Annotated in this window: 49 protein-coding genes and 1 pseudogene (1 of these 50 running past the window's edge); 30 read left to right on the top strand and 20 right to left on the bottom strand. The window is 72.3% G+C overall.

Annotation, left to right across the window (positions count from 1 at the left end):
* On the top strand, nucleotides 1-600 hold the 3' portion of the coding sequence (locus AC069T_RS02615) for a type III polyketide synthase (protein WP_478780956.1). It extends 585 nt beyond the left edge of the window; the window shows 600 of its 1185 coding nt (coding positions 586-1185); its start codon lies beyond the left edge, outside the window; it ends in the stop codon at nucleotides 598-600.
* 80 nt (nucleotides 601-680) lie between these two features.
* Here AC069T_RS02615 and AC069T_RS02610 read toward each other — a convergent pair whose 3' ends face one another.
* Both AC069T_RS02610 and AC069T_RS02605 read right to left on the bottom strand, forming a co-directional pair.
* Nucleotides 681-2843, bottom strand: a complete 2163-nt coding sequence (locus AC069T_RS02610) for an ATP-binding SpoIIE family protein phosphatase (protein WP_478780955.1) — start codon at nucleotides 2841-2843, stop codon at nucleotides 681-683.
* A 198-nt stretch (nucleotides 2844-3041) separates the two neighbouring features.
* Complete coding sequence (locus AC069T_RS02605) at nucleotides 3042-3443, bottom strand: SHOCT domain-containing protein (protein ID WP_478780954.1); 402 nt, start codon at nucleotides 3441-3443, stop codon at nucleotides 3042-3044.
* A gap of 289 nt (nucleotides 3444-3732) precedes the next feature.
* Here AC069T_RS02605 and AC069T_RS02600 point away from each other — a divergent pair, with 289 nt between their 5' ends.
* The 4 genes from AC069T_RS02600 to AC069T_RS02585 are packed head-to-tail and all read left to right on the top strand — an operon-like array spanning nucleotide 3733 to nucleotide 8968.
* Nucleotides 3733-4572, top strand: a complete 840-nt coding sequence (locus AC069T_RS02600; RefSeq protein WP_478780953.1) for an SDR family oxidoreductase — start codon at nucleotides 3733-3735, stop codon at nucleotides 4570-4572.
* A 36-nt stretch (nucleotides 4573-4608) separates the two neighbouring features.
* The gene (locus AC069T_RS02595; RefSeq protein WP_478780952.1) at nucleotides 4609-6078 is read left to right on the top strand and encodes a cytochrome ubiquinol oxidase subunit I; all 1470 of its coding nucleotides are present in this window, start codon (nucleotides 4609-4611) and stop codon (nucleotides 6076-6078) included.
* Entirely contained in the window at nucleotides 6075-7133 is a 1059-nt protein-coding gene (locus tag AC069T_RS02590) for a cytochrome d ubiquinol oxidase subunit II (RefSeq protein WP_478780951.1), read from the top strand. The genes AC069T_RS02595 and AC069T_RS02590 overlap by 4 nt, the downstream gene beginning before the upstream one ends.
* A gap of 59 nt (nucleotides 7134-7192) precedes the next feature.
* Nucleotides 7193-8968: a cation:proton antiporter gene (locus AC069T_RS02585; RefSeq protein WP_478780950.1), complete on the top strand. Its 1776-nt coding sequence runs from the start codon at nucleotides 7193-7195 to the stop codon at nucleotides 8966-8968.
* Between the two features lie 24 nt (nucleotides 8969-8992).
* On the opposite strand, the gene AC069T_RS02580 is transcribed toward AC069T_RS02585, so the two are convergent.
* On the bottom strand, nucleotides 8993-10840 hold the full coding sequence (locus AC069T_RS02580; protein WP_478780949.1) for a glycoside hydrolase family 15 protein: 1848 nt from the start codon (nucleotides 10838-10840) through the stop codon (nucleotides 8993-8995).
* Between the two features lie 198 nt (nucleotides 10841-11038).
* On the opposite strand from AC069T_RS02580, the gene AC069T_RS02575 reads away from it, so the two are divergent.
* Nucleotides 11039-12331: a DUF2254 domain-containing protein gene (locus AC069T_RS02575; protein WP_478780948.1), complete on the top strand. Its 1293-nt coding sequence runs from the start codon at nucleotides 11039-11041 to the stop codon at nucleotides 12329-12331.
* Between the two features lie 365 nt (nucleotides 12332-12696).
* Complete coding sequence (locus tag AC069T_RS02570; RefSeq protein WP_478780947.1) at nucleotides 12697-13989, top strand: hypothetical protein; 1293 nt, start codon at nucleotides 12697-12699, stop codon at nucleotides 13987-13989.
* A 93-nt stretch (nucleotides 13990-14082) separates the two neighbouring features.
* Here the strand turns inward: AC069T_RS02570 and AC069T_RS02565 are convergent, their stop codons facing one another.
* Together AC069T_RS02565 and AC069T_RS02560 are read right to left on the bottom strand one after the other, a co-directional pair.
* Nucleotides 14083-14388, bottom strand: a complete 306-nt coding sequence (locus AC069T_RS02565) for an SHOCT domain-containing protein (protein ID WP_478780946.1) — start codon at nucleotides 14386-14388, stop codon at nucleotides 14083-14085.
* 32 nt (nucleotides 14389-14420) lie between these two features.
* The gene (locus tag AC069T_RS02560) at nucleotides 14421-14873 is read right to left on the bottom strand and encodes a DUF6325 family protein (protein WP_478780945.1); all 453 of its coding nucleotides are present in this window, start codon (nucleotides 14871-14873) and stop codon (nucleotides 14421-14423) included.
* A gap of 326 nt (nucleotides 14874-15199) precedes the next feature.
* Here AC069T_RS02560 and AC069T_RS02555 point away from each other — a divergent pair, with 326 nt between their 5' ends.
* From AC069T_RS02555 to AC069T_RS02545, 3 genes are all read left to right on the top strand, one after another.
* Nucleotides 15200-19033 carry a S8 family serine peptidase gene (locus AC069T_RS02555; protein ID WP_478780944.1) on the top strand — a complete coding sequence of 1278 codons (3834 nt, stop codon included), beginning with the start codon at nucleotides 15200-15202 and terminating at the stop codon, nucleotides 19031-19033.
* 87 nt (nucleotides 19034-19120) lie between these two features.
* On the top strand, nucleotides 19121-20155 hold the full coding sequence (locus AC069T_RS02550; protein WP_478780943.1) for a helix-turn-helix domain-containing protein: 1035 nt from the start codon (nucleotides 19121-19123) through the stop codon (nucleotides 20153-20155).
* A 129-nt stretch (nucleotides 20156-20284) separates the two neighbouring features.
* A complete protein-coding gene (locus AC069T_RS02545) occupies nucleotides 20285-20503 on the top strand; it encodes a hypothetical protein (protein WP_478780942.1) in 219 nt (72 codons plus the stop codon).
* A 54-nt stretch (nucleotides 20504-20557) separates the two neighbouring features.
* On the opposite strand, the gene AC069T_RS02540 is transcribed toward AC069T_RS02545, so the two are convergent.
* Nucleotides 20558-21325 carry an alpha/beta fold hydrolase gene (locus AC069T_RS02540; RefSeq protein WP_478780941.1) on the bottom strand — a complete coding sequence of 256 codons (768 nt, stop codon included), beginning with the start codon at nucleotides 21323-21325 and terminating at the stop codon, nucleotides 20558-20560.
* A 163-nt stretch (nucleotides 21326-21488) separates the two neighbouring features.
* On the opposite strand from AC069T_RS02540, the gene AC069T_RS02535 reads away from it, so the two are divergent.
* A complete protein-coding gene (locus tag AC069T_RS02535) occupies nucleotides 21489-21644 on the top strand; it encodes a hypothetical protein (protein ID WP_478781129.1) in 156 nt (51 codons plus the stop codon).
* A gap of 51 nt (nucleotides 21645-21695) precedes the next feature.
* On the opposite strand, the gene AC069T_RS02530 is transcribed toward AC069T_RS02535, so the two are convergent.
* Together AC069T_RS02530 and AC069T_RS02525 are read right to left on the bottom strand one after the other, a co-directional pair.
* A complete protein-coding gene (locus AC069T_RS02530; RefSeq protein WP_478780940.1) occupies nucleotides 21696-22490 on the bottom strand; it encodes a VOC family protein in 795 nt (264 codons plus the stop codon).
* A 43-nt stretch (nucleotides 22491-22533) separates the two neighbouring features.
* The gene (locus AC069T_RS02525; RefSeq protein WP_478780939.1) at nucleotides 22534-24804 is read right to left on the bottom strand and encodes a catalase; all 2271 of its coding nucleotides are present in this window, start codon (nucleotides 24802-24804) and stop codon (nucleotides 22534-22536) included.
* A gap of 400 nt (nucleotides 24805-25204) precedes the next feature.
* Here AC069T_RS02525 and AC069T_RS02520 point away from each other — a divergent pair, with 400 nt between their 5' ends.
* The 6 genes from AC069T_RS02520 (at nucleotide 25205) to AC069T_RS02495 (ending at nucleotide 30982) form a co-directional block, all read left to right on the top strand.
* Nucleotides 25205-25378: a hypothetical protein gene (locus tag AC069T_RS02520; RefSeq protein WP_478780938.1), complete on the top strand. Its 174-nt coding sequence runs from the start codon at nucleotides 25205-25207 to the stop codon at nucleotides 25376-25378.
* 248 nt (nucleotides 25379-25626) lie between these two features.
* The gene (locus AC069T_RS02515; protein ID WP_478780937.1) at nucleotides 25627-26652 is read left to right on the top strand and encodes an SDR family oxidoreductase; all 1026 of its coding nucleotides are present in this window, start codon (nucleotides 25627-25629) and stop codon (nucleotides 26650-26652) included.
* Nucleotides 26653-26761: 109 nt separating this feature from the next.
* On the top strand, nucleotides 26762-27646 hold the full coding sequence (locus tag AC069T_RS02510) for an SDR family oxidoreductase (RefSeq protein ID WP_478780936.1): 885 nt from the start codon (nucleotides 26762-26764) through the stop codon (nucleotides 27644-27646).
* A gap of 2 nt (nucleotides 27647-27648) precedes the next feature.
* The gene (locus AC069T_RS02505) at nucleotides 27649-28932 is read left to right on the top strand and encodes an FUSC family protein (RefSeq protein WP_478780935.1); all 1284 of its coding nucleotides are present in this window, start codon (nucleotides 27649-27651) and stop codon (nucleotides 28930-28932) included.
* Nucleotides 28933-28985: 53 nt separating this feature from the next.
* A complete protein-coding gene (locus tag AC069T_RS02500; protein ID WP_478780934.1) occupies nucleotides 28986-30512 on the top strand; it encodes an FAD-dependent oxidoreductase in 1527 nt (508 codons plus the stop codon).
* A gap of 98 nt (nucleotides 30513-30610) precedes the next feature.
* Complete coding sequence (locus AC069T_RS02495; protein ID WP_478780933.1) at nucleotides 30611-30982, top strand: DUF6479 family protein; 372 nt, start codon at nucleotides 30611-30613, stop codon at nucleotides 30980-30982.
* Nucleotides 30983-31205: 223 nt separating this feature from the next.
* Here AC069T_RS02495 and AC069T_RS02490 read toward each other — a convergent pair whose 3' ends face one another.
* Complete coding sequence (locus AC069T_RS02490; RefSeq protein WP_478780932.1) at nucleotides 31206-32861, bottom strand: alpha/beta hydrolase; 1656 nt, start codon at nucleotides 32859-32861, stop codon at nucleotides 31206-31208.
* Nucleotides 32862-32954: 93 nt separating this feature from the next.
* Between AC069T_RS02490 and AC069T_RS02485 the strand changes: the two genes are divergently transcribed.
* The 3 genes from AC069T_RS02485 (at nucleotide 32955) to AC069T_RS02475 (ending at nucleotide 35354) form a co-directional block, all read left to right on the top strand.
* A complete protein-coding gene (locus AC069T_RS02485; protein ID WP_478780931.1) occupies nucleotides 32955-33911 on the top strand; it encodes a MerR family transcriptional regulator in 957 nt (318 codons plus the stop codon).
* 211 nt (nucleotides 33912-34122) lie between these two features.
* Nucleotides 34123-34734 (top strand): hypothetical protein, encoded by a 612-nt coding sequence (locus AC069T_RS02480; RefSeq protein ID WP_478780930.1) that lies wholly within the window; start codon nucleotides 34123-34125, stop codon nucleotides 34732-34734.
* A 176-nt stretch (nucleotides 34735-34910) separates the two neighbouring features.
* Nucleotides 34911-35354: an SseB family protein gene (locus AC069T_RS02475; RefSeq protein ID WP_478780929.1), complete on the top strand. Its 444-nt coding sequence runs from the start codon at nucleotides 34911-34913 to the stop codon at nucleotides 35352-35354.
* A 105-nt stretch (nucleotides 35355-35459) separates the two neighbouring features.
* On the opposite strand, the gene AC069T_RS02470 is transcribed toward AC069T_RS02475, so the two are convergent.
* The 6 genes from AC069T_RS02470 to AC069T_RS02445 form a co-directional block, all read right to left on the bottom strand.
* The gene (locus tag AC069T_RS02470; RefSeq protein WP_478780928.1) at nucleotides 35460-35852 is read right to left on the bottom strand and encodes a MarR family winged helix-turn-helix transcriptional regulator; all 393 of its coding nucleotides are present in this window, start codon (nucleotides 35850-35852) and stop codon (nucleotides 35460-35462) included.
* A gap of 71 nt (nucleotides 35853-35923) precedes the next feature.
* Nucleotides 35924-36277 (bottom strand): VOC family protein, encoded by a 354-nt coding sequence (locus AC069T_RS02465; protein ID WP_476751000.1) that lies wholly within the window; start codon nucleotides 36275-36277, stop codon nucleotides 35924-35926.
* Nucleotides 36278-36390: 113 nt separating this feature from the next.
* Nucleotides 36391-37422, bottom strand: coding sequence for a LacI family DNA-binding transcriptional regulator (locus tag AC069T_RS02460; RefSeq protein WP_478780927.1), 1032 nt, complete (start codon nucleotides 37420-37422; stop codon nucleotides 36391-36393).
* Nucleotides 37419-38324 carry a carbohydrate ABC transporter permease gene (locus tag AC069T_RS02455; RefSeq protein WP_478780926.1) on the bottom strand — a complete coding sequence of 302 codons (906 nt, stop codon included), beginning with the start codon at nucleotides 38322-38324 and terminating at the stop codon, nucleotides 37419-37421. The genes AC069T_RS02460 and AC069T_RS02455 overlap by 4 nt, the downstream gene beginning before the upstream one ends.
* The gene (locus tag AC069T_RS02450; RefSeq protein WP_478780925.1) at nucleotides 38321-39280 is read right to left on the bottom strand and encodes a carbohydrate ABC transporter permease; all 960 of its coding nucleotides are present in this window, start codon (nucleotides 39278-39280) and stop codon (nucleotides 38321-38323) included. Before AC069T_RS02450 ends, AC069T_RS02455 begins: the two co-directional genes overlap by 4 nt.
* Nucleotides 39277-40593, bottom strand: coding sequence for an ABC transporter substrate-binding protein (locus AC069T_RS02445; RefSeq protein ID WP_478780924.1), 1317 nt, complete (start codon nucleotides 40591-40593; stop codon nucleotides 39277-39279). The genes AC069T_RS02450 and AC069T_RS02445 overlap by 4 nt, the downstream gene beginning before the upstream one ends.
* 185 nt (nucleotides 40594-40778) lie before the next feature.
* Between AC069T_RS02445 and AC069T_RS02440 the strand changes: the two genes are divergently transcribed.
* The 8 genes from AC069T_RS02440 to AC069T_RS02405 all read left to right on the top strand — a co-directional run bounded on the left by AC069T_RS02440 (nucleotide 40779) and on the right by AC069T_RS02405 (nucleotide 49169).
* Nucleotides 40779-42800 (top strand): beta-galactosidase, encoded by a 2022-nt coding sequence (locus AC069T_RS02440; protein WP_478780923.1) that lies wholly within the window; start codon nucleotides 40779-40781, stop codon nucleotides 42798-42800.
* A gap of 211 nt (nucleotides 42801-43011) precedes the next feature.
* Nucleotides 43012-44580 (top strand): glycoside hydrolase family 53 protein, encoded by a 1569-nt coding sequence (locus AC069T_RS02435; protein WP_478780922.1) that lies wholly within the window; start codon nucleotides 43012-43014, stop codon nucleotides 44578-44580.
* 175 nt (nucleotides 44581-44755) lie between these two features.
* Nucleotides 44756-45034: an ArsR family transcriptional regulator gene (locus tag AC069T_RS02430; RefSeq protein ID WP_478780921.1), complete on the top strand. Its 279-nt coding sequence runs from the start codon at nucleotides 44756-44758 to the stop codon at nucleotides 45032-45034.
* 47 nt (nucleotides 45035-45081) lie between these two features.
* The gene (locus AC069T_RS02425; RefSeq protein WP_478780920.1) at nucleotides 45082-46062 is read left to right on the top strand and encodes an SMP-30/gluconolactonase/LRE family protein; all 981 of its coding nucleotides are present in this window, start codon (nucleotides 45082-45084) and stop codon (nucleotides 46060-46062) included.
* Between the two features lie 178 nt (nucleotides 46063-46240).
* Nucleotides 46241-46744 (top strand): fluoride efflux transporter CrcB, encoded by a 504-nt coding sequence (crcB, locus tag AC069T_RS02420; RefSeq protein ID WP_478780919.1) that lies wholly within the window; start codon nucleotides 46241-46243, stop codon nucleotides 46742-46744.
* A 73-nt stretch (nucleotides 46745-46817) separates the two neighbouring features.
* Nucleotides 46818-47192 (top strand): fluoride efflux transporter CrcB, encoded by a 375-nt coding sequence (gene crcB, locus AC069T_RS02415; protein WP_478780918.1) that lies wholly within the window; start codon nucleotides 46818-46820, stop codon nucleotides 47190-47192.
* A 124-nt stretch (nucleotides 47193-47316) separates the two neighbouring features.
* Nucleotides 47317-48147 (top strand): undecaprenyl-diphosphate phosphatase, encoded by an 831-nt coding sequence (locus AC069T_RS02410; RefSeq protein ID WP_478780917.1) that lies wholly within the window; start codon nucleotides 47317-47319, stop codon nucleotides 48145-48147.
* An 80-nt stretch (nucleotides 48148-48227) separates the two neighbouring features.
* A complete protein-coding gene (locus tag AC069T_RS02405) occupies nucleotides 48228-49169 on the top strand; it encodes a glutaminase (protein WP_478780916.1) in 942 nt (313 codons plus the stop codon).
* 20 nt (nucleotides 49170-49189) lie between these two features.
* Here the strand turns inward: AC069T_RS02405 and AC069T_RS02400 are convergent, their stop codons facing one another.
* Nucleotides 49190-50377: a D-alanyl-D-alanine carboxypeptidase family protein gene (locus tag AC069T_RS02400; RefSeq protein WP_478780915.1), complete on the bottom strand. Its 1188-nt coding sequence runs from the start codon at nucleotides 50375-50377 to the stop codon at nucleotides 49190-49192.
* Between the two features lie 91 nt (nucleotides 50378-50468).
* Nucleotides 50469-51635, bottom strand: coding sequence for a transcription termination factor Rho (rho, locus tag AC069T_RS02395; protein ID WP_478780914.1), 1167 nt, complete (start codon nucleotides 51633-51635; stop codon nucleotides 50469-50471).
* A gap of 450 nt (nucleotides 51636-52085) precedes the next feature.
* Here rho and AC069T_RS02390 point away from each other — a divergent pair, with 450 nt between their 5' ends.
* Nucleotides 52086-53294: a cytochrome P450 family protein gene (locus AC069T_RS02390; protein ID WP_478781123.1), complete on the top strand. Its 1209-nt coding sequence runs from the start codon at nucleotides 52086-52088 to the stop codon at nucleotides 53292-53294.
* Nucleotides 53295-53347: 53 nt separating this feature from the next.
* On the top strand, nucleotides 53348-54100 hold the full coding sequence (locus AC069T_RS02385) for a class I SAM-dependent methyltransferase (protein WP_478780913.1): 753 nt from the start codon (nucleotides 53348-53350) through the stop codon (nucleotides 54098-54100).
* 51 nt (nucleotides 54101-54151) lie between these two features.
* On the opposite strand, the gene AC069T_RS02380 is transcribed toward AC069T_RS02385, so the two are convergent.
* From AC069T_RS02380 to AC069T_RS02370, 3 genes and pseudogenes are all read right to left on the bottom strand, one after another.
* On the bottom strand, nucleotides 54152-54928 hold the full coding sequence (locus AC069T_RS02380; RefSeq protein WP_478781122.1) for an alpha/beta fold hydrolase: 777 nt from the start codon (nucleotides 54926-54928) through the stop codon (nucleotides 54152-54154).
* A 119-nt stretch (nucleotides 54929-55047) separates the two neighbouring features.
* Nucleotides 55048-55251 (bottom strand): annotated as a pseudogene (locus AC069T_RS02375) (GntR family transcriptional regulator); the annotation flags it as partial.
* Nucleotides 55252-55393: 142 nt separating this feature from the next.
* Entirely contained in the window at nucleotides 55394-56560 is a 1167-nt protein-coding gene (locus AC069T_RS02370; protein WP_478780912.1) for a serine hydrolase domain-containing protein, read from the bottom strand.
* Between the last annotated feature and the right edge of the window lie 132 nt (nucleotides 56561-56692).

The raw sequence follows: 56692 nt of genomic DNA, 5'->3' as shown, positions 1-56692 counted from the left end.
GCGGACCCCGACCGGGTGGTCCTCGTCGTGATCGCGGAGGCGCTGAGCACGACCTACCAGCCCGCGGACGACACCCTCGAGTCCCTGATCGTCCGGTTGCTGTTCGCGGACACCGCGGTGGCCGCGGTGGTGACGGGCCGCCCGAGGCCGGAGTCGGTCGTGCGGCTGGACGCCGCCTGGCACCACACCCTGCCCGGCACCCAGGACCTGCACCGCCTGGACACGCGGGCGGACGGCACCCACTTCGTGATGGACCGCCGCGGGCCGCGCGCCGTGCAGGAGACGGTCACCGCGATGTGGGAGTGGCTGCGCCTCCGTTACCAGGACGACCCCGGCTCCTGGCACCCCGACGTGCTGCTCGCGCACCCCGGCGGCACCCGGGTGCTGGAGTACATGGAGCAGACGATGCCCGACGCGTGGCCGTCGGGTCTGCTGGACCACAGCCGGGACAGCTACACCAGCGGCAACCGCGGAGGCGCGGCCGTGTTCGACATCCTGAGGCGGGCGCACGACGCCGGGCAGAAGCCGGGCAGCCGCGCCGTCCTGTACGCGGCGGCTCCGGGCCTCACCGCCACCGCCCTGGAAGGGGAGTGGCTGTAGTACGAGCCCACGCGAACCCTGCCGGCGGACGGGACACCCGCATCATCGGGCACGCCACCGGCCCCGCATGCGCGGCCGCGTCACCTCGCGACCTGCGCCCAGACCACCTTCCCGGTGTCCGTCCACCGCACCCCCCACCGGGTGGTGAGCTTGTGCACGATGTGCAGGCCACGCCCGCCGTCGTCGAGAAGGCCGCCCCGTCTCAGACGCGGCCTGCCGTTACCGGTGTCGCCCACCTCGCACAGCAGGCCGTCACCGCCTCGGATCAGTCGTACCGTGATGGGACCGCGGGCACAGCGCACCGCGTTCGTGACCAGCTCGCTGACCAGCAGCGTCGCGTCGTCCCTGGTGTCGTCCCTGGTGCGCCACTGCCGCAGCAGCGCGGAGACGTGCGCGCGGGCACGGGCGGGCGCGTCGTCGCGGGCGGGCAGCCGCCAGGTCGCGGTGTCCCCCTTGCGGTGGCCGATCATGCGCGCGAGCAGCAGGGTCACGTCGTCGCGCTGGCGCGCGGGTGCCAGCGTGGAGACGACGTGCCGTGCGGCCTGCTGGAGGCCGTCCCAGGGGTGCACCGTGGACACGGCGTCCGCCAGCCTGCCGATGCCCTCGTCGATCAACAGGGCCGGATCCTCCACCAGGCCGTCGGTGTAGAGCGCGAGCAGGGAGCCCGGGGGCGCGCCGAAGGTGTGCACGTCGAACGGCTCCCGCAGCGCGAACTCGGCGCCCAGGCCGGGGTGAGGGCGGACCGCGAGCGGGCCCGCGTGCCCGTTCGGAAGCACCAGGACCGGCGGCAGGTGACCGGCGCTGGAGAGCGTCACGTCGTGGCTGACCGGGTCGTAGAGGGCGATGCAGCAGGTCGATCCGAGAGCGCTGTAGCCGGCCGCCAGCCCGGACTCCGCGTCGTCCAGCAGCGTCACGGTCTCGTCCAGGTGCTCCAGCACCTCGTCGGGTGCCAGCCCCGCGGACAGCAGCGCGCGGGCCTCCATGCTCAGCTGGCCCATGGTCGCCGCTGCTCCGAGGCCGTGCCCGACGACGTCTCCGACGACCAGCGCGGTACGGCCGTCCGGCAGCGGAAAGCTGTTCACCCAGTCGCCGCCGACGCCCGCGCTGTCGGGGGTGGCGGGTTGGTAGACGCTGGCGATCTCGATGGTGGCGCCGCCGGTCCGGGGCAGCAGGCGGCGCTGCAAAGCCAGCACCTGCGTGTGCTCCCGCTGGTGCTGACGGGCCAGGTCGACGTGATGGGCGGTCCTGGCCACCAGTTCCTGAAGGTCGAACAGCTCGCTGTCGCGGAAGGGGCGGTCCGCCCGCCGCCAGACCTCCGCCACGCCCAGCACGACGGGCGGCGCGCCGACCAGGACCAGCGGTATGCACGCCACACTCGCCGACCGGTCACCGGGCACCAGGGCACGTATCACCCGCGGACTGCCGAGCACCCGCTCGACCGCCTCCCGGTCGGGTATGACGATGGCCTGCGGGGCGTCGTCCCGCCGTACCGCCTGCGCCAGCAGACGACTCGCGTCGCCCGGAAGATCGTCGCCGGGAAGCACGTACCCCTCGGGCCACGCCCGGTCCGGCACCAGGGCTGCCCGCCGTAGCCGGATGCGGCCCTGCGCCTGCTCGGTGACTCCCTCGCCCGTCCATACGGCGAAGTCCAGGTCGACGGCGGCCACGTCTCCCCAGGCCAGCAGGGACTCCGCCAGCGACTGCGCGGTCTCGGCGATGTCCAGCGAGGTGCCGATCGCGGTCTCGGCGGCGTACAGGTGCAGCCGCCTCGCCATGGCGATCAAGGAGACGGTCAGGCCTTCCTGAGGCGCCGCGGCGGGCAGGATGCTCATCGAGACGACCAGCTCCGAACCGTCGCCGCGCCGCAGACGCTGGATCCTGGCGACGTGCGCCTCACCGATCTCCAGGACCTGCCGCAACCGCCGCGTCACCGTCGGTACGTCCCCGGGGGGCAGGAGATCGGCGAACGGAATCCCGGCCGCGGCATCCAGACCCGCGAAGACGGGGGCGTCCAGATTGCAGCGGGTGATTCTCAGATCCCCGTCCAGATTGACCACGCCGAGGATCTGATCGTGACGGTCGGCTGCCGGGTCGTCGGGTACGGGCCGACGGATGCCGCGGTCGCCCCGCGCTTCGGCGGGACCGGCGGCCGCTTCCTCCGCGCCGCGCGGGATGTAGCGTCCCAGGGCGCTGCTGACCTGATCGAACGGCGAAGAGGACGAGGGGGACGGTGTGGAGTCCATGCGGCTCTCTCGGCAATCCCCGGCGCAGCGCCGGGACCGTACTCGGACCCGTGCGACGGGGCCCCGAGATCCCTGACCGCACACCTCATTGAACAACACCGGGGAGTGCTTCGCCCACACCGGCGGATCGCACGGTGAACGCCGACAGTGAGGGAATGCCGCGGCCGGTGGAGCCGTGCTTCGGGTCTCCCGGCCGCCTCAGGCGAGGAGTTTCGCCTTGGCCCGGTCGTACTCCTCCGCGCTGATGTCGCCCCTGCTCTTCATCTCGGCCAGCCGCGTCAGGCTGTCCACGTGGCTGCTGCGGCCGCTGCCGGAGTCCGCGGACGCCTCCTGCACATACTTCCGGAACGCCGCCTCCCGCTCCCTGGCCTCCTCGGCGTCCCGGTTGCCCATGGTGCGGCCGCGGACGATGAGATAGACGAACACGCCGACGTACGGGAGGACGAGGACGACGATCAGCCACAGGGTCTTCGCCCCTCCGCTCAGCGAGTGGTCCCGGAAGATGTCGGTGACCACCTTGAAGAGCAGGAAGAACCACATCGTCCACAGGAAGAACCACATCATCGTCAGGAAGACGTCGAGCAGCGGATAGTCGTCCATGGGCCCGCTCCGTTCGAGTGCTGTCCCCCACGGACAGTCATACCGCCACCCCCTTCCCGCCGCATCCGGTGGCCGCACTCGCCCCGGTGCGGCGATCGCCCTGTCCCGCGGGCCGGCGGCCGTCTCGCGGCCCGGCCCAGCGGGGGCCCGGGCCGCTGGTCCGTTCGGACGAACCCACCCGGGCCGGTGGCCGGACGGTGGTGTGCCGGACAACCCGCGCGCCGCGGCCGTGATTGCGTGACCTCCGCAGCCGGGCGGACCGGAGCCGCGCAGCGAGGAGGCAGGCATCATGGATTCCACCGTGGAAGCATCGCGGGATGTCATCCCGCCGGATCTGCTGAGAGGTCAGAAGGCCCTGGTCACCGGCGCCAACTCGGGCATCGGCAAGGCCACGGCCCTCGGCCTGGGCCGGGCCGGCGCGGATGTCGTCGTGAACTACGTGGCAGATCGTGACGCCGCCGAGGAAGTGGTCCGGGAGATCACCTCGTTCGGGGTGCGCGCCGCGGCCTACGAAGCGGACGTGTCGCAGGAGGACCAGGTCACCGCCATGGTGGACCGGATGGTCCAGGAGTTCGGGACGATCGACATCATGGTGGCCAACGCCGGTCTGCAGCGGGACGCCCGGTTCACCGACATGACGCTGGCGCAGTGGCAGAAGGTCATCGACGTCAACCTCACCGGCCAGTTCCTCTGCGCCAGGGAGGCGACCAAGGAGTTCCGGCGCCGCGGAGTCGTCCCCGAGGTGTCCCGCGCGGCCGGGAAGATCATCTGCATGAGTTCGGTGCACCAGCTCATCCCCTGGTCGGGCCACGTCAACTACGCCTCCTCCAAGGGCGGCGTCCTGATGATGATGCAGACCCTGGCCCAGGAGCTCGCACCGGAGAAGATCCGGGTGAACGCCGTCGCCCCCGGGGCGATCAAGACGCCGATCAACCGCGGGGCCTGGGAGACACCCGAAGCCCGGGACGACCTGCTGAAGCTGATTCCGTACGACCGGATCGGCGACCCCGAGGACATCGCGCACGCCGTGGTCGCACTCGCCTCGGATCTCATGGACTACGTGGTGGGGACCACCCTGTACGTGGACGGCGGGATGACCCTCTTCCCCGGCTTCGCCACCGGCGGCTGACCCTCTCCCGGACCGTCATGAACAGCAAAGGCCTCCATGCCCCCCTCGTTGCACCTGCTGGCGGATGCCCCGGCCCAGCTCCTGCCGGCCCGGCAGCTCATGGCCTTCACCCTGGCGTCCCACATCATCCTGGTGCCCCTGGGCGTGGCCTTCCCCTTCATCACCCTGGTCATGCACTACCGCGGGCTGCGCCGCAACGACGCCGCGGCGCTGCTCCTTGCGCGGCGCTGGTCGGCCGTCATGGCGGTGCAGTTCGCGCTCGGCGTCGTCACCGGCACGGTGCTCTCCTTCGAGTTCGGCCTGCTCTGGCCCGGCCTGATGGGCAGGTGGGGTGATGTCTTCGGCATCGGATTCGGCGTCGAGGCCTGGGCGTTCTTCCTGGAGGCAGTACTCATCGCCGTCTACCTGTACGGATGGCGGCGGCTGAAGCCCCGTACGCACTTCCTGCTCGGGTTGCCGCTCCCGGCCGCCGCACTGCTCGGGGCGTTCGGCATCCTGGCCGCCAACTCCTGGATGAACACGCCCCGGGGCTTCTCCCTCGACTCCGGGGGCAACCCGGTCGACGTGAACGTCTGGAAGGCGATCTGGACACCGATGTTCGGGCCGCAGTACTGGCACTTCGTCGTCGCGATGATCATCACCGCGGGCTTCCTGGTGGCCGGTGTCTACGCCGTGGGCTGGCTGCGCGGCCGCCGGGACCACTATCACCGGCTCGGTTTCGGCGTTCCGTTCACCATCGCCGCGGTGGCCACTCCCGTGCAGTTCGTCCTGGGTGACTCCATCGCCCGGTCGGTGTTCCACAAGCAACCGGTGAAGTTCGCCGCGATGGAGATCGTCTGGAAGACCGACACCCGTGTACCGGAGTACCTCTTCGGACGCCTGCGGAAGGACGGCACCGTCTCGGGCGGCATCAGGGTCCCGCTCCTCGACTCGGTGCTGGCCGGATTCAGCCCGGACACCGAGGTGCGGGGACTGACCTCCGTCCCGGCGGACCAGCGCCCCACCGCCACGCAGGCGACCATCGCCCACTGGGCCTTCGACATCATGGTCCTGCTCGGGTCCGCCCTCGTGCTGCTCGCCCTCTGGTACGGACTGAGCCGGCTGCGGCACCGCCGACTGCCCGCCTCCCGATGGTTCTACCGGTCCGCGGCCTGCGCGGGGGTCGCCTCCGTCGTCGCCGTCGAGTGCGGCTGGATCGCCACCGAGGTGGGACGCCAGCCCTGGATCGTCTACCAGAACATGCGGGTCGCCGACGCGGTGACGTCGACCCGCTCCACCTCTCTGTGGATCATGCTGGGCGTGGTGATGGCGGTGTACGTGCTCCTCTTCGGCTCGTTCCTCGCCGTCCTGCTCAAGATGCGCACGCGCTGGCGGCTCGCCGACGAGCAGCAGGCCGCGGGAGGCGCCCCCCACGAGCCGGAGGCGGACACCCCTTACGGTCCTCGGGCCCCCCTCCCGGCGGGTGGCCCCGCCGTCGGCGCACGCGGTGAGGACGGCCGCCCATGACCGCCGACCTCATCGCCGTGACGCTTCTCCTCGCCGTCGCGGCGTACGCCTGTGCGGGCGGTACGGACTACGGGGCGGGCTTCTGGGACCTGACCGCCGGGGGCGCGGAGCGCGGCAAGCGTCCCCGGTGGCTCATCGACCACGCCATGGCCCCCGTGTGGGAGGTCAACAACGTCTGGCTGATCTTCGTTCTCGTCATCATGTGGACCGGGTTCCCCACCCTGTTCCAGACCGTGTTCTCCGCGATGTGGCTCCCGCTGGCGCTGGCCGCCATGGGCCTGGTCCTGCGCGGCGCCGGCTTCGCGTTCCGCAAGCCCGTCCGCCGGCTCGCCTACCGACGGCTGTACGGGGCCGTCTTCGCCGTGGCCTCGGTCGTCACACCGTTCTTCCTCGGTGCCGCCGTCGGCGGGGTCGCGTCGGGCCGGGTCGCGCGGGGCACCGAGGCCTCAGCGGACGCCTGGACCAACCCCACCTCCCTGCTGTTCGGGCTCGTCGCCGTCGCGGCCACGGCCTTCCTGGGCGCCGTGTTCCTCACGGGGGACGCCCGCCGCTTCGACGCCCCCGATCTGGTCGGCTACTTCAGGGGGCGTGCCCTCGGCACTCTCGCCGCGGTCGCCGTCCTCGCGGTGATCACCGGGTTCGTCACCCATGACGACGCACCCCACGTATGGCACGGACTCACCCATGGTCTCGGGCTGTTCTTCGTCGTCGTGGCCGGGGTCGCCGCGCTCGCGACAGCCGTGCTCCTCCTGCGGACGCCAGGCACGTGGGTGCGCCTCACGGCGGCCGGGGTCGTCGCGTCCGCCGTCATGGCCTGGGGCATGGCCCAGCGCCCCTACCTCGTCCCCACCTCACTGACCGTGGCCGACGCCGCGGGCGCACCCGCCAGTCTGACCTGGCTGGCGATCGTCACCCTGGTGGCCCTCGTGCTCGTCGTGCCGGCCGTCGTACTCCTCTACTGGCTGGACACCCACGGCGAACTCGCGGAGCTCACCGACGCCGAGCTGCGCGGAGGAAGCGGGACGGACGGCGACGGTACGGCCCCCGGCGGCTGATCGCCCGGGCCCGTACCCGGAATTCCCCCCGTGCCCGGACTTCGACGAAGGAAGCCGCTGTGACCGACGACGAGATCCTCCTCGGACTCGCCCTGACGGTGGTGCTCGCCACCGGCTCGCAGATCCTGGCGAGCAAGCTGCGCGTCCCGGCCCTGATCATCCTGCTTCCGGTGGGCTTCGCCGCCGGTGCGATGACGGACGTCATCCACCCGGACGAGCTGCTGGGACCGTACTTCTCGGCGCTGGTGTCGCTGTCCGTCGCGGTGATCCTCTACGACGCCGGCCTGGGGCTCGACCTGCGCAAGTTCGCCGGCCACACCCGCGGCATCGTGGGAAGGCTGCTCCTGTACGGCGTGCTGCTCACGTTCCTGGTCACCTCGGCGGTGGCGCCGGCGATGTTCGGCATGCCGCTGCGGGTGGCGGCGATGCTGGGCGTGATCCTCGTCGTCTCCGGGCCCACCGTCGTGGGGCCGCTGCTGGACTTCGTGCGGCCGAGCGACAAGGTGCGGCGCATCCTGATTTGGGAGGGGACGCTGACCGACCCGATCGGGGGCATCCTCGGCGCGCTCACCTTCCACGCGATCGCCACGACGCACCGGGTCGACATCGGCCGGGGTTACCAACTGGGCCAGTTCGGCCTCAGCATGGCCGTCGGGCTGGTCGGCGGGGCCCTCGGAGCCGCGCTCCTGTGGCTCACCCTGCGCACCCTGCGGCTCGGCGAGACGCTGGGCACGCTGGCCCAACTCGCCACGGTGCTGGCCGTGTCGGCGGGCTGCGACATCGTGCGGGACGACACGGGGCTCATCGCCGCGATCGTCACGGGACTGGCCGTGGCCAACCTCCGCGGCTTCGACATGCCCGCGCGGCGTCCGTTCTTCGAGACTCTGGTCCAGCTCGTCATCGGGCTGCTGTTCATCTCCATCTCCTCCACCGTCGCCCCGGCTTCCCTGGTCCCCGTACTGCTTCCCGGGCTGGGCCTCATCGCGATCCTCGTCCTGGTGGTCCGGCCGATCGTCGCCTTCGCCGCTGCGGCGCGCACCGACCTGTCCCGGGGGGAGCGTGCCTTCGTCGGGTGGATGGACCCCCGTGGCATCGTCGCGGCGGCCACGGCGTCGGCCTTCTCCGCCGGCCTGGTGGACGAGGGGGTGAGCGGGGCGGCGAAGATCCTTCCGGTCACCTTCCTGGTGATCGTCGGAACGGTGCTGCTGTACGCGCTGACGGCGGCACCGGTGGCCCGACGGCTGGGTGTCGTCAAGGAGTCGGGCAAGCGCGTTCTCCTGGTGGGCGGCGAGCCGTGGGTGGTCGACCTGGGAAGGGCCCTGCGGTCCGCCGAGCTCGACGTGCTGATGTGGGCGGGGCGCGAGGAGGAGCGGGAACGGATCAAGGACGCGGGGCTCGAACTCGCCAAGGGCGACCTGCTGGCCACGGCCATCAACCCCGGGGCGCGGGTGGAGGGAGTGACGGCCGTGTTCCTGGCCACCGACGACGACGACTTCAACGCGCTCGCCGCGGTGGTGATGCAGGACAGCGTCGAGGGGTCCGTCTACCGGGTCGGGCCACCGCACGACAGCCACGGAGTGGTCGCTCCCTACACCGGCGGCGACATCCTCTTCGGCCCCCACCTCGTCCGTCACGTCCTGGCGGAGCGCTACGAGCGGGGCGCCCGGTTCGTGGTGCAACCCGCCTCCGCCCCGCTGCCGCCGGAGCACGACACGCTCTTCGTGGTGCGGGCCGACCACCGCCTCGACCCGGTCACCGAGCGGCAGCGGACCGTCCCTCGCGGGGGCGACACCGTCGTCCTCCTCGGTTCCGTTCCTGTGCACGCCGGACAGTGAACCCGGCACCCGGACTCCGTGCGGCTACGGCCCGCCCCTGCGCGCCCCGCTGAGCTTCGAGTCCAGGGTGATCGCCGCGTCGATCAGGGCCAGGTGCGTGAACGCCTGCGGGAAGTTGCCCAGCTGTCGCCCCGTCAGGGCGATCTCCTCGGAGTACAGGCCCAGGTGGTTGGCGTAGGTGAGCATCTTCTCCAGCACCAGCCTGGCCTGATCCGTGCGGCCGGCCCGCGCCAGGGCGTCGACGTACATGAACGTGCAGAGCGAGAAGGTTCCTTCGGAGCCGCTCAGTCCGTCCGGTGACGCCTCGGGGTTGTAGCGGTAGACGAGGCTGTCACTGACCAGTTCACGGTCCATGGCATCCAGGGTGGACTTCCACATCGGGTCATCGGGCATGATGAACCCCACCGTCGGCATACGCAGCAGCGACGAGTCGAGCACGTCGTTTCCGTAGTGCTGCACGAAGGCCTGCTTCCGCGCGTCCCATCCTCGGCCGAGTACCTGCTCGTACAGCTTGTCGCGCTCGGCCATCCAGCGGCCGCGGGCTGCCGGGCGCCCGTCGTCGTACGCGATTCGCATGGCGCGGTCGAAGGCGACCCAGGACATCACCCGGCCGTAGGTGAAGTCCTTGCGGCCGCCGCGGGTCTCCCACAGCCCTTCGCCGGGCTGGTCCCAGTGGTCGACCAGCCAGTCGAGAAGGGTGTGCAGCGCGGTCCATCCCCCGGTGTCGAGATGAATGCCGTGCTGGTGCGCGAAGTAGATGCTGTCGAGCGCCTCACCGTAGATGTCCAGTTGCAGCTGGGTCGCCGCTCCGTTGCCGATGCGGACCGGGGCGGAGCCGCAGTAGCCCTCCCAGTGCTCCAGGGTCTCCTCCACCATGTCGGACGAGCCGTCGACCCGGTACATGATGTTCAGCGGTCCGGTGCCGTCGCCCCCGCCGGCTTCCTCCTTCACCCGGTCGTGCAGCCAGCCGATGAACGACGCCGCCTCCTCCTTGAAGCCCAGGCCCAGCAAGGCGTACACCGAGAACGAGGCGTCACGGATCCAGGTGAAGCGGTAGTCCCAGTTGCGCTCGCCGCCGAGCTGTTCCGGCAGGGCCGTCGTGGGGGCGGCGACCAGGGCACCGGTCGGCGCGTAGGTCATGAGCTTGAGCGTCACGGCCGAGCGTTCGACCGCCTCGCGCCACCTGCCCTCGTACGTGGACTGACTGAGCCACGAGCGCCAGAAGCGCACCGTCTCGTCGAAGAGCTCCTCGAACTCCGCACCCCGGACCTCGTGGGGCGGACCCTCCGGAGAGGATTCCATGACCAGGCCGCGCTGTTGTCCCGCCTGCAGGGTCAGGGTGAAACGGAGATCCTTGTCGCCCGAGAGGATGTTCAGGAGTCGCTCGTCCTGCGGCTCGCGGACGGCGTGGACGGCGAGGTTCAGCACCTCCGAGGTGAACAGGGCACCGTGCTCCGTGATGTGAAGCTCGTGCGGCTTGCGACCGTAGTCGAAGCGCGGGGCGATCTCGCCCTCGAAGGTCATGCTGCCGCGGACACAGCGCAGCATGCGGACCAGCCGGTGCCGCGGCGTCGCCGTCGTCCCGGTCACCGGCATGAAGTCGACGACCTCGCCCGTGCCGGCCTCGGTCATGAAGCGCGTCACGAGAACGGCGGTGTCCGGGTGGTACAGCTGCTTGGTGGTGTAGGTGTCGACGGCCGGCCTGACGGTGAAGTGGCCGCCTTTGCGGCGGTCGAGCAGGGCGCCGAAGACGCTGGGTGAATCGAAGCGCGGGCAGCAGAACCAGTCGATCGTCGCATCGGTCGTCACGAGAGCCGCGGTCTGCAGGTCACCGATCAGACCGTGGTTCTCGATCAGGGTGTAATCGTCCATCGTGAGCCCCTTTCGGCCCCGGTCGACAAGCCTAGGCGCAGAAGGTCGTTCCGTCCTGGCGAGGCGGTGACGCGCGGTGGCTGCCGCTGCGCCGGTCCGCGAACGGCCCTACCGTGAGGTGACAGCGGTCCCGCTGAGGGACCCGCGGTTTCGTGTGCCTCACGAGCACGGGGCTCCTCCGGGTGAAGGGGGCGTGACGTGGGTGTCCTGACGTCGTGGGCGGTCAGGTTCAGGTGGCGGCAGTACGTCAAGGCGAGCCTGTGGATCGTGCCGATGTTCGGTCTCGTCCTCGGCGTCCTGCTCGCCGAGCTCGCCCTCACCGTGGACGGCGCGGACTGGCCGCCGAGCGGCTGGCGTTACTCCGCAGGGACGGCGAGCGACGTGCTCACCGCCATCGTGGGCGCGATGGTGGCGTTGCTCGGATTCGTCGTCACCATCGGCGTGCTCGTCGTGCAGCAGGCGACGGGAACCCTCTCCCCTCGTTACATGCGCCTGTGGTACCGGGACCGGCTGCAGAAGGCGGTGCTCGCGACCTTCACCGGGACCTGCGCGTTCGCGTTCTCCCTGCTGCGCAGCATCGAGTCCGACTCCGTGCCCGACCTCGGGGTCACCCTGGCCGGCGCGGCGGTGGCCGTCAGCCTCGTGCTCCTGCTCATCTACCTCAACAGGTTCACCCACAGTCTGAGACCGGTGGCCATCGCGGAGTTGGTCGCGCGGATGGGGGAGGACGTCTTCACCACGGGGGCCTCGGCCGTCCGGGGCGCGGCGCCGCGAGGAGACGGAACCGTGCCCAGCGACGGTCCGGTGGTGCGCATACGTACCGGACACGGCGGAGCCGTACAGGCGTTCGACGTCACCGGGCTGGTCGCGGAGGCGGCGCGCCACGACTGCGTCTTCGTCGTGACCCGGCTGATCGGCGACTTCCTACCGCCCGGCGCCGTCCTCGTCGAGGTCCACGGCGGCACGTCGACACCGGACCCGGAGCGGGTGACCGCTCTCGTGGCCCTCGGGCCCGAGCGCACCATCGAGCAGGACCCGGCCTTCGCCGTGCGGGTTCTCGTCGACATCGCGATCAGGGCGCTCTCCCCGGCGGTGAACGACCCGACGACCGCGGTGCAGGTGATCAATTACATCGAGTCGTTCCTGCACACGGTCGGCGGGGTGCCTCTTCCCGGCCGTTACGTTCTGGCCGACCACCGCGGTCACGCCCGGCTCGTGCTGCCGGGCCGCGACTGGGAGAGCTACCTGCAGCTGGCCGTCTGCGAGATCCGCGACTACGGGGCGTCGTCCGTGCAGGTCTGCCGGCGGCTACGCGCCATGCTCGAAGACCTGCTCGACATCCTGCCGTCAACGCAGCACCCCGCTGTGCGAGCCGAGTTGAGTCTGCTCCAGGAGTCGGTCGAGCGGGAGTTCCCCGACGCGGCCCGCAGGGCCATCGCGCAGGGGTCGGACCGGCAGGGCATCGGCGGGCACCGTCCTCCGCGGGCATAGCCACGAGCCGCGAAAGGCGGGTACTGCGGACGCCGGCGCCGTCGTCACCGGGGAACGGGCAGCGTAACCGCCGAGGGCGAACCGACTCACCTGACGGCGTTCATCCGACCGGCCGTATCCGGCCGTGCGGCTCCCGGCGCGTGTCCTTCGGCGGGGCGCCATGAGGGTGGCACCGCGGAAGGGTGACGTGCGGCGCGGCTCCGGTCGCGGGACCCGCGAGGAGCGCCTTTGCTGGACTGGCGGCGGGCGCTCCGCCGCTCGCGGCCACCCGCGACGGGCTCTCGCAGGAGATCCGCATGGAACCCCAGCCCAGTCGGCCGGATCCTTCACACGGCACGCCCTCTCCGGGAGGGCAACGGAACGAGTTGGCGGATCTGCAGCGCCGGATCGCGGAACTGGAGGGCGCCGGGAGCCCGCGTCGGCACCGGTGGCGGTCGGCCCTGTCCGCCGTGCTGGTGATCCTGGCCGCACTGCTGTCCGTGCTGTCGGTCGTCGCGGTGTGGGCCGACAGCATGGTGGAGGACACCGACCGATATGTCGACACCGTCGCGCCGCTGGCCGAGGACCCGGCGGTGCGGACGGCGGTGACCAACCGGGCCACGAAGGCGATCCTCGACCAGATCGACGTGAAAGCCCTGGTGGCCGAACTCTCCTCGGCAGCCCGACAGGACGGGGCGCCACCCGCTCTCGCCAAGCTGATCGGTGAACTCGACGGTCCCATCGAGAACGGTCTCAAGGAGCTGGTGAGCAGCACGGTCCACCGGATCGTGTCGAGTCCCGCCTTCGCGACACTGTGGACGGACGCCAACCGGGCGGCGCACGGCTCCATGGACAAGGCGCTCACGGGCAAGGGCGGCGGCGCCGTGACGCTGAAGGGCGATCAGGTCGCCATCGACGTCGGTCCCATCGTCGAACGGGCGAAGGACGAGCTGGTGAAATCGGGCCTCTCCCGGGCCGCGAGCATTCCGCAGGTGCACACCGACTTCGTCGTCTTCTCCTCGGAGCAGCTCGCCGAGGTCAGGACGTACACCCGGATCCTCCAGATCGTCGGCTCATGGCTGCCCGTACTCACCGTGCTCATCGCGGCCGCGGGGATCCTCCTGGCGGCCCACCGGCGGCGGGTTCTGGTGACGACGGCGCTCGCCGTGGCCTTCGGGATGCTCGTTCTCGGGGTGAGCCTGACCGTCTTCCGTGACATCTACCTCGACCGCCTGCCGGCCGAGGTGTCGCAGGACGCGGCCGCCGCCGTGTTCGACGCACTCGTCAAGTTCCTGCGGGCCACCCTCCGCGCGGTCGCCGCCGTCGCCCTGGTGACAGCCTGCGCCGCCTTCCTGACCGGGCCCTCGCGGCCGGCGGTCACGGTGCGGCGGGCGTGCGCCGGCGGCATCGCGTCCGTGCGCGGCGTCGCCGGCTCGGCCGGCCTGCGGCTCGGCACGGTGGGCCGGTTCGTCCATCACCACAAGCGGTGGATCGGCGGCCTCATCCTGCTCACCGCCCTGATCGTCCTCGTCACCTGGTCGTATCCGACCACAGCGGTCGTGCTGTGGATCGTGGCCGCGGTCCTGGCCGCGTTCGCCGTTCGCGAGTTCCTCGACGACGCCGGGGCGGGGGACGGTACCGGCCGGCATGACGGCGGGAAGCAACCGCGGCCGGTGTGAGGACGCCGCGGGGAGCTGACCGGAACCGGGTGGCCCGCGTACTCCGAGCCGAATCCCCGCTTGTGTCCTCGGCGGCCGTGACGGGTGTCGCGTTCAGAGTTCCAGGATGCGGGCCTTCTGTGCCGCGAACTCCGCCTCGGAGAGCACCCCTTGTTCCTTGAGCTCAGCGAGCTCCTTCAACTGCGCGATCTTGGTGTCCATCGACGCTGCGGCCGCCGGCTCGGGCGCCGCAGCGGGCGCCGGAGCGCTGTAGGCCTGCTGGGGCGGCGCCGCGGGGGTCTGTTCGTAGTCCTGCTGCGCCCACCGGCCGGCCTGGCGGCGCGAGACGCGGTTGGAAACGGCGGTGGCGGTACCGGAGATGACTGCGGTGCGGGCGACCCCGCGGAGTAGACCGGGCATGGCAGTGTCCTTGTCGTCGGGCGGGCGTCGACCTAGGAGGGGGATCCGGCCTCGACGGCTTCCAGAGTCGCCATGAGGTTCTCGGCCGGGATCCTCCCGTTGGCGACCATCCGGGCCCCGCTGCGCCGCAGGGCCGCCGCCAGCGGTGCGGCCCACACGTTCTCGTACACGATGACGCCCGCGGAGTTGCCGGGTTCGAGGACGGCGGCGGCCTCCCGGAGGTCGTCCTCGCCGAGCAGGCCGGAGGAGGCGCCCTCGAACACGGCCAGGTCGAGTTCCCCGTCGCCGTCCATGTCGGTGAGCTTGAGCGCTCTGACCGAGCCGTCTTCGTCCTTGCGGACGAAGGACAGGTCGAGGACACGGATGATGTGCCGGTCGACGAGGTCGAGCAGGAGGGGCACGCCCTCCCCGGTCATGCGATTACCGGGGAATTCCAGGATCAGGTAATCGACAGGTCCCATTTCCGAGAATGCGTCGACGCTCATGCGGACTCCTCGCCTGGCGGCCCTCTGCCTCCGACGGCGCGTCAGCCGTGCCCCGCAGGACGCGCTCGTCGCCGCCTTCAATTCCAACACCGCAGGACCTCGTACGCACCTTCGGGGCGAAGGCGGGCCACCGCTGCCAGGCAGCTCGCGGCCCGCGGGTCGGCCGGCAGCGCGCAGGGCACCGCCCCGCCCGGCACCTCGGCGGGACGAGGGTGTGATGCGCGGCGCGCGGCTCCCGCGCGGTGCGTGTCCCATGTGTGACGTGGCGCTTTTGCGTCAGAGGGAAAGCGTTCCCCGCCCCCCGCGGTGCCCTGTAGGACCGTCGCATGACTCCGAACGAACTGCGCGGCGCCCGCGGCCGGAAGGCTCTGGCCGCCGCAGTCGCCTGCGCCGCGACCGTCTCGCTGCTGACCGGACCGGTCGGCAACGCGGCGGCCGGCACCGCCACTCCGTCGTCCTCGGCCACGGCACCGCACACCGGTGCGGCCGCGACGCACACCGTCACACTCATCACCGGCGACGTCGTCCGCGTCATGGACACGGGCCACGGCAAGCAGGCCGTCGACGTCCGGCGCCCGCAGGGCGCCCCGGGCGGAGTGCGGACGGAGACGGTCGGCAAGAACCTCCACGTCTACCCCGACGAGGCCATGCCCTATCTGGCCGCGGGGAAGCTCGACCGCAGGCTGTTCGATGTGACGTCGCTGATCAAGCAGGGGTACGACGACGAGCACAGCACCGGCATACCGCTGATCGTGACGTACGGCGGCGACGCCGGGTCCGCACGGGCCACGCACGTCGTGCCGAAGGGCACCACCAGGACGCGCTCGCTGCCGAGCATCGACGCCACCGCGGTCAAGGCGGCCAAGAAGCACGCGCGCCGGACCTGGAAGTCGCTCACCCCGGCCGGGGACGCCGCCGGCACAGCGGCCCCCGCCCCGGCGGCGTCCGGTTCCCCCGCCCTCCTCGGCGGCATCTCGAAGATCTGGCTGGACGGCAAGGTCTCCGCACGCCTGGCGAAGAGCACCGCTCAGATCGGTGCCCCGGCCGCCTGGGCCGCCGGCCTGGACGGAAAGGGCGTCAAGGTCGCGGTGCTCGACACCGGCGTCGACCTGAACCATCCGGACCTGGACGACCGGGTCTCCGAGGCCGCCAGCTTCGTACCCGGCGAATCCGTCGCGGACGCCCATGGGCACGGCACCCACACCGCCTCCACGGTGGGCGGCAGCGGCGAGGCCTCCGGCGGAGCGGAGAGGGGCGTCGCTCCGGGCGCCGAACTGCTGGTGGGCAAGGTCCTCTCCGACGGCGGTTCCGGCGACGACTCCTGGGTCATAGCCGGTATGGAGTGGGCCGTCGCGCAGGGCGCCCGGGTCGTCAGCATGAGCCTGGGCAGCTCGATGCCCAGCGACGGCACGGATCCGATGAGCCAGGCGGTGAACCGGCTCAGCGCCCAGGGCGACGCGCTGTTCGTCGTGGCCGCGGGCAACGCCGGCCAGGAGGCGGTCATGGGCGCGCCGGGCACGGCCGACGCGGCGCTGACCGTCGCCGCGGTCGACGCCGACGACGACCTGGCCGGTTTCTCCACCATGGGACCCCGCTACGGCGACTACGCGCTCAAGCCCGACATCGCGGCGCCCGGCGTCGACATCTCGGCCGCGAAGAGCGGCGGCAGCGCCGCCGACGGCTTCTACCAGTCGATGAGCGGCACCTCGATGGCGACGCCTCATGTCGCCGGTGCCGCCGCGATCCTCGCCCAGGCGCATCCCGGCTGGAGCGCCCAGCAGCTCAAGGACGCGCTGACGAGCACTGCCGAGCCCCTGGACCGGTACACCGCGTACCAGGTGGGCGCGGGCCGCGTCGATCTCCCGTCCTCGATCGGTGCGACCGTCACCGCCACCGGCTCCGCCTACTTCGGCTTCGACGCCCACCCGCATGACAGCACCGAACCGGTGGACCGCACCGTGACCTACCGCAACTCCGGCGGCGCCGCTGTCACCTTGGACCTCGCCCTGACCGCGGAGGTCGCGGGCGGCCCCTACGACGTGGACCCCGGCGCCGACAAGGGCGCGCCCGCTCCGGCCGGGATGTTCACCCTCTCCGCCGACTCCGTCACCGTGCCGGCGCACGGCACCGCCACCGTCACCGCGACGGCGAGGCCCGCTCTCGGCGCCGCCGGCCGTCGCTACCTCGGCCGGATCTCCGCGAGCACCACGGACGGCACGGTGCGCGCCCGGACCCGTATCGGGCTGTACAAGGAGGAGGAGCGGCACGACCTGAGGGTCACGCTCAAGGGCCGCTCCGGTGAACCCGTCGCGGGCTACCTCCAGTTGCAGAAGTTCGGCGAGGCCGACCCGGACACCTTCCCCGTGGACGCGTCAGGCCGGGCGGACCTGAGGCTCCGGTCCGGCACGTACAGCGCCCTGACCTTCGTCGACGTCGCCGGAAGCCACGGCCCCGACTCGAGCGGCCTGGCCCTGCTGGGCGATCCCGAGATCACACTCGACCGCGACCAGGACCTCGTCCTCGACGCCCGCAAGGCACGCGAGGCGACCGCGGCGGTGCCGCGCCGGAGCGAGGACCGGATGATGTACCTGAACTGGTACCGGTCCGACGGGGCCGGGAGCACGGTCGCGATCCAGTACCTGCTGTCCAGCACGCACGACAGCATGTTCGTGCTGCCCACCGAGAAGGTGTCCACCGGATCCTTCGAGTACGAGTCGCGGTGGCGCAAGGCCCGCCCGATGCTGACCCTGACCGACGCGGGCCGGGCGGTCTCCTTCGTCCACCAGGCCGGAAGCGGCTTCTACGACGGCCGACGCACCCTCCAGGCCGTACACGCAGGCAACGGTGCTCCCGCCGACTACCGGGGCCTGGACGCCAGGGGCAGAGCCGTCGTCGTGACCCGGTCGGACACGGTCACCGCGAGCCTGCGGGCCGAGGCCGCCAAGGACGCGGGCGCGGCGCTGCTCATCGTGGTCAACGACGCCGAGGGCAAGCTCTTCGAGTACGTGGGGACCGACGAGGGAGCGAGGGCGGCCCTTCCCGTAGTCTCCGTCACCGCCCGGGCCGGCGCTCCGCTGATCGCGAGGGCGAAGGGCGGGCGGCTGCGGCTGGCCGCCGAGGGCGTACCGAACTCGCCGTACGTCTATGATCTGACCGACCCGCACCCCGGCCGGATCCCGTCCGACCTGGCCTACCGCCCCAAGTCCGGAGATCTCGCGGAGGTGGGGATGCGCTTCCACGGTGACCGGACCTGGGCGAGCGGAGAGTTCCGCTGGGACTACCGCCCCTACCGCTCCTACTCCCTCGGCATCCTGCAGGCCGTCGACATGCCGGGCACCCGCACCGACTACGTCTCGGCCCAGCCGGGCACGACATGGGCCGAGGACGCGCTCACCGGATCCGCCATGGAACTGGAGTCGCGATCCGGCGTCGAGACGTACCGGGCGGGTGCGAAGGCCATCCGCAGCTGGTTCGCCCCGGTGGCCCACCCACGCAACGGCAGCGGCTTCTGGTGGTCGGAACGGCAGCAGAACTTCCTCGCCGTCAACGTGCAGCCCTGGACCGACAACGGCCGCGACCACGGCGGCTACATGCGGGACGACACCAACACCTTGAAGCTCAAGATCTACCAGGACGGTGAACTGCTCAAGACGTCGGACTGGACCACCGTGTGGCTGGACACCCTGCCGTCCGTCCCGTCGACGTACACGCTCGACCTGAAGGCAGCCCGTGATCCGCAGGCGTACCGGCTGTCTCCCCGGACGCACTCCGTCTGGAAGGTCAGGTCGCGGCCGGTCACGGATCCCCTGCGCGTCGAGCGGATGGCGCTGATGCAGCTCGACTACGACGTCAGGACGGACCTCGCGGGCGACGCGCCCGGTGGCCGTCAGAGGATCGGCCTGACGGCCGCCCACCTGCCGGACGCCGCCGGCGCCGGAAGGATCGCCGGAGGCAGCCTCTCCGTGTCCTACGACGACGGCGCCACCTGGCACCGCGTGTCCCTGGACAAGGCGTCCTCCGGCGGCTGGACCGCGGCCTTCACCGCACCGTCCAGGGGCTACGTCTCGCTGAAGGCCAGGGCATGGGACACGGCGGGCAACAGCGTCTCGCAGGAGGTGATCCGCGCCTACGGCCTGAAGGACGCCCGCCGGGGGCGGTAGCGCCCCTCCGCAGAGGCGGCCCCGGGCTTCGTGCCCGTGGCCGCCTCTCGTATTGTCACGGCCCTCAGCACCATGCGGGGAGGTTTGATGCTTGCCGTGCTCGGACTCGGCGCCGCGGAGGAAGAGGTCTACCGCCGGCTGATCGTGCGGGCGGGAGGGAACGCCGGCGAACTGGCCGCCGACACCGGCAGATCACCGGCCGAGGTGCACCGGCTGCTCACCGCCCTCGCCGGCCTCGGCCTGGTGACGGCGCACCCGGCAGACCCCGCGGAGCACGCGGGAAGGGCAACCCCGGCCGACGCCGTGGAGCCGCCGGGTCCCGCCGCCACCTTCACCGCCGCGCCGCCGACGGTCGCGCTCGGGCCCGTCCTTCGAGAGCACCGGGACGCGCTGCGCGCCGCGGAACTCGATCTGCTGCACCTCACCGAGCAGCACAGGCTGGCCGCTCATGACCGCGCCTCCGACGTCGTCGAGGTCATCACGGACACCGATACCGTGCGTCACCGCTTCGCCCAGTTGCAGCACGCGGCACGCCGCGAAGTGCGGTCCATGATGGTGCCGCACCTCTCCGTCGTACCGCACCGGCAGAACGAAGCCGGAGCCGCGGGCCTGCGCCGGGGTGTCCGCTACCGGGCGATCGCCCCGCGGGAACTGCTGGCACAGCCCGGCATGCTCGGCGAGGTGCTCGCCTCCCTCACCGAGGGCGAGGCGATACGGGTGGTGGATTCGGTCCCCGTCAAGCTGGTGATCGCCGACGACGACCTCGCCATGGTGCCGCTGTCCTCCAGCCGGAACACCGCCGCCGCGTCGATCGTGGTGCATCGCAGCGGCCTTCTGGACGTTCTGATCGAGTACTTCGAAGCCGCGTGGGAACGCGCCTACCCGCTGTCGCCGCACGCGGCGGGCGACGGTGCGGGCATGTCCCCGGCCGGTGACCTCGACGAGCTGGACCTTCAGGTCCTGACCCTGATGCTCAGCGGGCTGACCGACCAGACGGCGGCCGGCCAACTGGGCATCTCCCGGCGTACGTACCAGCGCCGCATCGCCGACCTGATGGCCAAGGCGGGGGTGGACACCCGGGTCCAGCTCGGCTGGCAGGCCGCCCGCCGGGGCTGGGCCTGACCTGACGACCGGTGAGGGGCAGTGCTTCGGCCCCTGCGCCGTGCGCGGGGCGCCGTGTCCGACCGGTGGCCGGGTGCCAAGCGGGTGATGCCCGCGTTTCCCGCGGGAGGGGGTGTCGTTAGGACGGACATGATCAAGAAGCTTGCCTGTGTCTCCGTCCTCGCCACGGCCCTGCTGGCCTCCGCTCCCGCCGCCCAGGCCGCCCCCGTCGCCTCGGCTCCCGTCCCCGGCCCGGCCTCCGGCGCTCCGCTCGTGCCCTTCCTGAGCGGTGTCCTCGGCTCGCTCGAAGTGGGCCATCCGGCGACCTCCGCCCAGTCGATCCTCCCCACGGGCATCCTCGGCGGCTGAGGAGTACCCCACACGAGAACGCCCCCGCCGGCCTGCGGGGGCGCGCACGTGACGTCAGCCGGTGCCGAGGAAGCGCACCAGTTCGTCACGGAAGGCGGGATCGCGCACCGCCTGCATGTGGTCGCCGGGCACCAGGCGCAGCCTCCCGTCCGGGAGCGCGTCCGCGAGAGTCTGCGGACGGACGGCGAGAGGGTCGTCCCGGCCGGCGAGGACGAGCGTCGGGGCCTTGATGGTGTCCAGCGGTATCGGCCGGTCGTGCGCGGCGGTGACCTGCGCGGCCAGCGCCTTCCGGTCACCGCCGACGGCGTCGACGAAGGCGCGGAAACCGGCGGCCGCCGGATCGGTGACGGTGGCGGGATCGTCGGTGCCGAGCGCGTGCAGCAGCGCCGGACGCCCGACGGCCCTCGTGTCGACACCGCCGAGTTCGACCACGGCGGCGCCCACTCCGCCGACCACCAGGCGACGGACGCGCGGATCGCGTACCGCCGTGAGCAGGGAGACGACCGCTCCCATCGAGTAGCCCACCAGGTCGTAGGACGCTTCCCCGAGCAGATCGACGAGCGCGCGGACGTCCTCGGCCATCCGGGCCTCGCCGTAGCGGGCCGGGTCGTGCGGCTTGTCCGACCTGCCGTGCCCGCGGGCGTCGATGGTGGCGACCCGGTGGCCGGCGGCCGTCAGCGCGGCGACGATGCCGGGAGCGACCCAGTTGGACTCCCCGTCCGCGATGAAGCCGTGATGCAGCAGCACCAGTGGCAGCGCGGAGGTCCCCGGCCACACCTCGTAGGAGAGGCGGACGCCATCGGGGGCGGTGAAGACCGGCATGCGTGGTCCTTTCTGGAACGGCGGACGACGTGAGGCTGCGCTCGCGAGCGTACTGACCGCGCTGCCACCGTCGACAGGGCCACGGGGAGGCCGGCCCGTTGGGGCCGGCGGGAGGCGGGCGACTTCTGTGCATCGTGCAACGAAAGCGTGGAAGAAGGTCGGCATGTCCACTAGCCTGGAAGACCAGCCCGCCGCCGACTTCTACGACGTCGCCCGCTTCTTCGCGGACGCCGAGGCCATCTACTCCTTCGAGGGCACCCGGGAGATGAACACCCTCATCGTCGGCAAGGCGATCACCGGACAGAGCGCGTTCGTCTGAGCGGGGACGGAGCGGGTCAGGCGCGCCCGCCGCGGTGGGAGCGGGCTCGCCTCAGGCGGTGCGCGTCACGGTGAAGTGCGCCCCGTCGGGGTCCGAGAGGACCGCCTCGGTGGACCCGGTGCCGCCCTGCCGCGCGGATCCGCCGTGGGCGCGGGCGGCTCGGGCGCAGGCCTCCACGTCGTCGACCGCGAAATGGATCTGCCAGTGGGGCCGCAGGGTGGGCTCGGGGGCGGCCCCGAGGGCGCCGGAGTGGATCCGGGCGACCACGTCGCCGCGGCTGCGCAGCACGACCTCGTTCTCCTCGTAGTCGACGTCGCAGCAGCCGGCGCGGTCGGAGGCCCAGTCGAGGACCTCGCCGTAGAAGATCGCCGCGTCGAAGGCGTCCCGCGTGTGCAGCCGCACGAAGGTGGGAGCCACCCGGCGCCAGTCCTCCCAGCCGGTGACGAGCTTGCCCTCCCAGATCCCGAAGACCGCTCCGTCGCGGTCGGCCAGCAGGGCCGCCCGCCCCGGAGGGAGGGCGATCGGCCCCACTGCCGTGGTACCGCCGCGTTCCTGACTGCGCGACACGGCCTCGTCCGCGCTCGGCACGGCGAAGTACGGCGTCCAGGCGGCGGCGATCTGCCACATGGACGCCACCGCGGCCACTCCCGCCACCGGGACTCCGTTCACATGCGCGACCTTGAACTGGTCGCCCAGCTTGACCGGACGCCACTCCCAGCCCAGCACCGCCGCGTAGAAGTCCTGGGTGGCCCGCAGGTCGCGTGCGGTCAGGCTGACCCAGCACGGGGCCCCGAAGACCGACTGGCTGGAGTAGACCTGGCTGCGAAGCGTTCTGTCGCTGTTCATGGTCGTCGCACTGCCGTTCTGTTCTTGTGGCCGGCCCCTGAGGTCAGAGCCGGGTGCCGAAGCGCTCCCACACACGATGCTGGCCGAGCAGGCCGGTGACCTGTTCCAACACGCCCGTGCCGGTGTCGGCGGTCACCACGCCCGGAGCGTCCACCGGGATGCCCGCGGCCGTCAGGACGGCGTCCGCGCCGGCCCAGCCGCCGATGGCCTTGCCGTGCCGGAAGGCCTCCGCCAGCATCAGCGTCACCCGCGGGTCCGCGGTCGCGCCGACGGCGCCGTCGCCCGCCTTCGCGTCGCGCGCCCCGAAGGCGTCCTTGGCGGGACCCGGAACGCCTGCCAGGAGCAGCGCGTCGCACTCCACGGACCGGGCCGTGGCGAACGAGCGCTGCACCGTGAGCGGCTCGCCCTCCGCGTCCAGCTTCCCGCCGGCCGGGGCGATGACCAGCGGCACCATGCCCGCCTCCAGGACGGCCTTCTGCACGGCGCGCACACCGTCCAGGTCGCCCTGCTCGTCCGTCACGATGCCGATGATCCGCCCGTCCAGCGGCCAGACCTTGCCCAGCTGGGAGAGGGCCGGGCTCGGTTCGGGCGTCAGCAGGGGCTCCGTGGCCTCCGGGGCCGGCAGCCCGAGCCCGGCGGCGACCTGCCCGCACAGCTCGGGGTCGATGTTGGCGAGCACCTGGAGCGCCCGCTCCTTGATCGCCTGCTCGTAGCACTTGCCCAGCTCGAACGTGTACGCGCCGACGATGTGCTCGCGCTCCGTCGGGGTCATGCTGAGCCAGAACAGGCGGGCCTGGCTGAAGTGGTCCGAGAACGACGCGGGCGCCTGCCGGACCTTGCGGGCCGCGGGCACCTCGACGGGGGTCTCGATGTACGCGCCGGTGTCCGCGCCGGCCAGGAACGGGCAGCCGCCGTCGAGGGAGTTGGGCTTGTAGGGGGCCACTCCGGTGTGCACCGCCGTCTGGTGCATGCCGTCGCGCAGCATGTCGTTGACGGGGGCGTGGGTGCGGTTGACCGGGAGCTGGCCGAAGTTCGGGCCGCCCAGTCGGCTGATCTGCGTGTCCAGGTAGGAGAAGAGCCGTCCGGCCAGCAGCGGGTCGTCGGTGACGTCGATGCCCGGGACGAGGTGCCCCGGGTGGAAGGCCACCTGCTCGGTCTCCGCGAAGTAGTTGGACGGGTTGGCGTTCAGCGTCAGCATGCCGATCGGCTGCACCGGCGCGAGCTCTTCGGGCACGATGTTGGTCGGGTCGAGCAGGTCGATGCCCTCGAAGGTCTGGTCCGGGGTGTCCGGGAACGCCTGGATGCCCAGCTCCCACTGCGGGTACGCGCCGGCCTCGATCGCGTCGGCCAGGTCCCGGCGGTGGAAGTCCGGGTCCATGCCGTTGATGAGCTGGGCCTCTTCCCACACCAGCGAGTGGACGCCGAGTTTGGGCTTCCAGTGGAACTTCACCAGGGTGGTCGCGCCCTCGGCGTTCACCAGCCGGAAGGTGTGGACGCCGAAGCCCTCCATCATGCGGTACGACCGCGGCAGGCCCCGGTCGGACATGTTCCACAGGGTGTGGTGGGTGGCCTCGGTGTGCAGGGTGACGAAGTCCCAGAAGGTGTCGTGCGCGCTCTGGGCCTGGGGGATCTCCCGGTCGGGATGCGGCTTCCCGGCGTGGATGACGTCCGGGAACTTGATGGCGTCCTGGATGAAGAAGACCGGGATGTTGTTGCCGACCAGGTCGAAGGTGCCCTCGCTGGTGTAGAACTTCGTCGCGAAGCCCCGGGTGTCACGCACGGTGTCCGACGAGCCGCGGGACCCGAGCACGGTGGAGAACCGTACGAACACCGGCGTCTCGGCGTCCTTCGCGAGGAAGGCCGCCTTGGTGACGTTGGCGGCGGTCCCGTAGCCCTGGAAGACGCCATGGGCGGCCGCGCCGCGGGCGTGCACCACGCGCTCCGGGATGCGCTCGTGGTCGAAGTGGGTGATCTTCTCGCGCAGATGGTGGTCCTGGAGGAGGACGGGCCCGCGGGCACCGGCCTTCAGGGAGTGGTCCGTGTCGTGGAGACGGGCCCCCTGGGCCGTGGTCAGGTAGGCGCTCCCCTGAGCCATGTCGGCCGGGGCGGCGCCGGTCGGCAGACCGGTGGGACTGACGGTCTCGGGGGAACCCTGATCGGCCTTGGGCGGGAGCGGCTCACGCGGCTCGGTGGGCTCGGCGACCGCCGGGGGCTGCACGGCCGGCCTGCCCGGCACGGAGTCCGGCGCGCCGGCCTCACGGATCGCGTCGACGACCTGCTCGGCCTTGGCCTTCAGGGGGTTCTTCTCGCTCATCACACTTCCAAGGGGGTCGGAGATCTCGCCTGGGTACCCGGGCCCCGCTCGTCGAACCGCCCGTCGGCGCAGGTTCACCGATGGTCGAGCCGCTGCCGGCGGGGCGGAGGGCGGACCGCACGGAACAGGGACGGTGCGCACCACCCCGGCGGGAACTCCAGCGGTGGCGGGTGCGCGAGGTGAGCGATGCCGACACCACGACTCCGCCGGTCCTGGCGGCCGAGTACCCGGTGGGCCCGGGCCAAACGGGTCACGGCCCCGGGCCGTCCCGCCCGCGGTCCGCCGCCGCGGGGTTTCGCTGCGGCGAGGAGGGGGACCCGGCCGGACAGACAGGTACGAGCGTGGAGCAGAGGCAGTCCCGCGCGCGCGGGGCCCGGAGGCAGAAGGAAGTTGGAGTGCCGTGACCGCGGACGTCCGTAATGACAGCAGCACGCGCCGGCCCGAGACGGGCTGGGCCGAGGCACGACGCAAGCGCGGGAGCGCCATACGCACCTGTGTGGCCGCCCGGGCCGAGAGAGACGGCCGGCAGACGCAGGCGGCACCCGACTGGAACATCGTCAGGGGCGAGGACTGACCGGCGTCGCGTGCCGGCGAAGGACCCGCGAGGGAAGCAGGGGAAGAACCAGGGGCCGGAGAGGAGTGTCTCTCCGGCCCCTGTGCCGCGCCCGTCGGTCCGAGGGGCGCCGGGGCGGTGTGGGGGAGTGGCACAGGGGAACCCGGACGGCCGCTCCGACGGAGACCGAGGCTCTCGGACACTCCGGTGAACGGAGGCACCGTCGCCAGAGCCGCGGCGGTCCGGGCTCTCACGAGAGGACTCACGACGTGACGGACTCACCCGGTAAGAAGATCGTCGTCACCGGAGCCACCGGTAACGTCGGCACCAGCGTGGTGCGCCTGCTGAGCGAGGATCCGGCGGTCGCATCCGTCGTGGGTCTGGCGCGCCGGACCCCGCACTGGTCGCCGCCCCGCACCACATGGAAGGCGGTGGACCTGGAGAAGGACACCGGCCTGGTCGAGCTGCTCCGCGGCGCGGACGCCGTCGTCCACCTCGCCTGGAAGTTCCAGCCCGCCCGGGACCCCGCGGTCACCTGGCGCACCAACGTCCTGGGCAGCGTGCGCGTCTTCGAGGCCGTCGCGCAGGCGGGCGTCCCCACGCTGATCCACGCCTCGTCCGTCGGTGCCTACTCGCCCGGCCCGGACGACCGCGCCGTAGACGAGTCCTGGCCCACCCACGGCTGGCCCGGGGCCGCGTACACCCGGGAGAAGGCCTATCTGGAGCGCGTCCTCGACACCTTCGAACGCGAACATCCCGGCACTCGCGTCGTACGCATGCGGCCGGCGTTCCTGTTCAAGCGGGAGTCGGCCAGCGAACAGCGGCGCATCTTCGGCGGCCGCCTCCTGCCGGGACCGCTGCTCAGGCCCGAGGCGCTGCCGGTCGTCCCGGACATCCCCGGCCTGCGTTTCCAGGCCCTGCACACGGACGACGCCGCCGACGCCTACCGCCTCGCGGTGCTGCGCGAGGTGCGGGGAGCCTTCAACATCGCCGCCGATCCGCCGCTCGACGCCGGTGTCCTCGGTGAGCTGTTCCACGCCAGGCCTGTGCGCGTGCCGAGCCCGGTGGCCCGCTCCGGACTCGCGGCCGCCTGGGCGCTGCACCTCCTGCCGGCGTCGCCGCAGCTGTTCGACGCCGTCCTGCGGCTGCCCCTGATGGACTGCACGCGCGCCCGCACCGAGCTGGGCTGGCAGCCCCGGCGCACAGCCGTCGAGGCCCTGGAGGAACTGCTGGAAGGAATGCGCCGAGGTTCGGGAGCGGGCACCGCACCGCTGCGGGGCCGTGCCGTGGGCTGAGGTGTGGGGCACGGGCTCATGGGCACTCTCGACCAGGCGCGGGCGCCACGCTTCCCAACGAGCGAGCGCGCCGCGCTTCCCCCCACGAGCGAGAAGAAAGGCACCACCCATGAACGACCACGGGCAGCAGAACCCCGTAGACAAGCACCCGCAGCCCGACTTCCCGCAGCAGGAGCAGCAGCACCCCGGCTGGACCGGGCCCATGGACCCCCCGCCGGACCACGGGGAGGAGTCCTACCGGGGCAGCGGCCTGCTGACGGACCGCAAGGCCCTCCTGACCGGCGGCGACTCCGGCATCGGGCGGGCGGTGGCACTCGCCTACGCCCGGGAGGGCGCGGACGTCCTGTTCACCTACCTGCCCGAGGAGGCCGAGGACGCCCGCGAGACCGCCCGTCTGGTGGAGGACGCCGGGCGCAAGGCGGTCGCGGTGCCCTGCGACATCCGCGAGGAGGAGCAGTGCCGCCGGCTGGTCGAGCGCGCCGTCGCGGAGTTCGGCCGCATCGACATCCTGGTCAACAACGCCGCGTACCAGATGTCCCAGCCGGACGGGATCTCCGCCATCTCGACCGAGCAGTTCGACCGGGTGGTGCGCACCAACCTGTACGGCATGTTCTGGCTGTCCAAGATGGCCCTGCCGCACATGCCCGCGGGCGGCTCGATCATCAACTCGACGTCCGTGCAGGCCTACAAGCCGAGTCCGCACCTCCTCGACTACGCCATGACCAAGGGGGCGATCGTCACGTTCACCCAGGGACTGGCGCAGATGGTCGCCGGTGACGGCATCCGCGTGAACGCGGTGGCACCGGGACCCGTCTGGACGCCGCTGATCCCCGCGACGATGCCCGACACGGCCGAGTTCGGGAAGCAGTCCCCCATGGGCCGGCCCGCGCAGCCCGCCGAGATGGCCCCCGCGTACGTCTTCCTGGCCTCGCAGCACGCGAGTTTCATCACCGCGGAGATCATGAACGCCACCGGCGGGACGCCCCTGCCGTAACCGTGCGACGACTCGACGGCGTACGCGGAACGCCCGCCTACGACATGGACGACGACAGGAGGACGGTGGAACAGCGGGCCACGGATCGGGCGACGGGCAGGGAACGCCACGTCGTACTGCACACCCTGGGCTGGGAGCTGGCGGAGATCCGGCGCTCCGTGTGGCGGGCCTTCACGGTGGCGGGCTCGGAACGCAACACCGCGGTGCAGTCCCTCAAGGCGGCGGGGGCGGCGCTGCTGGCGTGGGCGGTGGCCGGGTGGTGGTGGGAAGCGCCCATGGCGCTGCTGGCGCCCTGGACGGCGCTGTTCCTCATGCACCACACCGTCTACCGCTCCCTGCTGTCCGCACTCCAGCAGTTCGCCGTGGTGCTGGTCGGCACGCTGCTGGCCGCCGGAGCGGGAGCGCTGACGCACAACGAGATGGCCGCGATGGCGCTCGCGCTGCCGATCACCGTCCTCCTCGGCAACTACGCCCGCTTCGGCTCCAACGGCCTCTACGCGCCGACCGCCGCGCTGTTCGTCCTCGTCTACGGCTCCTACACCGGCGCGGACATCCTGCACCGGCTCCTGGAGACGCTGCTCGGCGCGGTCATCGGCATCGGCGTCAACGCGCTGATCCTCCCGCCGGTGCATGTGCGCCGGGTGACCCAGCTGCGCGAGGAACTCCCGCGGTCCTGCGGCGAACTGCTGCACCAAATCGCCGACGGACTGCCGGCGGACCACGGCCAGGAGCAGGCGCGCCGGTGGTACGAGAGCGCCCAGCGGCTCACGGACGTGGTGACGGACCTGCGCGAGGCACGCCGGTGGGCGGACGAGAGCTACCGGGTCAACCCCGCCCGGCGGCTGCGCCGCATACCGCCCGAACCGCCGGCCGCCTGGGACTTCGTGTGGGACCAGGTCACCGAACACATCATGCGGACCACGCGCGCGCTGACCGAGGCCGCCCCGCGCCCCCCGCTCCCGGCGGACGCGCAGGACGCCCTTGCGGAACTGCTGCGGGCGGCGGGCGACGTGTGCCTGCTCGACGGCCACCTCCAGGAGGACGGACGCCGCGACGAGGACCGGACACGTGAGTGCCGGCGGGCGCTGGCCAGGGCCTCCGCCGCCCACCGTCGTCTCACCACCGCCTGCGCGCACGGGCAGCGGGTGCTCGCCCCCGCGACCGGCGGTGTCCTGGCCGACACACGGCGGCTCCTGTCGGCTCTCGTGCGCATCGCAGACCCCGACGCGGCCTTCGAGGCGCAGGGCGACCGGCAGGCACGTACGGAGCAGCCCGCGGGGCGCTGAGCCATCCGGGCACCGACGTGCTTCGGTCGCGACGGCCGGGGAACCCGGGGCCCATGAACACGCACGCGGACCAGCAGAAGTCGTACTGGATCGATTCGGCTCCCGCGGGAGACCTGCCGCCTCTGGACGCGGACATCACGGTCGACGTCGCCGTGATCGGCGCGGGGATCGCCGGGCTCAGCACGGCCTGGGAACTGGCGCGCCGGGGGTGCAGCGTGGCGGTGCTGGAGGCCGACCGGATCGCCGCGGGCGTCACCGGTCACACCACGGCCAAGCTCAGCGCGCTGCACACCATGATCTACGCACGGCTGCGGCACACCCGGGGGCCCGAGGGCGCCAAGCTGTACGCCCGCTCCCAGACGGAGGCCATCCGGCACGCGGCGGCGGTCGTGGACGAACTGGGCATCGACTGCGACTGGGAGGACACGGCCGCCTACACCTTCGCGCAGGACTCCTCGGGCGTCGGCGATCTGAAGGCGGAGGCCGAGGCCGCCCGCGAGGCCGGACTCCCGGCCGAGTACGTGACCGAGACGGGCCTGCCCTTCCCCGTCGCGGGCGCCGTCCGGGTCACGGAGCAGGCCCAGTTCCATCCGCGCAAGTACCTCCTCGCGCTCGCCGACGACCTGCGCAGGCAGGGCGCGGTGATCCACGAGAGGACCAGGGTCGTCGGACTCAAGGAGGGCGAGCCCTGCCGCCTCACCACCGAGAACGGGCCGACGGTGACGGCGACGGACGTCGTGGTCGCCACGCACTACCCGGTCTTCGACCGGGCGCTCCTGTTCACCCGGCTGTCCCCGCGCCGTGAACTCGTCCTGGCCGCGCCCATCCCGGCCGGCCTCGATCCGCACGGCATGTTCATCACCCAGGAGCAGAGCACCCGCTCGCTGCGCACGGCACCCTACGAGGACGGCCGGCGGCTGCTGATCGTCACCGGGGAGCACTTCACGCCCGGTACCGCTGACGTCGAGGAGCGGTTCGGGCGGCTCGCCCACTGGGCCACCGGGCACTTCGGGGAGCTCGCCTTCACGCACCGCTGGGCCACGCAGGACAACGACTCCAGTGACTCCGTGCCGCTGGTCGGACCGCTGCACGCGGGCACCCGTCACGCGTACGTGGCCACCGGCTTCGGCGGCTGGGGTCTCAGCGGCGGCATCATGGCGGGGCAGCTCCTGTCGACGCTGATCAGCGGAGAGAAGTCGCCGTGGAGCGATCTGTACGACCCGCGGCGGGTGCTCTCGGCCGTGCGGGAGGCGCCGGCCTTCCTGAAGAACCAGGCGAAGGTGGCGCGCCACTTCGTCGGCGACCGGCTGTCGCCGCCCGGACCCGAGCACTCCGTGGACGACATCGCTCCGGGGGACGGAGCGGTGGTACGCGTCGGGGGACAGCGGTGCGCGGTCTTCCGCGACGACGCCGGGGAGGTGCACGCCGTCTCCGCGCGCTGTACGCACATGGGGTGCCTGGTCGCCTTCAACCGGGCGGAGCGCGCCTGGGAGTGCCCCTGCCACGGCTCTCGCTTCGGCACGGACGGCGAGATCGTCCAGGGCCCCGCCACCAAGCCGCTGGAGCGGCGCGACATCTGAGGACGGGCCGCCCCGCGGGGCCGAAGAGGCAGAGGTCAGCGGGGGTGGCCGAGGGGCGCAGGATGGATTACTTGCCTTCTGCGGGGTACCCGGCAGCCATGAAAGCGACGGGATACGAACTGGCTGTTTTCAAGGACGCGGCATTCGGCGTGATGGGGGCCTTCGTGGGCGGTCTCCTCGTCGTCGCTGCCCTGATCTGGGCCGTACGGCTCGGCATCAAGGTGCGGCGCCGGGAGCCGGAGCCCCCGAAGCCCCATGAGCAGCCCAGGCTGCCGGAGACCGGCGCCGTCCACGAGACCCGGGAGACGCCGGAGCCGAACGAGGTCCCCCGGGCCACGGACGGGGGCGAGCGGCTCAACCCGCAGCAGGTCCGCCAGTCCGGCAGCACGACCGACGGCGAGAACCAGCCGCGGCCCCGGTGGGACTCCGGCTCCGGTGGTTTCGGCAGCGGCGGTCCGGGCCGCACCTGACGGCTCTCGTCGCCGAACGCGGGCGAGGAGGGGGCCTCGCACGGCACGGGGTTCGGAAGGGCAGCCCCGTTGGGCTCTCCGCCGCCGACGGCGCGGAGAGCCTCAAGCCTTTTCAGGGGCGTTGCGGGTGCTGCCCGCCCGGCGTGTCACGGAACGGCCGCACCCACCCCGTCGGGCGCTGCGGCGGCTGGGCGCGCGGTCCTGACACCGGGGTCCGGGATGCTCAGGACGTGACGTGCGCCAGCACCTCGCGCATCGCGCGGTGCACGGCCTCGCGGGACTCGTCGGTCGGGTCGAGGGTCTCGAAGCCGTGGTGGCCGTGCGGCACGTCGACGACATCGACGGCCAGCCCGCAGTCCTCGGCCGCGGCCAGGAACTCCTCGACGGTGGCGGCGATCTCGGGAACCTCGAGACCCGCCCGGGTCAGCACCACGGGCAGGGCGCCGGCGTGGGCCACCGCGTCCGCCGGACGGAACCGGCCGCCGGACATCCCCCAGTTCGGCAGCGGCGCCATGATCGGGTACGTGGCCGCCAGGCAGCGCAGCCACGCCGGTGGCGCCCCCAGCCAGTCCGCCGTGATCGGGCCGCTGCCCGAGAAGAACCACAGCGCGACCCGGTCCGCGTCCACCCGCGGATCCGACCGGACCCGTTCCACCGCGGCGGCCACGTCCGCCGCGGCCCGCCCGTAGTCCTCCACCCCGTGCAGCCGGTGATCGAGGGTCACACCCACCACCCCCTGCCCGGCGGCATACCTGGCATAGCCCACCAGGGCCGGCCAGTCCCGGGGCGTCGGCCGGGCCTCGGCGGGCACCGGGCCGCCGTGCACGAACACCACCGCGGGCCGCGGACCCTCGGCGTCGGGCAGGTACAGGTCGATGTTCCCGGCCCGCTCGCGGGGGAGTTCGGGCACGTCCAGCAGGAACGGCCGCAGATGCGCGGGCGCTTCGGCGGCGCCGGACGCCTTCAGCCGGTGCCCCTCACCGGCCGCGGCCCGCAGCAGGACCGCGGCCAGCTCGGCGGGACAGGAGAGCATCGGCCAGTGCCCGGTGGGGAGTTCGAAGAAGGTGACCCCGGGGCCGGTGAGGGCTTGCAGCGCGGGATCGCCGAAGTCCACCTGCATCTGGACCAGTTCGATGCTCCCGCCGTTGCCGGTGCACAGCACCCCCGTACTGGGCACGGCGTCCACCGCACCGGTCAGCCGCAGGGGCTGGAGCAGCGTGCCGAGCGGCTGCGGAGCGGCGAGGGCGGTGAGCCGGTCCAGCGCCGCGTCGGGTAGGCCCGCGGTGCTGCCCCAGCGCGGCCACTCGTCGCGGGCAGGCGGCGCCAGCTCGCCGGTGACGCCCGCGGTCCCACCTGCGCCCGCACCGACCCCGCCCGTGCCCGCACCGGCCCCGGCGTCCACCGTGCCCGCGCCCGCGCCCGTGCCCGCCCCGGCACCCACCGTGCCCCCGCCCGTGCCCGCACCGGCCCCCGCCGCGCCCGCGGCGGCGCATTCGGCCAGCCGCTCGCGCAGTGCCTGGTCGGGTACCGCCGCGAGGGCCGGGACGCCGTCCTGCGGCATCCCCGCGTCCAGGTGGACGATCCGGGCGATGCGCTCGGCGCGCCGGTCGGCGGCGCCCCGCACCGGATGGATGCCGTAGTCGTGGCCGACCAGCACGATCTCCCGGCCGTCCGCCGCATCGACCGAGTCGATCACCGCGAGCACATCCGCGACATGCGTGTCCAGGTCGACGACCGGAGTCGCCGCGGCGCGGGGGCGGCCCGGTCCGGTGAGGGCGACGGCATGCACCTCGGCGCCCGCGGCGGTCAGTCGCGCGGCCGTCTCCTCCCACACGTGTGCGCCGGTGAACACGCCCGGCACCAGGATGAACACAGTCATTACCTTCTCCTCGACACGTCGTCCTCCGCGGACGTCCCGATCACCCGTCCGCGCTCGCCGGTACGGTAGGAACTCCCCCTGAGGGAGGTTCAAGTGTTCACGTCCCACGACGGTCTGTGCAGCATCGGAGAGCTCGCCGAAGCGGCGGGCGTCACCGTCAAGACCGTCCGCTTCTACTCGGAACGCGGCCTGCTGCCCGAGGCGTCCCGCAGCGCCGGCGGTCACCGTCGGTACGGCCCGGGCGCGCTGGAGCGGCTGCGCCTGATCCGCTCCCTGCGCGCCTTCGACCTGCCGCTGCCCGAGGTGCGGCGCGTCCTCGACGAGGACGAGGGCTGCGGGCCGGGCGGGGTCCTGGAGGACGCCGTCGCCGGGCAGCTCCGCGAACTCGGCTCCCGTCTCCGGGAGTTGCGCTGGCGGGAGGCCGCTCTGCGGCTGGTGCAGGAGTGCCCGCCCGGCGAGCGGGCCGACCGGCTGCTCCTGGTCGGCACCCTGACCGCCCCGCCGAGTACGGCCCCGCTCGCCCGGTTCTGGCGCGCCTGGCTGCCCGCGCGGATGCCGGCCCGGTCGACCGCCGCGTTCCTGGACGTGGCGGTGCCACAGCCGCCCGACGATCCGCGACCGGCGCAGGTCCTCGCCTTCGCCCGGCTGAACGCGCTCACGCTCGCGCCGTGCCCGGGCGCCGCCGGACAGCCCCAGCCCGAGGCGCACCGCACGGCGGGAGCCCGTGGGGCGGCGGTGCTGTACGCGGGTCTGGCCGAAGCGTACGAGCTGGCGGCCGTACACCTGCGACGGGACAGGGAACCGCACCGGGGCGAGGCACTGGACAGCTTCGTCCACGCGTACGCGAGCGCGTACGGCATCCGCGACACCCCGGACTTCCGCCGCCTGCTGGCACGTCAGCTCGCGGCCGACCCGCGGATCGACCGGTACTGGGAGCTGGTGGCCGAGGTCATCACCCCGCCGGGCGCCCGGGCGGAGCCCACCCCCGGGGCCGCGCACGACTGGCTGCACGCGGCGCTGAGCGCCCGCCCGACCATCCAGGCCGCCTGAGGGAGGCCCCCGGCGGCGCCGCGGTTCCTGTCCGGGCGGGGCGCGTCCGACGCCTGTTGCCGTTCGGTGACAAAGGGGACAGGTCCGTAGCAGTGACAGGGGGCAACGAACGGGGACTGTCGTGGGTCATAGGTGGCGTGACGGTCGGCCGGGGGCGTTCTCCGGCGTGGCCGACGCGCATCGGTACGACGAAGCATCAACAGGGGGAAACATGAACATCCGTACGCGCGGCACGCGGCTCGTCCTGGCGGCCGTGGCGGTCGGTGCGGCGGTGACGGCGACCGCCGTCCCGGCGAGCGCCGCCGGATCCGGCTCGCCCCGGTTCCTGGAACCGGCCGAGCTGCCCGCCCACCCGTCGTCCGCCTGGTACGCGGGCGAAGTGACCGCCGGTCAGCCGGACCCGCTGCCGATGTGTGTCGGGGAGGCCCTGCCGTCGATCTCCAGCCACCGCGCGTACTGGACCGACCTCGACACCAATGCGCTCCAGGTCACGGTCGAGGAGCGGAGCGTGCAGCGGGCCAAGGACTTCGCGGCACTGCTGCGCAAGGACCTCGCCGGCTGCGCGGCGAAGCTGATGGAGCAGGACCCGGAGGTGACCGCGACGCAGAAGTACTACGGCAAACTCGACGTGGAGGAGGGGGCCCACGTCTACGGCATCCACACCGAGACCTCCTGGGGCGCCTCCGACATCAGTCTGTTCTCGGTCGGCCGGGACGGCACCGCCGTGACGGTCGTGCGGTGGGGGCAGATGGGCACCTTCCAGCACGCCGAGGTCGCCGGCTTCAAGGCGACGACCGTCACCGCGGTCAACAAGCTCCACTGAGCCGGGGTACGGAGCCGGGCACGGTCGCCTCGGACGGCTTGCCGCCGAGGACACCCACCGTGCCCGGGTCCGTGACCCGGCAGGAATGCCCCGGCTGCGGCCGGGTAGGCGACGGTGGCTGCGCCCCGGGCCGATCTTGTCCCGGGTGGCCCGTCCGAACTACCTGGGAATCAGTCATGGAGACACCCTCGAACGACCACACCGCCCCCGCGCCCGACAACGCCGCGGTCCCCGCGCCCGCGACTCCGGCGCAGGAGGCGCTGGACACCCTCGCCCGCGACACGCAGGACGTGGTGGCGCTGGACACGCTGGCCGGGAGCGACATCCTCGTCCCCGTGCCCGACGACGCCGCCGAGGAGGACGCGGCCGACCCGTCGGCCGTGGCGTTGCCCGTACTGGAGCAGCCCGGCGGCGTGCAGGTCGTGCCGGTGTTCACCTCCGAGGTGGAGATGGCCGGGCTGCTGCCCTCCGTGTCGCGCTACCGTCTCGTGCCGCTCGGAGCGCTCGCCGCGCAGTGGCCCGCCGGCGATCTCTCGCTCACCATCGACCCCAGTTCACCGCGCGGTCTGACCCTCACGTCCGAGGGCGTCCGCACCCTCCTGGCCCGGCCGCGGGCGTAACAGCCGCGTGCCGTACGGGCCCGGTCGCCGTCGAGGAGGGGAGCGGCCGGGTCCGCAGGGCCGGGCTCCCCGCGATGGCCGGCCGGCGGCGCCGAACGGTGGCCGTCAGCCGTCCAGCATGCGGGCGAGGGCGTCCCGTTGCAGCGGAAGCACCTCGGCGTGCAGATCGCGGCCCTTGGCGGTGAGGGCGACCCAGACTCCGCGCCGGTCCTCCTGGCAGACCGTCCGCTCGACCAGCCCCTCCTTCTCCAGCCGGCCGATGAGACGCGACAGCGCGCTCTGGCTGAGATGGACCCGCCCGGCGATGTTCTGCACACGGCAGTGCTCGCCGGCGTCCGCCGCGGTGCTGGTGGCGAGGATGTCCAGCACCTCGAAGTCGCTGGCGCCGAGGCCGTGCGGATGCAGTGCACGGTCGATCTCGCACATCGTGCGCGCGTGCACCGACAGGATGTCCCGCCACCGCTCTTCGAGGCGGGCGCCGGTCGTCTTGGCTGCCATACATGCACGGTAACAGAATGCGGCGATTCATTGAGCATGCAACTAGTGCAGGCGCATGCAGCTCGGACCGTCTAGGACCCGGCGGAGTCCTGGACCAGGCCGATCGGATTCCCGTCCGCGTCCTTCACCGAGGCGATCAGCCTGCCGCCACCTACGTCCTGGACGTCCTGGAGCGTCTCTGCCCCGGCGGCGAGCAGGGCGGACAGGGCGGCCCTGATGTCCTCGACGGTCCAGTAGGGGACCGGACCCGTCATGCCCTTGGCGTGACCGTTGGGGTCCAGGCCGGTGTCCTGTCCGGCCGTCCTGAAGCCGACGTAGTACGGCTCGTCCGCGTACGGGTCGACGCCCAGCAGGGCGCCGAAGACGGCCTTCGCCCGGGCGAGGTCCTTGACGGGGTAGACGATGGTCTTGAGGCCACTGGTCATGGCGCACTCCTCCGTGCTGGTGGGAGCCGGCGTCCTCGCGCCGGCTCCTCCAACCTAGGGCGCGGAGCGGTGGACCGCTTCTCCGATCCTGACCGGTGCCTCCCGGCCCGTCCTCACGTCGACTGACGCCGCACCAGCTCCGTCGGCAGGATCACCGCGGCCGCGTCCTGGCCCCCGATCTGGGCGAGCAGGACCCGCACCATCTCGGAGCTGATCCGGTCCCAGGGCTGGCGGATGGTGGTGAGGGCGGGAGTGGCCGAGGTGGCGGCGGGGGAGTCGTCGAAACCGCCGACCGCCACGTCCTCGGGGACCCGCCGTCCCGCCTTGTGCAGGGCGGCGAGCACTCCCTGCGCCATCAGGTCGGAGGCGACGAAGACGCCGTCCATGTCGGGCGCCGCCGCCAGCAGCCGCTGTGCCCCGGCCTCGCCGCTGGCCCGGCTGTAGTCGCCGGACACGACGAGCCGCTCGTCGGCCTCGATGCCGGCCTCCGCGAGCACCTCGCGATACCCGGCGAGCCGCTCGACACCGCCCGGGGTGTCCAGCGGTCCGGTGACCATCCCGATGCGGCGGCGTCCCAGGGACAGCAGGTGGCGCACCATGTCACGGGCGCCGTCCCGGTCGTCCGCGGCGACGTAACTCACCTTGGAGCCGAGGCCGATGGGCTTGCCGCACGCGACGAGCGGCACGCCCGCCTCGCGCAGCTCCTCGGCGACCGGGTCGCCGGAGTGGCTGGAGACCAGCAGCACGCCGTCGACATGGCCGGCGGTGATGTACCGCGTGATGCGCCGCCGTTCGTCCCGCGTGCCCGCGAGCATCAGCAGCAACGGGATGTCGTGCGCGGCCAGGGCCTGTGTGCAACCACGCAGCAGCACATTGAAATTGGGGTCCTCGAAGAACCGTTCCTGGGGTTCCGTCAGCAGGAAGCCGATCGAGTCGGAGCGCCCCGTGATGAGCGAGCGTGCGTGCCGGTTGACGACGTAACCCGTTCTGCGGATGGCGGCGTTGACGGCTTCCTGCGCGGCCGGACTGACGTAGTGGCCGCCGTTGAGGACACGTGACACCGTCCCGCGCGAAACACCGGCCTCGCGCGCCACGTCGTGGATCGTCGGCGGCCTGCGTCTGCCCCCCGTGTTGTTCATGGTCACGACTTTACGGCTCCGGACAGCAGATCAAGGCTCCAGAACCGCTGGATGACCAGGAACAGGGCGATCAGCGGAACGACCGCCAGCAGGGCTCCGGTGATGACGAGGGTGTAGAGCGCCGGGGTGTTGGCTCCCTGTTCGAGCAGGGTGAACAGGCCCAGCGTGATCGGGAACTTCTCGTCGTCGCTGAGCATGATGTACGGCAGCAGGAAGTTGTTCCACACCGCGACGAACTGGAACAGGAACACCGTCACCAGTCCCGGCACCATCATCGGCAGCGCGATCCGGGTGAAGATGCGCCACTCGCTCGCCCCGTCCATCCGTCCCGCCTCCACCACGTCGGCGGGCACGGCCGCGGCGGCGTAGATCCGCGCGAGATACACGCCGTACGGGGACAGCACGAGGGGGAGGAGCACGGACGCGTAGGAGTCCGTGAGGTCGGCCTTGGCCAGCAGCAGGTACTGGGGGACGGCGAGGATCACCGGGGGCATCAGCACGCCGGCGAGCAGCACGTTGAACACGCTCTCGCGGCCCCGGAAACGGTAGACGGCGAGCGCGTAGCCGCTCAGTGCGGAGACCGCGGTCGACAGGAGCGCGCCGAGACCGGCGTACAGGGCGGAGTTGCCCATCCACCGCCAGTAGATGCCGTCGCGGTAGGCGTGGAGGTCCTTCAGGTTCTGGGTGAAGCCGGTGCCGGGCAGGAACGTGAAGGTGGAGAACAGCTCGCGGCCGGACTTGGTGGCCGCGATCACCACCCAGGCGACCGGCAGCAGGCAGTAGAGGGCGCCGAGCAGCAGCGTGATCGTCGGGACGAGGGCGATCCGGCGCCGGAGCGGCGGCCCCTGCGCGGTTCCGGGCGTCGTGCCGGCGGCCGGGACCGACTTGCGTACGGCAAGGGAACTCATCGTGCTTCCTCCTGCTTGTTACGGGAGTTCGCGGCCCGCAGGAAGGCGAAGGACAGCAGGAGGGTGGCGACGGCGATGAGCACGGCGGACGCGGCCGCCGAGTGGATGTCGCCCTTGCCGAAGGCGTCCTGGTACACCTTCATCAGCGGACTCCAGGTCGTGGAGACGGAGTTGGTGAGCGGTTTGAGGGTGGTCGGCTCGCTGAACACCTGGAGGGTCGCGATGATCGAGAAGAAGAAGGTGAGCACCAGCGAGGGCGCCACCATCGGGATCTTGATCCGCAGTGCGGTCTGCAGCGGCGTGGCGCCGTCCAGCTTCGCCGCCTCGTACACCTCGGCCGGGATCGCCCTGAGCGAGGTGTAGATGACGATCATGTTGAAGCCGGTGCCTCCCCAGATCGCGATGTTGGAGAGGGCCAGGTACAGCGGACCGCCGTCCAGCAGGTCCGGCTGGGGCAGGCCCAGTCTGTCGAGCACGAAGTAGAAGGGGCTGACGTCGGGCAGGTAGAGGAAGCCCCACAGCAGCGCGGCGACGACGCCGGGAATGGCGTACGGCAGGAAGATCGCGAGCCGGGTGACCGGCGCGAGGCGGACCCGCTCGGTGTCGAGCATCAGCGCGAAGACCAGCGCGAGGCCGAGCATGACGGGGACGACGATGGCGCCGTAGCCAAGGACGCGCAGCGCACCGCCGAGCAGCTCGGAGTCGGTGAACGCGTCGGTGTAGTTCTCCAGTCCCGCCCAGACCTCCTCGCGGGCGCCCGCGCCCAGGCCCAGGCCCTTGACCTGGACCTTGTGCAGGCTGAGCCAGATCGCGTAGCCGATGGGCAGGGCGAAGAAGAGGGCGAACAGGACGCCGGCGGGGAGGAGGAAGACGTAGGGGGCGCTGCGCGTCCGCTTGACGGGGGCGGCGTACGGGGCCTTCTCGGCCCCGTACGGCGTCCGGTGTGCTGTCGTCACCGAGCGACCTCGAAGCCCTGCTTCTTCAGGTCGGCGACCGTGTCGTCCTGCATCGTCCTCAGGGCGGCACCGAAGTCCGACCTGTTCTTGGCGGCGGCGGCGAAGGCGTCCTTGAAGGACGTGTACGCCACGTTCACGTTCGGGCCCCAGGCGGCGGGCGCGGTCGTGTCGGCGATCTTCGATGCCTGCGGGTAGAAGTCCGGCTGGCTGGAGAAGAAGGCCGGCGGCTTCAGGAAGGCCTCGCTGGTCTGCGCGGTCGTGGCGGCCGGGTAGATGCCGCCTTCCTTCGCCAGGGCGGTCAGCGCGTCCCGGTCCGTGTTCAGCCAGGCGGCGAACTTCGCGGCGGCCTCGCGGTGGCCGGAGTCGGTGGTGACGGCGGTCGACGAGCCGCCCCAGCTTCCGGTGACGTTCTCGGAGGCGGACCACTGCGGCAGCGGGGCCATCGCCCACTTGCCCTTGGTGTCGGGGGCGGCGGTGGTGAGAGTGCCCGGCGCCCACACCGCGCTCACCCAGGCGATCTGCTTGCCGGTGTTGAGCGCCTTGTTCCAGGCCGGCGTGTACATGGGCTGGTTGTCGATCGCGCCCTCCTTCACCAGCCCGCCCCAGAAGTCGGCGACCTTCCGCGTCGCCCCGTCGTCGATGGCGACCTTCCACTTGTCGCCCGAGGCCGTCCACCACTTGGCGCCGGCCTGCTGCGCGAGACCGGCGAAGAGCCCGGAGTCGTTGGCGGAGAACGTGGTGAGGTCCTTCTCCGGGGCCTTCTTCTTCAGCGCCCGGGCGGTCTCGGCGAACTCGTCCCAGGTCGTCGGGACCGTCAGTCCGTACTTCTTGAAGAGGTCCTCGCGGTAGTAGAACATCATCGGCCCGGAGTCCTGCGGGATCGCGTAGACCGCGTCCGAGCCCAGGGTGGTCTGCTGCCAGACGCCGTCGGCGAACTTGTCCTTCACCCCGTCCACGTCACCGGATATGTCGGCGAGGGCGTCGTTGCTGACCAGGGTCGGCAGGGCCTGGTACTCGGCCTGCACCAGGTCGGGGGCCTTCTTCGCCTTGTGCGCGGTGAGGATCTTGGTGACGAGCGTGTCACCGGACGCCTGCTTCTTGACCGTGACCTCGATCTGCTGCTTCCTGCCCGGCCCCTTGTTCCACAGGTCGACGACCTTGTCCATGCCCGGGGTCCAGGTCCAGTACGTCAGCGAGACCGGCCCCGACTCGGCCGTGTCGTCGTCCGACGAGCCGCAGCCGGCGAGTGCGGTGGCGCCGAGCGCGACGGCGACCGTACCGGCGGCGAGGCGGTGGAGCTTCTTGTTCGGCATGGAATGTTCTCCCCTGAGCTGGGTCCCCGCCTGCTGCGGACGACCTGCCATGCTTCTGTGAGCGTTCACAGTAGAGAAACATCCTGGACACTTGTCAATGGTTGTTGCTGTGCGGTTATGTTGGGCTCTCGCCGTCGGCGATGGCTGTGTACGTTCCCAAATGATCGATTAAACGGGAGAGATCCATGCCGGAGACCACCCCGAAGGGCCTCACCGGGCTCGCCTTCGGTGGGGACTACAACCCCGAGCAGTGGCCGGAGTCCGTCTGGCGGGAGGACGTCCGGCTCATGCGGGAGGCCGGCGTCACGATGGTGAGCGTCGGGATCTTCTCCTGGGCGCTCCTCGAACCCTCGCCGGGGACCTACGAGTTCGGCTGGCTCGACCGTGTCCTCGACCTGCTCCACGAGAACGGCATCCGGGCCGACCTCGGCACGCCGACCGTGGCTCCGCCCGTCTGGTTCTACCGCGCCCACCCCGAAGCGCTGCCGGTGGCCGCCGACGGCACCCGCTACGAGTTCGGCTCGCGCGGCGCCATCTGCCACAGCAACGCCGACTACCGCAGGGCCGCCGCAGCCGTCACCACCCAGCTCGCCACGAGGTACGCCGACCACCCGGCGCTCGCCCTGTGGCACGTCCACAACGAGTACGGCGTGCCGGTCTCCGCCTGCTACTGCGAGAGCTGCGCCGCCCACTTCCGCCGCTGGCTCACCCACGCGTACGGGACCGTGGACGCGCTCAACGAGGCCTGGGGCACCGCCTTCTGGGGCCAGCGCTACGCCGCGATCGACGAGGTCAACCCGCCGCGCGCGACCCCCACGGTCGGCAATCCGGCCCAGGCCCTGGACTACAAGCGGTTCGCGGACGCCACCCTGCGCGAGAACTTCGTCGCCGAGCGGGACATCCTGCACCGCCTCGCGCCCGGCATCCCCGTCACCACCAACTTCATGACCGCCCTGAGCCAGTGCGACTCCATCGACTACTGGGCCTGGGGCCGCGAGGTCGACCTCGTCACCAACGACCACTACCTGATCACCGACGGCCGCCGCACCCACGTGAACCTCGCCATGGCCGCCGACCTCACCCGCTCGGTGGGCGGCGGCGCGCCCTGGCTGCTGCTCGAACACTCCACGTCGGGGGTGAACTGGCAGCCGCGCAACCCCGCGAAGGCCCCCGGCCAGATGGCCCGCAACTCCCTGGCACACGTGGCCCGCGGTTCCGAGGGCGCGATGTTCTTCCAGTGGCGGCAGTCACGCCGCGGTGCCGAGAAGTTCCACTCGGCGATGCTGCCGCACGCCGGCACGGACTCGCGGGTGTGGCGCGAGGTCGTCGAACTCGGCTCCGCTGTCGAGTCGTTGGCCTCTCTCAAGGGCACGCGCACGGTCGCCGACGCCGCGATGCTCTGGGACTGGCAGTCCTGGTGGGCGCAGGGCCTCCAGTGGCGGCCCAGCGAGGACCACGACGCCCGCGAGCGCGCCGACGCGTTCTACGAGGCGCTCTACGACCGGCACCTCACGGTCGACTTCGCCCACCCGGAAGCCGACTTGTCGTCCTATCCCCTTGTCGTCGTACCCGCCCTGTACCTGATGACGGAGGCCGCCGGCAGGAACGTGCGCGCGTACGTCGAGAACGGCGGCACCCTCGTCGTCTCGTACTTCTCCGGCATCGTCGACGAGCACGACGCCGTGCACGACGGCGCGTACCCGGGGGCGCTGCGGGACGTACTCGGCCTGACCGTCGAGGAGTTCTCGCCGCTGCTCGCCGACGACCGGGTGCGCGTCACCGGACCCGACGGCCGCGGACTCACCGGCGACGTCTGGACCGAGTTCGTCGTGCCCCGCGGCGCCGAGACCGTGTGCACGTACGCCGACGGCCTCACCGCGGGCCGGCCGGCCGTCACCCGGCACCGCCTGGGCGCGGGTTCGGCCTGGTACGTGTCCACCCGTCTGGCCGCCCAGGGTCTCGACGCCCTGCTGGGCTGGGCGGCCGACGACGCCGGGATCGCACCGCGCGCCGACCTGCCGCGCGACGTCGAAGTGGTGCGCCGCAGCGGCGAGTCGGGCACCTACGTCTTCGCCGTCAACCACACCGCGTCGGACGCCAAGGTCCCGCTGGACGCCCACGGCACCGAGCTGCTGACGGGCGAGCACGCCGCCGGCCGCCTCGCGGTTCCCGCGGGCGCGGTCCGGGTTGTACGACTCGACGGCTGACCCCCCGGTGCGGCGCGGCCCACAGACGCACCGCACACCCGGGCGGGCCGACTTGTCCGACGGCGGCCGTGCCGCGCGTCGACGGCCCGCCCCCTCAGACACCGGCCGGACTCCGGGGGGACATCCGGCCGGTCACGGCGGTGCCGTGTCCGGGCCTTCGGGCTCGGCACCGCTCTCCCCCTGTCTCCCCGCCTTCGTCGAAGGGACGACGATGTTCCACGCGAGACGCGCCCTACGGACCCTGCTGATACCGCTCTTCGCGGGTCTGGCCCTCACCACCCTCCCCGCCGCCCCGGCCCACGCCGCCGCCACCCTCACCAACGGCGGCTTCGAGTCGAACGGCAGCGGGACGGCGACACCCACCGGCTGGTCGACGTACTCCGCGGCCGGCCAGAACGCCGCCTCCTTCACCGAGTCCGGCGGCCACAGCGGCGGTTACCGCCTCACCCACTGGTCGTCCTCCGCCTACAAGGTCGAGACCTACCAGTACCTGTCCGGCCTCACCAACGGGAAGTACACCCTCACCGCCTGGGCACGCTCCGGCGGCGGCCAGAATGCGGCCTACCTCGCGCTGAAGGGCTGCGGCAGCGCGGAGCAGCGCACCGACCTGCCCGTCTCCAGCAGCGGCTGGATCCGGATCGTCACCTCCGTCGCCGTGACGAACAACCAGTGCACGATCAGCGTCAACTCCGACGCCGGCGCGGGCAACTGGATCAATGTCGACGACCTGACCTTCACCTCCGGCGCCACCGCGGTCCCGGTCAAGGGCGCCGACATCTCCTCACTCGCCAAGAGCGAGGCCCTCGGCGGTGTCTACAGGAGCGGTTCAGGCACGAAGGGCGACGCGCTCGCCCTCCTCAAGTCCGCCGGCATGAACTACGCCCGCCTCAAGGTCTGGGTGAACCCGGCCGACGGCTACAACGACAAGACGCGCGTCCTCGCCCTCGCCAAGCGCGTCAAGGCCCAGGGCATGAAGCTCCTGGTCGACTTCCACTACTCGGACACCTGGGCCGATCCCGGCGCCCAGACCAAACCGGCGGCGTGGTCGGGCCACTCGTACAGCCGGCTCAAGACGGACGTGTACAACCACACGTACGACGTCCTCAACGCCCTGAAGGCGCAGGGCACCACCGCCGACATGGTGCAGATCGGCAACGAGACCAACGCCGGCATGCTCTGGTCCGAGGGCTCGACGGACAACTGGCCCCAGCTCGCCGGACTGCTCAACTCCGGCTACAGCGCCGCCAAGGCGGTCTCCTCGTCGACCGTCGTGGCCCTGCACCTCGCCAAGGGCGGCGACCTGGCGGGCACCCGCTGGTGGTTCGACAGCGCGGTCGCGAACGGCGTGCACTTCGACGCCGTCGGCCTGTCGTACTACGGCTACTGGCACGGTTCGTTCGCCGATTTCCAGACCACTCTGGACGACGCCGCGGCCCGTTACGGCAAGCCCGTCTTCGTCGCCGAGACGGCCTACCCGTTCCGTCTGGACAGCGACGACTCGCTCACCAACATCATCGACACCACCGGTGAGCTGGTCCCCGGCTATGCCGCCTCGCCGGCCGGGCAGACCGCCTGGATGCGGGACGTGACGAGCATCGTGGAGGCCGTCCCGAACGGCCGCGGACTCGGTGTCTTCTACTGGGAGGCCACCTGGACCGCGGTCACCGGCAACGGCTGGGACCCCGCGGACGCGGCCTCCGGGAACGGCTGGGAGAACCAGGCGCTGTTCGACTACGACGACAAGGCACTTCCGGCCTTGTCGTGGTTCAGTCACCGCTGAGCGTGTGAGGGCCCGGCTGCCGGGGCAGCCGGGCCCTCGGGGTGCCATGGGCCCGCCGCGACGTCCCGATGGCTGTTTCTGCCCGTCGGGCCCTCGGCAAAGGACACAAGGGCCCTGCACGTCACCTCCGGACGCGGGACAGTGGACCGAGAAGCCAGCCACGGAGGGGGACGAGATGCTGAAGGTGCCCGCCGGTGAAGACCGCCTGGAGATCCTGGAGTGGATGAGGAATCCCGCCGGATCCGCGACGCCGCGCGACCGGGACGCGGACGGCGTCAGCTCCACCTCGGTCGCCGCCGCGCTCGGCATGAGCCTTCCCGTCGCGAGCGCGCACCTGGACCTCCTCGCCCGGCTCGGGCTGCTGCGCGCCGAGCGCACCGGGGGACACACCGTCTACCGTCGTGACGAGTACCGCATCGCCGAGGTCAAGCACCTCTTCGAGAAGGGCTGGTAGCCGCGCACCGCCGCGGGAACCGCCCCCACGGCGAAAGGGAGAGGTACATGGCTCGCCCGCCCGGCACCGGCCGCCCCGCCGCGCTCATCCCCCGACGGTACGTCGGGATCGGCGGCCGGGGCCCCGAGGACGTGGTCGCCGACCCCCGGGGCCGGGTGCTGACCGGTGACGAGGACGGGCGCATCCTGCGCGTCGACGGCCTCACCGGTCCCGGTCCCGCCCGCGTCGAGGTGCTCGCGGAGACCGGCGGCAGACCCCTGGGCCTCGAACTTCTCCCGGACGGCGACCTGTTGGTGTGCGACGCGCGCCGAGGACTGCTGCGGGTCCGCCTCGGCGACGGGACCGTGCGCGTCCTCGCCGACTCGGCGGCCGGCGAGACCCTCCGCTTCTGCAGCAACGTGATCGCCCTCTCCGACGGAACCGTCTACTTCACCGTCTCCAGCCGGCACCACCCCCTCGAACACTGGATCGGCGACCTCGTCGAGCACACCGGAACCGGACGCCTGCTGCGCCTCGCGCCGGGTGACACGGAACCCGAAGTCGTCCTGGAGGGGCTCCAGTTCGCCAACGGCCTCGCGGCCGCGGCCGACGAGTCGTTCCTGGTCGTCGCGGAGACCGGGGCCGCCCGCCTCACCCGCCACCGGCTCACCGGACCGCGGGCCGGGCGGAGCGAGACCTTCGCCGACGACCTCCCCGGGCAGCCGGACAACATCTGGCGCGCGCCCGGGGGCCTGATCTGGGTGGCACTGGCCGGCCCCCGCGTCGCCGCCCTGGACTTCCTGCACCGGCGCGGCCCCGCCGTGCGCCGCGCCGCGGCCCGGGCGGCGGTACGCGCCCCCTTCCGTCCGGCCGGGTTCGCCGCTGTCCTGGCCTTCGACGACCAGGGCCGGACCGTGCACCGCCTGGAGCGCCGCCACGCAGGCTTCCGCATGGTCACCAGCGTGTGCGAGGCCGACGGCTCGCTCGTCCTGGGCAGCCTGTGGGAGAAGGGCCTCGCCGTCTGCGAACCGCCCGCCGCCGCGGACTGACCCGAGTGCGGCGGCGACGCCGCCGGAGCTACGCTGGTCACCGGCCGCGACCCTGTCCGCGGCGCGGTGGTGGGGCCCGCCGTACCCGAACCGCGGCACAGGCGCCGCCAACGGTCCCTACAGCGCGATGCCGCGCACCCGGTCCGACCGCGCCCCGGCGAGCAGGAGTCGTACGTCCATGTCAGTGCCGCACCCCGAGCGGGCCGACGCACCCCCGAACCGGGGTCCTTCCGCCCTCGCCGGTCCGGAGAACGCGCTGCCCGCCCCCGGGGGCCCGTTCTGGCGCGGTGAGGGGCCGGTCGTGGCGGCGGTCGCCCTCGGCGGCGGCATCGGCGCGGCCGCCCGGTACGGCGCGTCGCTGCTGTGGCCCGCGCAGACCGGCGGCTTCCCGTGGACCACGTTCGGGGTCAACGTCGCGGGCTGCGCGGTGTTCGGCGTCCTCATGGCGCTGATCACCGACGTGTGGGCGGCCCGCCGGCTGGTCCGGCCCTTCTTCGGCACCGGGGTCCTCGGTGGCTTCACCACCTTCTCGACGTACGCCGTCGACATCCAGCGCCTGGTCGACGCGGGCCGCGCCCCCACCGGGTTCGCCTACCTCACCGCGACCCTCTGTGCGGCGCTGGCGGCGGTATGGCTCGCGGTGACGGCGACGCGCCGCGCCCTGGCCGGGAGGCACCGATGACGAACGCGCGCGCCCGGCACGCGGACCGAGGGGACGAATCCGGCAGAACGGGTGGGAAAGGTAAGAGGTCGTTGTGAACTGGCTGCTCGTCATCGCCGGCGGCATGGTCGGCGCCCCGCTGCGCCATCTGACCGACCGGGCCCTGCGGTTCCGGCACGACACGCTCTTCCCCTGGGGCACCTTCACGGTGAACACCGCCGGCTGTCTGATCCTCGGCCTGCTGACCGGCGCCACCGCCGCGGGCGCCGCGACCTCGCACCTCCAGCTGCTGCTCGGCACGGGCCTGTGCGGCGCGCTCACCACGTACTCGGCCTTCTCCTACGAGACGCTGCGGCTGGCCGAGGGCGGCGCCCGGCTGCACGCGGCCGCCAACGTCGTCGCGAGCGTGGTGACGGGACTGGGCGCCGCCTTCGCGGGGGCCGCCCTGGCGGAGGCCTGGTGGTCCTAGACCGCGGGGTGCCCGCTCCTGGCCGGGGAGGCATGCGCGCGGTGCCCGCTCCTGGCCGGGGACGCATACGTCGGTGTAGTAAGACTGTGGCCGCCGCACTGCCTCCCTGAGAAGAACGGATCCCATGAGTGTCATCAGCGTCGGTCAGGCCGTCGTCCTCGGAGCCGTCGAGGGGGTGACCGAATTCCTGCCCGTCTCCTCGACCGGCCACCTCAAGATCACCGAGGGGCTGATGGGGATCCCCGTCGACGACGACGCCGTCGTCGGGTTCTCGGCGGTCATCCAGGTGGGCGCGATCGCCGCCGTGCTCGTGTACTTCTTCAAGGACATCGTCCGGATCGTCTCCGCCTGGGGCCGTGGCCTGCGCGACCCCGAGAAGCGCCACTCCCACGACTACAAGTTCGCCTGGTGGGTCATCTGCGCGACCGTGCCGATCGTGATCGTGGGTCTGACGGCCAAGCCGCTCATCGAGGGGCCGCTCGCCTCGCTGTGGGTGGTCGCGGCCTCCCTGATCGCGGGCAGCGGTGTCATGTGGGCCGCGGACCGGACGGGCCGGCACAAGCGCGGCGAGGACGACACCTCCTTCAAGGACGCCATGCTGGTCGGCAGCTCGCAGATCCTCGCCCTGCTCTTCCCCGGGTTCTCGCGCTCCGGCGCCACCATGTCGACCGCGCTCTTCCTGGACCTCGACCGGGTCGCCGCCACCCGGCTCTCCTTCTTCCTCGGCATCCCGGCGCTGACCGGCGCCGGCCTGTACGAGCTCAAGGACGCGCTGGGCACGGGGGTCGGCGCCGCACCGCTGGCGGCCGGGACGACCGTCTCCTTCGTCGTGGCGTACGGCTCCATCGCCTGGCTCCTGAAGTACGTCGCCAAACACTCCTTCAACGCCTTCGTGATCTACCGGATCGCCGTCGGGCTGCTGTTGTTCGGCCTGCTGGGAGCGGGCCTGCTCTGAGAGCGGCGCCTGCCCGGTGTCCCGCCCGGGCCCGGTGCGGGCCCGTCCGGGGGGAGCCCCCGGGCCGGGCGCGCGGCACAATGGCGATCATGTCCGTGTCCTCGTCCGCCCTCACCTTCCAGCCGGTGCTCGAACGCATCGCCACCGAGATCGCGCAGCGGCCCGGCCGCGGGCGGCCCGCCGACTACATCCCGGCGCTGGCCGCCTGCGACCCGCGCCGGTTCGGCATGGCCGTCGCGGAACTGGACGGCACGGTCTACGGCGTGGGGGACTGGCGGCAGCCGTTCTCCGCGCAGTCGATCACCAAGGTCTTCACGCTGGCGCTGGACCTGGCCCGGGAGGGCGACGAGCTCTGGGAGCACGTGGGCCGTGAACCGTCCGGCAACCCCTTCAACTCCCTGGTGCAGCTGGAGTACGAGAACGGCATCCCGCGCAATCCGTTCATCAACGCGGGCGCGCTCGTCGTCACCGACCGCCTTCAGACCCAGACCGGTGACGCGGCGGGCACGCTGCTGGAGTTCCTGCGGGCCGAGAGCGGCAACCGGGACCTCACCTTCGACGCGGAGGTCGCCGCCTCCGAGGCCGCGCACGGCGACCGCAACGCGGCGCTCGGTCACTTCATGGCGGCGTACGGGAACATCGGCAACGCGGTGCCCGTCCTGCTGGAGCAGTACTTCCGGCAGTGCTCGGTCGAGGCATCCTGCGCCGATCTCGCGCTGGCCACCGGTTTCCTGGCCCGCCACGGGGTGCGCGCCGACGGCTCCCGGCTGCTGACCCGCAGCCAGGCCAAGCAGGTCAACGCGGTCATGCTGACCTGCGGCACGTACGACGCGGCGGGGGACTTCGCCTACCGTGTCGGGCTGCCCGGCAAGAGCGGCGTCGGCGGCGGCATCATCGCGGTCGTACCGGGCCGGTGCACGCTGTGCGTGTGGAGCCCGGGACTCGACGAACGGGGCAACTCGGTGGCCGGGGTCGCGGCCCTCGACCGCTTCACCACGCTGACGGGACTGTCGGTGTTCTGAAGTCCGCCACCGGCGCCGGGTCAGCCGCGCGTGATCCGGACGCCCAGCAGCCGCAGGGCGAGCGCCACCGCGCCGGCACCCGCGGCGGCCGCGCCCGCGATCACTCCCGTCTCCGGCCAGCCGGTGCCGCCCCGGGGGGAGGGGCGGGGAGGCGGCGCGGCGGGACCGGCCTGCGCCGTCGCCGGGGCGGGCGGTGACGCGACGGCCGTGGCGGTCGGTGACGGCACGAGGGAACCGACCGGGGTGACCCGGCCGTCGGCGGCGAAGCCCCAGTCGAGCAGCGACCTGGCCTCCTCGTACACGGCGAGGGAGCCGCCCGCCTGAGGGTTCATCACGGTGACGACGAGCGTGCGCCCGCCCCGTCGCGCGGCGGCCACGAGCGTGCTGCCCGCGTTGCTCGTGTAGCCGTTCTTCACCCCGATCAGGCCCGGGTACGGTGCGACGCCGTCCGCGCCGGTGAGCAGCCGGTTGGTGTTCTGGATGTCGTACGCCCAGCCGCCCGCGGGAAAGCTGGCCCGCACGGTGGCGCAGTACCGGGCGAAGTCCGGGTTGCGCAGCCCGGCCCGGCCGAACACGGCGAGGTCGTACGCCGACGAGACCTGGCCGGGGGCGTCGTAACCGTCGGGGGAGACGACCCGGGTGTCGAGCGCGCCGAGGGCACGTGCCCTGGCCTGCATCTGGGCCGCGGTGGCGCGCCAGCCGCCGTTCAGGGAGGCCAGGACGTGCACGGCGTCGTTGCCCGAGTTCAGGAAGACGCCGCGCCACAGGTCGGCGACGCGGTAGGTGCGTCCCTCGGCGACCCCGACCCGGCTGCTGCCGTCGCCGATCCCCGTCAGCTCGGCCTCCGTGACGGTGTGTTCGACGCCGCCGGGCAGGACCGGCAGCACGGTGAGCGCGAAAAGGGTCTTGAGGGTGCTGGCGGGCGGCAGGGGGCGGTGCGCGTCGTGCCCGGCGAGCACCTCACCCGTGCGGGCGTCCGCCACCACCCACGACAGCGCGGAGACCTGGGGGAGCGCCGGGGCCCCGGCGAGGGGCAGGACCTGGGTTCCGGAGCGGTACAGCGACGGCGACGGCGAGGCCGCGGGTCCCGCCGCCCCCGGGTCCGTCCCGGCGCGGGCGACGGCCGGGCCCGGGGCGACGGCCAGCACGCCGACCGCGCAGGCGACGGAGCACGAGACGGCAATGCGGGTTGAGAATCCGATGGTCATACGATCAACGTAGGAATGGTTGCGCCGTCCGCCGGGGTGTCAGGGCCGGGCCGCCGGGTTCCAGCACCCGGATGCCGCATGTGGGCGGGTGTCAGGCCGCGGGCAGTGTCGGCTGGACCTGGCGCAGGAAGGCAGCGTTGCCCGGGGTGGCGCGCAGCCGCTCCAGGAGGGTTTCGAGGTTCGCCTGGCCGTCCCGCGTCTGCAGGGCGCGGCGCAGTCCTCGGACGGCCGCCAACTCGGGTGCGGGCAGCAGGAGTTCTTCGCGCCGGGTGCCGGAAGGGACGATGTCGACGGCCGGGAATACGCGCCGGGAGGCGAGTGTCCTGTCCAGGCGGAGTTCCATGTTGCCGGTGCCCTTGAGCTCCTCGAAGAAGAAGTCGTCGGCGCGGGAACCGGTCTCGACCAGGGCCGTGGCGAGGATCGTGAGGGAACCGCCCTCCTCGGCCAGGCGTGCGGCTCCGAAGAGCTGCTTGGGACGCTGGAGCGCGGACGCGTCGACGCCGCCGCTGAGGGTGCGGCCACCGGCGGCGGCCGCGTTGTTGTGGGCCCGGCACAGCCGGGTGAGGGAGTCCAGGAGGATGACGACGTCCTGTCCCGCCTCGACGAGCCGCTTCGCCCGCTCGACGACGAGTTCGGCGAGCGCGATGTGCTGCTTGGGCGTCCGGTCGAAGGTCGAGGCGTACACCTCGCCGCGTACCGAGCGCCGCATGTCGGTGACCTCCTCGGGCCGCTCGTCGAGCAGCACCACCATGAGGTGGCACTCCGGGTGGTTGCCGGCGACGGCCGCGGCGATCTGCTGGAGCAGCACCGTCTTGCCGGTCCTGGGCGGCGCCACGATCAGGCCGCGCTGGCCCTTGCCGACGGGCGCCAGGAGGTCGACGACGCGTCCGGCCAGGCCGCTCGCCGGGTGTTCCAGGCGGAGCCGCTCGCGAGGGTGCAGCGGGGTGAGGTCGCGGAAGTGCGGGCGGTGGCGCAGCTCCTGGGGGTCGCGGCCGTTGACCGACAGCACCTCGGCGAGGGCGCGGGCTCCGCCGCGTACGCCTTCGAGGGTGTCGCCCGTGCGCAGTCCGTGCCGGCGGATGAGCGCGGCGGGGACCTGCACGTCGGACGGGGTGGCCTCGCAGCTCGCGCGGCGCAGGTGCCCCTGCCCGTTGTGCGCGATGTCGAGGATGCCGCGGGCCTGCGCCGGGAACTGCTGCTGCACCGGGGGGTGTTCGAGTGTGGTGGTCATGCGAGGTCCTTTCCAGGACGGATTCATCAGGTCACGAGAGGGGGAGGGGGAGAGCCGGAGAGGCGGCGTTGTTCACGCCTCGTGCGGCAGGAAGGCGTCACCACGGGTGCGGCGGACGGATGAGGACGACGAAGACGTCCGTGTCCGTGCGCGGGAGGTGCTGCCGAGAAGCCGGGACCGCCGGTCCGCTGAGGACGAGCGCTACAGCTGGAGGAGAGGGATTCCGCACCGGCACCCCGAGAAGGGGTGTACACAAGTGCTGATGGAACGGTACCACACAGTGCGGCGCGGGCGGGGGAGCGGCTCGGTCCGGTGCGGGCGGCGACGGGTCGGGCGGCCCGCACGAGGGTGGTCCGTCCGTTCCTCACCGACCTGGTGCGCCGCGCCACGAGCGGGCAGAATCGGCCCCCGTACGGCCCGACTCCCCATGTCCGTCAGGAGAAACCGGTGGAGAGCACGCCCGGAGTGCCGCACACCATGGACCCGGCCGGCGGCTGCCCGCACGCGGCCAACGCGCGACTGCTGGCGCGCGGCACGGTCGCGCACGTCGTCCTGCCCGGCGGGGTCGAGGGCATGGCCGTGCTCGGGCATGACGTGCTGAAGGAGTTCCTCGCCCATCCCGACGTGGCCAAGAGCCCCCGGCACTTCACCGCGCTCCAGGAGGGACGGATCGCCGCCGGCTGGCCCCTGCTGACCTTCGCCACCGTCCAGGGGATGACGACCGCCGACGGCGAGGACCACCGGCGGCTCCGGGCGCTGGTGAGCAAGGCGTTCACGCCCCGGAGGGTCGAGGAACTGCGGCCGAGGGTTGAGGAGTTGGCCGCCAGGCTGCTCGACGACCTGCAAGCGGCGGCGAACGCGGGAGGCGGAGTCGCCGATCTGCGGCGGCACTTCGCGCTGCCGCTGCCGATGGGAGTCATCGGCGAACTCCTCGGCGTCGACGCCGAGTTCCGCGACACGCTGCACCACCTGTCGAACAAGGTGGTGGCCACGGACACCGGGCCCGAGGAGGCCGTCGCCGCGAACCGTGAACTGGTGGACGTGCTGAGCGCCGTGGCGGCGGCCCGGGCCGAGCAGCCGGGCGACGACCTGACCAGCGCGCTGACAGCCGCCCGGGACGAGGACGGCGGGCGGCTCAGCCGGCCGGAACTCATCGGCACCCTGCTGCTGATGATCATCGCCGGGCACGAGACCACACTGAACCTCATCACGAACGCCGTACGCGCGCTGTGCGGTCACCGGGATCAGCTGGCGGCGGTCAGGGACGGTGCGGCGGGCTGGCCGGACGTGGTCGACGAGACGCTGCGCTGGGACGCGCCGGTCAGCTACTTCCCGTTCCGCTATCCGGTGCGGGATCTGACGGTCGACGGCACGCTCATCCCCAAGGGCACGCCGGTGCTCGCCGGTTACTCCGCCGCCGGGCGTGACCGGGCCGCGCACGGGGCGGACGCCGGCCGTTTCGACGTGACCCGGCCACGCAGGCCCGATGCCGTACGGAATCTCTCCCTCGGGCACGGGGCGCACTACTGTCTCGGCGCCCCGCTGGCCCGGATGGAGGCGGCCATCGCCCTGGAACGGCTGTTCGCCCGTTTCCCGGACCTCGACCTCGCCGTGCCCGAACAGGAACTCCCGCGGTCCTCCAGTTTCGTCGGCAACAGCGTGCGCGAACTGCCCGTACGCCTCTGAATGCGTCGGTGCGCGCGGTGCCGGCGCCCTCCGATCGTCGTAAGCTGCACGCGATGTTCACTCCCGAGGGTCCGACCCTGCGCGAACTGGCCGTTCAGGCCCTCTCGTCCGTCGAGCACGGCTACGACCTGCTCGCGCCGAAGTTCGACCACACCCCGTTCCGGACACCCGACGCGATCCTCGACGCCGTGGCACGGGCGCTCGGCCGGCTCGGGCCCGTCGGCCACGGGCTCGACCTGTGCTGCGGCACCGGCGCCGGTCTGGCGGTGCTGAGCGCGCTGTGCGGCCGGAGCGCCACCGGTGTCGACATCAGTGCGGGAATGCTGGCGGTGGCGCGGGACCGGCATCCGCGCCCTGCGAGGGCCGGCGCACCGCGCGTCTCCTGGGTGCGCGGCGACGCCCGTGCCCTCCCCTTCGGGCCGGTCTTCGATCTCGTCGTCAGCTTCGGGGCGTTCGGGCACTTCCTGCCGCGGGAGCTGCCGGGCCTCTTCCGCGGGGTGCACGCCGTCCTGCGGCCGGGCGGTCGCTTCGCGTTCCCCGTCGCCGCCCCGGCCCCGCCGAGCTCGCCCTGGTACTGGGCCCTGCTCGGCTTCGACGCAGCGATGCGGGTGCGCAACGCCGTCCGGCGCCCGCCGTTCGTGATGTACTACCGGGCCTTCCGCCTGGGTGACGTGCGGCGGGAGCTGGAGCGGGCGGGCTTCGCGGTCGAACTGCACGCCCTGCCCGAGTTCGGACGCAGGCGCGACGGCAGCCCGCGCTGCCGCATGGTCGTCGCGACGCGCACGGACGCGACGACACCCGGCTGAGCACACCCGTCGGCGGTGATGTCCTCCGGGAAGGACGTCACCGGTCCCGCGTCAGCTCTTGATGAAGTCCAGCAGGTCGGCGTTGAACGCCTTCTCGTACTCGCCCACCAGGCCGTGCGGGGCGCCCGGGTAGACCTTGAGGGTGGCGTCCTTGACGAGCTTGGCCGTCTTGTGGCCGGCGGCGCCGATCGGCACGATCTGGTCGTCGTCGCCGTGCGCGACGAGCGTCGGTACGTCGATGCGCGCCAGGTCCTCGGTGAAGTCCGTCTCCGAGAACTGCTTGACGCAGTCGTAGGCGGCCTTCACGCCGACCTGCATGCTCCACAGCCAGAAGGCGCGTCCACGGGACCCACGACCGGGGCGCTCACCTCTGCGGTGTCCGCGTACGTCTTCCGTGTAAGTCCCGGCCCGGGAGGCGCGGGATGTCACCCGGCCGCGGGCAGGGTGAACTCGTACACGAGCGCGTCCTGCTGGGTCTCCACGACCAGGTCCGTGATCTCCAGTGGCCGGTCGTACTGGTCGTGCACCCGCCGGGTGACGCGCACCGACCGGGGCAGCTGCGAGATGGAGTCCCGGTGGTGCAGGGCCAGGCCCGCCCTGCGCATCCAGTCGTAGGCCCGCCGCAGGTGCGCCGACCCGCTGCCGTCCGCGCGGTCGCGGTAGCGGGCGAGCTCCTCGACCTCGGCGAGGGCGACCGCGGAGAAGGACGTCACGGCCGTCCGCAGGCCGGTCCCGTCCGCGGCCGCCGACTCGTAGCGGTGGACCAGCGTCGGCCGCTGCGGGGCGAGACCGAGCGCCCGGGCGTGCTCCGGCGGGGGAGCCTCCCAGGTGACGCTGGTCCGGTGCACGGCGCACGCTTCGGTGGTCTGCGCTCCGAGGGGGAAGTCCAGGGAGGGCACGTGCTCGACGGTGGTGCCGGGCAGCGTGGCATGACTGCCGCGCCGGTCCGTGGAGACCAGTCCGCTGCCGCGCAGCATCTGCAGGGCCTGGCGGACGGTCTCGCGGCTGACGCCGAACCGCGAGGCCAGAGCCCGTTCCCCGGGCAGGCGTTCGCCCGGCGGGATGTTTCCCTCCCGCAGCTCGTCGAGCAGTTGCGTCGCGATGCGCCGGTAGCGGGGCTCGTGGTCGGTCGTGGGGACGGTGCGGGACATGTCCGCGCCTCCTGTTGGTGACAAGGTGTAGCCGTACGGGCTCGTTGCGCGACCACAATTAGCATTGGTCTAAACCACTAGGGAAGAGCAACCCGCCGGTTCGGCCGATTTCAGCCCGTACCACCTCGCGACGCGGGCGTCCTCATAGCGCGCCGTACAGAGCGTCCACCAGCGTCGTCTTGCGCGGGTCGTCGGCGATGTGCGGGCCCATGCGGTTCATCACGTACCCCAATGAGACACCCGCCTCCGGGTCCGCGAGACCGCAGGAGCCCCCGAAGCCGTCGTGTCCGAAAGCCCTGGGGTTGGGCCCGTACGAGCCGTTGGGTCCACTGAGCCACAGCCCGAGGCCGAGTTCCGTCTCGTGCGCGAAACCCGCCCCCAGCACCAGGTCGCGGCAGCCGCCCTGTCCCTCGCGCACCCGCTCGGCCGCTCCCGCCGACAGCACCTGCCGGGAGCCGTACGAGCCCCGTCCGGCGAAGATCCCGTACAGCGCGGCGACCGCGCGCGCCGTGCCGTGACCGTTGGCCGCGGGAATCTCGGCCGCCCGCCACTGCGCGGTGCCGGCCTCGGCGGCACCGACGGGCGGGTTGGCGAGCGCCGCCAGCGCCGCGGGCGCCAACCCGGCGAAGACCGCCGCCTGTCCGCTCGTCGTCGCGGCCGGCGGATGCACCAGCTCGGCCGCCCGCCCGGCCTCCTTCTCGGGCAGTCCGATCGTGAAGTCGATCCCGAGCGGCCCCGTCACCTCCCGTTCCAGGAACGCCCCCGGCAGCAGCCCGGAGACCCTCCGCACCACCTCTCCGACCAGGAACCCGTAGGTCAGCGCGTGATACCCGGACCGCGTCCCCGGCTCCCACCACGGCTCCTGCGCCGCGAGCCGCGCGACCGTCAGCTCCCAGTCGCAGAGCTGCTCCAGGGTGTGCGGCTCCCGCAGCCCCGACAGTCCCGCCCGGTGCGACAGCAGATGCCGTACGAGCACGGACTCCTTGCCCGCCGCCGCGAACTCCGGCCAGTACGCGGCCACGGGCGCGTCGAAGTCGAGCAGCCCCCGGTCGGCGAGGATGTGCGCGCACAGCGCGGTCGGGCCCTTCGACGTCGACCACACGTTCACCAGCGTCTCGCTCTCCCAGGGGCGGGTGCGGGCGGCATCGGCCCAGCCGCCCCACAGGTCCACCACAATCTCCCCGCCGAGGACGACGGCCACCGCCGCGCCGAGCTCCTCGCGCGCGCGGAAGTTCTCCTCGAACGCCGTGCGCACCGCCGAGAAGCGCGGGTCGCAGTGACCGTGCACCTGAGGTACTTGCGGGGACATGGGACCTCCGTCGTCCGTCGTGGGGGGGGGGGGGGGGGGAGGGGGTTGGTCTTGCCGAAATGCAGCGCGACGGTGTACGGGGAGAAGAAGCAGGAGCAACCCCCCCCCCCTCCCCTCCCCCCCTCCCCCCCC

The organism is Streptomyces sp. NPDC043867 (genome assembly GCF_056435845.1).
This window is presented reverse-complemented; position numbering and strand designations above follow the sequence as displayed.

Excerpts from the sequence above, each read along its gene's own strand:
- AC069T_RS02610 (WP_478780955.1), bottom strand. The coding sequence starts at position 2,843 with ATGGACTCCACACCGTCCCCCTCGTCCTCTTCGCCGTTCGATCAGGTC.
- AC069T_RS02605 (WP_478780954.1), bottom strand. The coding sequence starts at position 3,443 with ATGGACGACTATCCGCTGCTCGACGTCTTCCTGACGATGATGTGGTTC.
- AC069T_RS02600 (WP_478780953.1), top strand. The coding sequence starts at position 3,733 with ATGGATTCCACCGTGGAAGCATCGCGGGATGTCATCCCGCCGGATCTG.
- AC069T_RS02595 (WP_478780952.1), top strand. The coding sequence starts at position 4,609 with ATGCCCCCCTCGTTGCACCTGCTGGCGGATGCCCCGGCCCAGCTCCTG.
- AC069T_RS02590 (WP_478780951.1), top strand. The coding sequence starts at position 6,075 with ATGACCGCCGACCTCATCGCCGTGACGCTTCTCCTCGCCGTCGCGGCG.
- AC069T_RS02580 (WP_478780949.1), bottom strand. The coding sequence starts at position 10,840 with ATGGACGATTACACCCTGATCGAGAACCACGGTCTGATCGGTGACCTG.
- AC069T_RS02565 (WP_478780946.1), bottom strand. The coding sequence starts at position 14,388 with ATGCCCGGTCTACTCCGCGGGGTCGCCCGCACCGCAGTCATCTCCGGT.
- AC069T_RS02560 (WP_478780945.1), bottom strand. The coding sequence starts at position 14,873 with ATGAGCGTCGACGCATTCTCGGAAATGGGACCTGTCGATTACCTGATC.
- AC069T_RS02555 (WP_478780944.1), top strand. The coding sequence starts at position 15,200 with ATGACTCCGAACGAACTGCGCGGCGCCCGCGGCCGGAAGGCTCTGGCC.
- AC069T_RS02550 (WP_478780943.1), top strand. The coding sequence starts at position 19,121 with ATGCTTGCCGTGCTCGGACTCGGCGCCGCGGAGGAAGAGGTCTACCGC.
- AC069T_RS02545 (WP_478780942.1), top strand. The coding sequence starts at position 20,285 with ATGATCAAGAAGCTTGCCTGTGTCTCCGTCCTCGCCACGGCCCTGCTG.
- AC069T_RS02540 (WP_478780941.1), bottom strand. The coding sequence starts at position 21,325 with ATGCCGGTCTTCACCGCCCCCGATGGCGTCCGCCTCTCCTACGAGGTG.
- AC069T_RS02535 (WP_478781129.1), top strand. The coding sequence starts at position 21,489 with ATGTCCACTAGCCTGGAAGACCAGCCCGCCGCCGACTTCTACGACGTC.
- AC069T_RS02530 (WP_478780940.1), bottom strand. The coding sequence starts at position 22,490 with ATGAACAGCGACAGAACGCTTCGCAGCCAGGTCTACTCCAGCCAGTCG.
- AC069T_RS02525 (WP_478780939.1), bottom strand. The coding sequence starts at position 24,804 with ATGAGCGAGAAGAACCCCCTGAAGGCCAAGGCCGAGCAGGTCGTCGAC.
- AC069T_RS02510 (WP_478780936.1), top strand. The coding sequence starts at position 26,762 with ATGAACGACCACGGGCAGCAGAACCCCGTAGACAAGCACCCGCAGCCC.
- AC069T_RS02500 (WP_478780934.1), top strand. The coding sequence starts at position 28,986 with ATGAACACGCACGCGGACCAGCAGAAGTCGTACTGGATCGATTCGGCT.
- AC069T_RS02495 (WP_478780933.1), top strand. The coding sequence starts at position 30,611 with ATGAAAGCGACGGGATACGAACTGGCTGTTTTCAAGGACGCGGCATTC.
- AC069T_RS02490 (WP_478780932.1), bottom strand. The coding sequence starts at position 32,861 with ATGACTGTGTTCATCCTGGTGCCGGGCGTGTTCACCGGCGCACACGTG.
- AC069T_RS02480 (WP_478780930.1), top strand. The coding sequence starts at position 34,123 with ATGAACATCCGTACGCGCGGCACGCGGCTCGTCCTGGCGGCCGTGGCG.
- AC069T_RS02475 (WP_478780929.1), top strand. The coding sequence starts at position 34,911 with ATGGAGACACCCTCGAACGACCACACCGCCCCCGCGCCCGACAACGCC.
- AC069T_RS02470 (WP_478780928.1), bottom strand. The coding sequence starts at position 35,852 with ATGGCAGCCAAGACGACCGGCGCCCGCCTCGAAGAGCGGTGGCGGGAC.
- AC069T_RS02465 (WP_476751000.1), bottom strand. The coding sequence starts at position 36,277 with ATGACCAGTGGCCTCAAGACCATCGTCTACCCCGTCAAGGACCTCGCC.
- AC069T_RS02455 (WP_478780926.1), bottom strand. The coding sequence starts at position 38,324 with ATGAGTTCCCTTGCCGTACGCAAGTCGGTCCCGGCCGCCGGCACGACG.
- AC069T_RS02445 (WP_478780924.1), bottom strand. The coding sequence starts at position 40,593 with ATGCCGAACAAGAAGCTCCACCGCCTCGCCGCCGGTACGGTCGCCGTC.
- AC069T_RS02440 (WP_478780923.1), top strand. The coding sequence starts at position 40,779 with ATGCCGGAGACCACCCCGAAGGGCCTCACCGGGCTCGCCTTCGGTGGG.
- AC069T_RS02435 (WP_478780922.1), top strand. The coding sequence starts at position 43,012 with ATGTTCCACGCGAGACGCGCCCTACGGACCCTGCTGATACCGCTCTTC.
- AC069T_RS02430 (WP_478780921.1), top strand. The coding sequence starts at position 44,756 with ATGCTGAAGGTGCCCGCCGGTGAAGACCGCCTGGAGATCCTGGAGTGG.
- AC069T_RS02425 (WP_478780920.1), top strand. The coding sequence starts at position 45,082 with ATGGCTCGCCCGCCCGGCACCGGCCGCCCCGCCGCGCTCATCCCCCGA.
- crcB (WP_478780919.1), top strand. The coding sequence starts at position 46,241 with ATGTCAGTGCCGCACCCCGAGCGGGCCGACGCACCCCCGAACCGGGGT.
- AC069T_RS02410 (WP_478780917.1), top strand. The coding sequence starts at position 47,317 with ATGAGTGTCATCAGCGTCGGTCAGGCCGTCGTCCTCGGAGCCGTCGAG.
- AC069T_RS02405 (WP_478780916.1), top strand. The coding sequence starts at position 48,228 with ATGGCGATCATGTCCGTGTCCTCGTCCGCCCTCACCTTCCAGCCGGTG.
- AC069T_RS02400 (WP_478780915.1), bottom strand. The coding sequence starts at position 50,377 with ATGACCATCGGATTCTCAACCCGCATTGCCGTCTCGTGCTCCGTCGCC.
- rho (WP_478780914.1), bottom strand. The coding sequence starts at position 51,635 with ATGAATCCGTCCTGGAAAGGACCTCGCATGACCACCACACTCGAACAC.
- AC069T_RS02390 (WP_478781123.1), top strand. The coding sequence starts at position 52,086 with ATGGACCCGGCCGGCGGCTGCCCGCACGCGGCCAACGCGCGACTGCTG.
- AC069T_RS02385 (WP_478780913.1), top strand. The coding sequence starts at position 53,348 with ATGTTCACTCCCGAGGGTCCGACCCTGCGCGAACTGGCCGTTCAGGCC.
- AC069T_RS02370 (WP_478780912.1), bottom strand. The coding sequence starts at position 56,560 with ATGTCCCCGCAAGTACCTCAGGTGCACGGTCACTGCGACCCGCGCTTC.